Consider the following 57,671-nt stretch of genomic DNA (forward strand, 5'->3'; position numbering starts at 1 on the left):
GGGGAACTCTGGCAATGATACGCTCTCTACGGGATCTGGTGGCAAAGATACGATAGATGGGGGTAAGGGTAACGATTTGTTGTCCGTCGATTACACCAATGCTACAGGGGGGATTACTTCAACTTTTAATGCCATTACTAACACTGGCTCAATTACAGAAGGCACGAGTCGGGTTAGTTACAAGAATATCGAAAGATTAAATATCTCAGGTACAGCCTTCGATGACAGTATTGTGGGGAACTCTGGCAATGATACGCTCTCTACGGGATCTGGTGGCAAAGATACGATAGATGGGGGTAAGGGTAACGATTTGTTGTCCGTCGATTACAGGTATGCTACAGGGAAAATCACTTCAACTTTTAATGCCACTACTAAGACTGGCTCAATTACAGCAGGTACGAGTCGGGTTAGTTACAGCAATATCGAACAATTAAATATCTTAGGTACAACCTACAATGACAATATTGTGGGGACTTCTGGCAATGATACGCTCTCAGGGAGTTATGGCAATGATACCCTCTATGGGGGGGATGGTATTGATACCTTTGTTTTCAATGACTATCAAAACGTTGATAGCCTTTATGACTTCAACGCCACCAATGAAGTGATTCAGGTATTACGTAGTGATTATTATTCTAGTCTTGGTGGGTTATCACCAGGCACGCTCTTGGCTACTCAGTTTACCATCGGAACATCTGCAACTACTAGCGAACAGCGATTTATCTACAGCAGCGCTACAGGTGGACTGTTCTTTGACCAAGATGGTAGTGCATCTGGGTTTACTCAGGTGCAATTTGCACAATTATCTGCTGGATTGTCACTAACTAACAACAATTTTGTAGTTGTTTAATCGGTATTAGTACTTTACCATCACTAGGAGGTAGGGGTTGCGAGGTGCTATTTTTAGCATCTCGCAATTATTCTATGAGAGAGTGTAAAATCGTGGCGAATTGATGGTTAAATTTTAAACGCATAGGCGCTTCGCCTTCCCGCAGGGTAGGGACACACAGGTAAGCGCAGAGTAACGCAGAGAAGTCGCTTGTTTAGTATTGCAACTAAATAGTACTACTAATTTGCTGTCTTATCCACACACGAAATGCTTTCATTGTCGCATTTCTACCATTGGTTTTACTCAGCATCAAATATTGGGGAATCACTTGATGAATTGGGAGATTTCGGCTCTCACAATTATTTGATTGAGTTCAAGTAACATAGCAAATAAGTTTATTTTATGTGAGCAACGGTAACACCACTACCGCCATCTGCTTGTTCTGCTGGTTCGTAGTTGTTCACTCTGGGATGGTGTTGCAAAAAGGCGTGAACTCCTTGCCGCAGTTTACCAGTGCCGTACCCGTGAATAATCCAGAGTGGGCTTGTAGCTTCCGAGATGGCTTTATCTAAAATGTATTCGGCATCAGCCACACGTTTACCACGCAAATCGATGGTATTTTGAGAAGTCCGAATTTCTGGGACACTTTGCGGTGGTGGCGTTACTGCTGCTGGGGCTGGTTTGGCTTTGACGATTGGTTCGGGTTTTTGACCATCTAGAGATTCTACGTCTTCCAACTTCACAGTCATCTTCATTAGCCCAAACCGAACGCTTAACTCCCCATCTTCATCGGGGGCGGTGATCACATCTGCTGTCTGTCCCAGTTTGGGAACGCGGACACGATCGCCTATTTTGGGCATAAACCCAATTTTTGGTTTTGCTGGCGTTACTGGCTGATATTGCTGGCCAATTTGATTCAAAGCATTGGTGGCTTGCTGGGCCTCTTGGGCTGTAGGCGTACCTTTCTGCAAACGGCGGATTACTTGGGCAATTTCACCTTTTGCCTGAGCGATCGCTTGTTGGACTGCTATTTCCTGTGAAGCCCGCAAACTGCTTTCCCTCTCCTCCAAACTTGCGGCTTTTGCCGATACTTCTTTGTATAAACGTTCCGCTTGCTGCAACAAACTTTGGGCTTCGGCTGCTTTGGTTTCCTGGCGGCGGCGTTGCGCTTCTAAGCCAGCAATCACCTGGTTAACTTCATCTGTGGCCTCTCCCACTTGGGTTTTTGCCTCTTCTACCACTTCTGCTTTTAATCCCAAGCGGAGGGCAATGGTTAAAGCATTAGAACGTCCGGGGATGCCCCACAGTAGACGGTAAGTAGGCGACAGAGTACTTTCGTCAAATTCTACAGAGGCATTTTCAAACCGGTCGTCTTCGTATTTTAGGGCTTTTAGTTCGCCGAAGTGAGTGGTGGCAATAGTTAGCTGAGAGTGGTTGGCGAGATATTTCAACAAGGCGATCGCTAAGGCGCTACCTTCCACTGGATCGGTGCCTGCGCCAACTTCATCAAGTAATACGAGTGATTGGGGCATGAGACATGGGGCATTGGACTCTCCCTCATCTCCCTCTACTTCCCCACTGCCTAATGCTTCCAAAATCCGACTAATCCGGCGGATGTGTCCAGAGAATGTGGATAAACTCTGCTGCAAAGATTGTTCATCGCCAATATCTGCCAGTACTTTATCAAACCAAGGTATTTCTACTGGTTCGCGGGCGGGGACAAATAAACCCACTTTGGCCATTAATGCTGCTAACCCCAAGGTTTTTAAGGTTACAGTTTTACCGCCAGTATTTGGCCCGGTAATTGTTACTACCCGAATTTGCGGACTGATCAGCAAATTTACAGGAACTACTGGTTGTCCTTGTTCGTGCTGTTCTTGCCACACTAACAGGGGATGTCGTAAGTTCCGCAAGGTAATGATTTCCCTGTCTTCCCGCTGGATAAATCGCGGGGGATTCGCTCCTAGCCAGTAACTATATCGCGATCTAGCGGTTGCCAGATCCAAAGTAGTAGCGATCGCTAACAACCTCTCCAAATCTGGTTTGACTGCGGCTACAAGTTCGGTCAAAACGCGGCGAACCGTTTCTTCTTCGGCTTGCTCTCTTCTGATTATCTGCCGCAGCTGGTTGCCCAAGGGCACTACTGAATTCGGTTCCACATAGAGCGTGGCACCGCTGGTAGAGGTATCGTGGACTATACCGGGGATGGCATCTTTTTGGGGTGCTTTTACAGGGATAACAAAGCGATCGCTCCGTTGCGTAATTAGCTGTTCTTGAACTGCGCCAGATTTTGCTTGTAAGATATTTTGCAGCTTTTGAGTAATCTGAGTGCGTAATCGCCGCAAGTCTGTGCGAATTTCTCCCAGTTTTTGACTCGCGCGGTCAGTTACCTGGGCCCGTTCATCAATACAGCGGTGAATTTCCTGCTCTAGTTCTGGATAAGTCCGCAAATCGGCAACCAACTCAGTCAGTATCGGCAAATCTTCCTGATTGTCAATGACACGGCGCAAATTTCTGACACCAGCGAGGGTAGTGGCGATCGCTAACAGTTCATCCCCTGTCAAAATTCCACTGCGTTCTGCCCGTTCTAGGGAATCGCCAATATCTTGAATCCCTTCAAATGACAGTCCCGTAGTCAGGCGAGTTTCCAGTTGGTAAACTTCTTTGGTTTGCTCTAACAACTGTTCGCTTTGGATCTGAGAATCGGGTATTTTCAGATGACGCGCGGCTGTCGCCCCCAGCTTAGTTGCCGCAAAGGTGGCGAGGTGGTGGCAAAGGCGATGCCATTCTAATAATTCTAAGGTTTCAGATTGGATCAAGGTTTCAACATCTAATCTGAAATTATCGTAACAATTCTAGCTCCTAGATGGGTAAACATTAAAGGAGAAAATTTTGCTTCGGTCAATAGTCAATCCATTTTGGATTTTAGTCTGAATACCTGCGCCGACACCTTAAGCCGACGCACCCTCCGCATCTTGGAACAGACTTTCAGATATAAAAGTTCATGTTGAAGATGAGTTAGTCGAAAGTGTTCGGTGCGACTTGTTTAGTGTAGGGCTAGATCACAAAATGAAAATGTACTCTCAACGACTCTGTTTAGAACCACTAGAAACGTATCATGCCGAACTGCTTTTTGATGGATTACAGAGTGCCAGTATATACGACTTTATCGAAGATGTGCCGCCACAAAGTGTTGAATCGCTATCGAAAACAACACATAAACTAATTAAGTGGCGGCTATTTCTTGTGCCAAAACGTAAGGTTGGACAATGAGAGTATTAAATCGCTTACTGCGATCACCGTTCCATTCTCCCACCTGTACTATCGTGGGTTTGGCAATCAATTGTTTATCAATCCACTGTTCCACTGATGGTATATTATCACTGGCGATCGCTACTCCAACATCCACCAAGTCTAGCTCAAGCGTCACCAAAATTACTGCATCTCTTTGTACATGAGGAATTAACCATTCCCACTCTGCCTCATCCAAAATTTCTGTTAATTCCGCTCTTAAATCCGACATTACTTCCCAATGTTTATTTTTGACATCCTCCCCACCCTACTCCGTAGAGGGTGGGGATTCCAAAGATCGCTCTCTGGGTTTTCTCTTTCCACGAGTTGATTTGCTTGTTCGCGCTTCGCGTCTCCCCTTGGGAGAAGGAGTTTCCCCATTCAAGTATTGATCAGTCTCTCCAGAGACGTTGGTTCCGACGTGACCCGCCGTACTTAATCCTTTTTCTAATATGTTACGCGCCGCGTTCCAGTCACGGTCTTGGGTATGTCCACAATCAGGACAGGAATGGGTTCTAGTACTAAGAGATTTCTTCACAATTTGCCCACAATTAGAGCAATTTTGCGAAGTGTAGTGAGGTGGCACAGCAACTGTCACCACACCAAAAACCTTGCCAAAATACTCAATCCATTCACGGAACAAAGACCACGACGCATCACTAATTGACTTGGCGAGGTGTCTATTCCTCACCATGTTTCGTACCATCAAATCTTCATACGCCACGAGGTCGTTAGACCTCACCACGCACCTTGCTGTCTTAACAGCAAAGTCTTGACGTTGGCGACTTACTTTGAGGTGTTTACGCGCAAGTTTATTTCTAAACTTAATTCTGTTTTGAGAACCCTTTTTAGTCTTAGACATCCGGCGTTGCAAACGTCTCAAAGACTTTTCACTTTTGCGAAGATGTCTTGGATTGGCGACGGTTTCACCGTTACTATCGGTGTAGAAGTGGTTCAAGCCAACATCAATACCAATAGTTTTACCAGTTGGTTCTCGCTTCTCAATTCGTTCATGGTCAATGCAAAACTGGCAATAATAGCCATCTGCACGACGCACAACACGAATACGCTTAAACTGCTTCAATTGATAAAAATGTAGGTCACGAGTTCCCCACAGCTTAAAAGTTCCTGCCTTAAATCCATCCGAAAAAGTGATATACCTGCGGTCATCATCAAGTCGCCACCCACAGGTTTTGTATTCTACAGAACCGTGAGTCTGGTACTTTTTAAACTTTGGGAATCCCTTTTTCCCTGGTTTACCTTTTTTGCAGTTATCAAAAAATCGAGCAATGGCAGACCATGCCCTTTCAGCACTAGCTTGCCTTGCCATTGAATTAAGCTTGGCAGCATAGGGTAAATCAGGATTAGCAGCAAGTACAGCGCAATATGCGCTCAACTCGTATTTACCAATACCCTTATTGTCCATCCAGTATCGAACGCAACTGTTCCGAACAAAACGAGCAGTACGGATAGCTTCATCCAGCCTTCCGTACTGCTCGTTCGTTCCTTCCAGTTTTGCTTCAAATACTAGCATCTTTACGCTTAACTAAATAGACTAATCATAACACAGAAATTGTTAAAATCTCCACTGTTCCTTCACTTGTTTTGCTCCGCAAAACCATGCTTCTCTGCCAGAGGCTTGTCTGCGACACGCTCCGCGAACGCCAACAAAAACGTGGAGATTTTAACCCACCTTTCATCCCCTCCCTCAACGAAGTAGGGAGGGGATGAAAGGTGGCTCATGGTAAATGGCTATTTTTACATTATTCACTAGTTCCGAGTTCCTGACAAATGACAAATCACAAATGACTAAACTTCAGATTTCATTTCATCAATTTCAAATAAAGACACAATTACTCCAGCGATGGGAATAGATATAAAAACACCTAACAACCCTGCTACTCTAGCCCCTACTAGCAAAGCAAAAAATATTACTACAGGATTAAGATTCAACGCACCTTGCATAATTCGGGGCGCAATCAAGTTATCTTGTATCTGCTGAAGGATAATACAAGCTATCAATACTTTTAATGCTAACCAAACACCTTGAGATAAGACAAATAGAGTAACTGTGCTTACTCCTAATGTCGCTCCTATACCAGGAATTATATCAACAATTCCGACTATTATTGACAATATCAAAGCAAAAGGTACTTTGATTATTTAATCGCTCCCAAAAATTCTTGGCTTCAAAGCCGCTCATAATAATTCGTAATTCGTAATTCGTAATTCCTAGTTCGTAATTAAGACGTAAATAAAAGCTAGTTGTGTAGGGTGAGAAAGTTTCCCACCCTACAAGATGGATAATTTATTTGTTGGAAGTCCGTTAGTTGATTGCTAGAGTGAATTGACTTTAAGATTAGAGAAATCTAATAGCGATCGCTACCTCCCTAAAGCATATATCTGAGCTTACCTAAATCATCGTCCTAAATCATGCATTTCGTTAATTACCGTGGCACACTTTTGTGTCAACGCCTCCAATTCCTCTTTATTGGTGGAACTGGGAGCATCAAGCAAGTTACCAATTCTGACTGTGATGGGAACTGTGCGAGGTAAGGACGAGCCTTTTTGTAAAATCTTCTCAGTACCCCACACACTTACCGGCAATATTGGGGCTTTTGCTTTTGCCGCCAGTAGCAATGCGCCTCTTTTGGGGTCTGTAATTCGACCATCTGGGGTGCGAGTACCTTGCAAGAAAACACCGACAGCCCAACCGTTATTGAGATATTCTAGAGCGGAACGGATGGCATTGCGATCGGCATTTCCCCGACTCACCGGGTAAGCACCATACAATTTAATCGCTTGCGCCAAAATGGGGATATTAAATAACTCTTCCTTAGCCATGTACGCCACTGGACGACGTACACAATTAGAGACAATCGGCGGGTCAAAGTAACTAGCGTGATTACTCACAACCAGTAGCGGCCCTGATTGGGGGACATTTTCCGTACCATAAATCTGGCCCCGAAAGTAAGCGTGAAGCATGGGGCTGACGACTGACCATTTAAAGGCGTGGTAAAGTGCCAGACTGATCAACGGTTCGCGGTTTGTGTCCACAGAAGATAATGCAAATCAAACTGAACTTAGCATAAGCGATCGCAACACCCAGATCAAACGCAAAAAAGCTATAGATATGAATTACTTCACCCATCTGGGAACACTAAATCTAGAAATCTTTAGAATTTAGCAGTATGTTTCTCACTACAGTCAGTATTCCTGGATACAAGGTTAGCGAAAAACTCTACAACGGTTCTCGAACTCTGGTTTATCGCGGTTATCGAGAAACTGACTCATTACCTGTAGTGATTAAATTGCTGAAAAATCCTTATCCGAGTTTCAGCGAACTCTTATCGTTTCGTAATCAGTACACCATTACCAAAAATCTCAACTCACCTCTAATCATCCAAACTTACAGTCTAATAACATACCAAAATGGCTATGCGTTAGTGATGGAAGACTTTGGGGGGATTTCTCTTAAAGAATGGTTAGAGACGCGATTAATCGCGTCTGTAGCGAGTGGGGCGTGGGGAGTGCGGAAAAGCCTAGAATCTTTGATGGAGTTTTTAGAAATAGCGATCGCACTGTGTAATACCTTAGATATACTCTACCGCGATCGGATTATTCATAAAGACATCAAACCCGCGAATATTCTGATTAATCCCGAAACCAAACAAGTTAAATTAATTGACTTTAGTATTGCATCTCTACTACCACGGGAAACCCAAACACTAATCAATCCCAATGTCTTAGAAGGGACACTAGCTTATATTTCCCCAGAACAAACAGGCAGAATGAATCGGGGAATTGATTACCGTACTGACTTTTATTCTTTAGGTGTGACATTCTACGAATTACTGACTGGGGAATTACCGTTTAAGTCAAACGACCCGATGGAGTTAGTACATTCTCATATTGCGAAACTTCCACCCTTAGTACATAAAATTAACCCACAAATCCCGTCTGTACTCTCGGAGATTGTCAACAAATTGATGGCGAAAAATGCTGAAGACCGCTATCAGAGTGTCTTGGGATTGAAGCTTGATTTAGAAAATTGTTTACATCAGCTACAAGAAACTGGTATAGTTAAGGGTTTTGAGATTGCGAAACGGGATGTGTGCGATCGCTTCATTATACCCGACAAACTCTATGGACGAGAAACCGAAGTTCAAACCTTACTTGAAGCATTTGAAAGAGTGAGCCTTGGTGCAACAGAAATGATGCTGGTAGCAGGTTTTTCGGGTATTGGTAAAACGGCGGTTGTCAACGAAGTTCATAAACCGATTGTGCAGCAACGTGGCTATTTTATCAAAGGGAAATACGACCAATTTCAGCGCAATATTCCCTTTTCGGCATTTGTGCAAGCTTTCCGGGATTTAATGGGACAACTTTTAACAGAAAGTGATGCTCAAATCCAGCAATGGAAAAGCAATATATTAGAGGCTGTGGGGGAAAATGGACAAGTAATTATTGAAGTCATCCCCGAATTATCTAGAATTATTGGTATGCAACCAGCATTACCAGAATTATCAGGAACTGCCGCACAAAATCGATTTAATTCAATATTTCAGAAATTTATTAGCGTTTTTACAACTAAAAAACATCCCTTAGTGATGTTTTTGGATGATTTACAGTGGGCTGATTCGGCTTCTTTGAAACTCGTTAAATTATTGATGGGTGAGGATAGCAGATATTTATTATTAATTGGTGCTTACCGGGATAATGAAGTGTCTCCAATACATCCTTTGATGATGACTTTGGAGGATATGCATAAAGTGGGTGCAGTTATTAATAGTATTACATTGCAAGTTCTTAGTGAAAATACTTTAAATCGACTGGTTGCAGATACTTTAAATTGCATACACGAGCTAGCGACACCTTTGACCCAGTTAATTTATCAAAAAACTCAAGGAAACCCATTTTTTAGTACACAATTCCTCAAGGCTTTGTATGAAGATAATTTGATTGTATTCAACTCTTATCTAGGATGCTGGCAGTGCGATATTACCCTAGTTAAACAAGCTGCATTGACTGATGATGTGGTAGAATTTATGGCGCAACAGTTACAAAAGCTGCCTTTTTCAACCCAAGGGATTTTAAAGTTAGCGGCATGTATTGGCAATCAATTTAATTTGATGACCTTAGCAGCTGTTTCTCAACAGTCAGAGAATGAAACTGCTGCCGCACTTTGGAAAGCTTTGCAGGAAGCTTTGGTTTTACCACAAAGTGAAATTTATAAGTTTTACATTCCCGATAAAGAAGTAATTTACCAACAAGAAATGTCCCATGTTGTTAATTACAAATTCTCCCATGACCGCATTCAGCAAGCTGCTTATTCATTAATTCTTGATGAAGATAAACAAGCAACTCATTTACAGATTGGACGTTTATTATTATCCAATACTTCCGATGGCGAACAAACAGATAAAATATTTGATATCGCCAATCAATTGAATATGGGAATTTCCCTGATCGCCGATGATGTCGAGAAAATTAAAGTTGCCCAAATCAATCTCAATGCTGCTCAGAAAGCGAGAAGGGCAACGGCATATTCTGCGGCTTTTAGTTATGCAGAAAAAGGGATGACTTTGTTAGATGATAATAGTTGGCAACGGCAATATAATATTACTCTTGGTTTGCATGATATTGCCGCAGATACAGCATTTCTGACGGGTAGGTTTGCAGAAATTACTCCATTGATGCAGGTAGTAAAACTTAATTCCCAAACAGTAGTAGATAACCTTGCTGTTTATGAGGCTCAAATTCAAGCTTATAGTGCCCAGAAGAATTATCAAAAGTCGATTGATACGGGTTTAGAATTTCTCCAATTGTTAGGGATTAAATTACCATCCCAGCCAAGTAAATTACAAGTGTTGGCAGAATTAATCAAAACTAAGGTTTTATTGCGTGGTAATTCCTTAGAAAAGCTGTTGCAATTACCTGTGATGACAAATCCAGAAACTATTGTCGTACTGCGAATTAGCAATTTAATTTCCTATCCAGCATATTTCTGTTCGCAGCCATTAATGGCACTATTGGCATTTCTGGGTGTCCAAAAATCCCTTCAACAGGGTAATTCTATCTGGTCATCTAGTTTTTATACAATCTATAGCATTATTTTATCAAATTTGCAGGAATTAGAAGCAAGTTATCAAATGGGGCAATTTTCCCTGAAGTTACTAAATAAATTACCAAACCTCTACATTGAAGGAAAAATAAAAGTAAGCATAGCAATCTTCAGCCAAATTTGGCAACAACCACTCAGCAATAGCTTACACTTGATTCAAGAAGGCAAACAGGCAGCCTTGAATTGTGGAGATTTTGCTTTCGTAGGTACGGGATACTTCAGTGAAATTAATGTAGGTTTCTTCTTAGGAAAGCCACTCACTGAGTTGTTAGCAATCTCTGAACTCTACCATCAAGCATTGACAACGGAAATACCCGATGAAGTGAGTCTACAAGAAATTATTATACTGCGGCAGGTAATGCTAAATCTGACGGAGGCATCTCCCCAACCCCATATATTAGTTGGCACAGAGTGCGATGAAACACAGCTAATTCCCCACTTTCAAGCCAGTAATGATGCTGTCTTTCTTTCTATTATTTATTGCTTCAAAGTACTTATTGCATACTTATTTAGTAATATCCCAGTAGCACTTGATGCAGCAGATGCTTCCCTTCCCTACGAACATGAATTAATTAGCGCCAATGGTATTATATCTGTTTGGTTTTATGATACCTTAACGCGATTGGCTGCTTATCCTAACTCCTCACCTCAACGAAAAAAGCAGCTACTCAAACGAGTTACCAAAATTCAGCACAACCTAGAACGACGGGCAAAATTAGTTCCTACCGACATTAAACACAAATGCGATTTAATTAGAGCAGAACGCGATCGCATTCTCGGCAATAAATTTCAAGCACAAGAATATTATGATCTGGCAATAGCCGGGGCAAAACAAAACCGCTATATTCAAGAAGAAGCTTTAGCAAACGAACTCGCGGCTAAATTTTACCTCGAATGCGGTAAAGAAAAAATCGCTCAGGTGTATATGCAAGAAGCATACTACTGTTATGCCCGTTGGGGAGCAAAAGCCAAAGTTACCGACTTAGAAAAACGCTATCCCCAACTACTCGAATTTCTCCTGAAACAACAAAAACTTAATCTCAATCTCAACCCCTTAGAAACTATTGCCTTTGGTGGGACTTTCCCATCTACTTACACGAATACCATTGGCAGCACCAATATTTCCGACGTTTTAGATTTTACCTCTGCTCTGAAAGCCGCTCAAGCTATTTCCAGTTCTCTGGAATTAGATACACTCATCGCCAGTCTCACCCGGATTATCTTAGAAAACTCTGGCGCGATCAAAGCTGTACTGCTGCTTCCCCAAGAAAATATTTGGCAAGTACGAGTAATTACTTTTATTGATCATGAGGAAATACAAACGAGCCTCAGTCCACAATCATTAGACAATTGTCAAGATATTCCTGTAAAAATTATCCATTACGTCAAAAATACCCAACAAACAGTGGTTATAGACAATTGCAAAACAGATATTCCTGGTTTAATTGGGGAATATATGTTGTCACATCAACCCCAAAGTGTATTTTGTACTCCGATTATTAATCAAGGGCATTTGGTGGGGATTCTCTACCTAGAGAATCAAATGATTCAAGGGGTATTTAACAGCGATCGCCTCAGTATAATTAACTTACTTTCTTCCCAAGCAGCAGTATCCCTAGAAAATGCTGGACTTTATCAACAAGCCGGACAAGCACTACAAGACTTACAACAAGCACAGCTGCAAATTGTCCAAAGTGAGAAAATGTCTGCATTGGGTAACTTAGTTGCTGGGGTAGCCCATGAAATGAATAATCCTTTGGGCTTTATTTCTGCCAGCCTCCAACAAGCTAAACCCAGCTTTGCGGATATTGTTGAACACTTGAAACTCTATCAAGAAAGTCTACCAAATCCAGGCGATGAAATCAAAGACCATGCCGAAAAAATTGACTTAGATTATAGCTTAGAAGATTTACCCAAGATTATTGATTCAATGGTGATGGCGTGCGATCGCCTGGAAAATATCAGCACTAGTTTAAGAACTTTTTCCCGCGCTGATAAAGATTATAAAGTATCGTTTAATATCCATGAAGGTATCGATAGCACGATTTTAATTCTCAAACATCGCCTGAAAGCAAATGAACAACGTCCCGCAATTGAAGTTGTCACAAATTACGGTAATTTCCCTCAAGTAGAATGTTTCCCTGGTCAATTAAATCAGGTATTTATGAATCTGATAGCTAATGCTATTGATGCATTAGATGAATCTAATCATGGACGCAGTTTCCAGGAAATTAAAGCCAATCCTAACTGTATTACAATTACAACCTCAGCAGCAGATAATTTAGTTAAAATTGCGATCGCTGATAACGGTAAGGGGATGAATGAAGAAGTGAAAGAAAAGATTTTTGACCACTTATTTACTACAAAAGGCGTGGGTAAAGGGACGGGATTAGGATTAGCGATCGCTCGTCAAATCGTCGAAGAAACCCACAGTGGCAAATTGAGTTTAAACTCTGTTTTAGATAAGGGTACAGAATTTGTAATTGAAATGAAGTTATAGCGGTTCCCATTCAGATGCGGTACAACATTATATTGCCTGGTGTAGGGGCACGGCAGTGCCAACTTAAGCCCAAACCCCTTTAAAACCTCGTTTCCAGCCAGAGGCTGGAAATGCGCCTCCTGGCGGCTCTGCCGCCAGCAAGGGAGGCGGAGCCTCTAGAACGGCATTCCCAGTCTCCGACTGGGAACGAGATAAGGAGATAATCTCTAAAAGCTAGTTATAGACTGGCTTTTAGCTTAAGTTGACACCTATGGGCAGTGCCGTGCCCTTACGGGTGTACCTCACGCTTGTCGGGAAACGCTATATAAAAAAATTAAACAGGTAAATCAGCAGCACTCTGGATGTTCTGTAATATTAAATCAGGGCTACTACGTTTAATCAAGCCAGTTAACACTTTACCAGGGCCAATTTCCATTACTCGCTCGATACCATTAGCTGGTAATTGCAGAGAAATTTCTCGCCATCTTACAGAACCAGTCATTTGTTTGTTCAGGCGTTGCTTTAAAATCTCGGCATCAATAGACGGAATTGGTTCGACATTAGACAGCACTGGCACAATCGCGGGTTGAAATTCCACAGATTCTAAAATGTCTTGGAATTGGGCAGCCGCTGGTGCTATTAAATGTGAATGAAATGCTCCAGAAACTTTTAGGGGAATCGCACGCTTTGCTTTAACTTGAGTCATCACCGCTTGTACAGCTTCAGTCGTGCCTGAAATTACCACCTGAGCCGAACTATTATCATTTGCTATTACCACATCAGGCGTTTGGGAAATGACTTTTTCTAACTGTTCGCGGTCAAAGTTCATCAAAGCTGCCATCATACCACCGACGGCACTATCCATGAGTTCTGCACGACGCTTCACCAGATATAAACCAGCCGACCACTCAAAGACACCCGCTATATAAAGGGCAGTATATTCTCCCAAACTGTGGCCAGCAACTAAATCTGGCTGGTGTCCTCGTTCCCGAAGCAGATCAGCAAGAATGCTTTCAACCACATAAAGACTTGGCTGGGTATACAGCGTCTGTGATAACTTCTCTTCTTGAGTTTGACAAATTTCAGTTACAGACCAGCCCAAAATATCCTCAGCTTTGGCAAGCTTGTCTTTAGCAGATGGTATATCTAATAAGTCCATTCCCATTCCCAGCGCTTGAGAACCTTGTCCGGGAAACACCCATGCAGTTTTTGTCATTGGTCATTAGTCAGTGGTCATTGGTCATTTGTCATTGGTCATTGGTCATTTGTCATTAGTGAATAACAAAGGACAAAGGACTAATGACAAAGGACAAAATATTTATCTTCCCCATTTAAAAATTGCCGCGCCCCAGGTAAGACCGGCACCAAAGCCGGATGTAGCAACTATGTCATTGGGTTTAATTTTACCTTGCCGTACTGCTTCATCTAAAGCTAAGGGGATGGAAGCAGCAGAGGTGTTGCCATACTGGGCGAGATTACTGATAACTTTATGTTCTGGGATATTTAGGCGTTGGGCAACGGCATGAATAATCCGTTGATTGGCTTGATGCAACAGTAGCCAATCTATTTGATCAACGCTGAGATTGGCTTGAAACAAGGCTTTATCTATGATTTCTGGCACTTTTTGGACAGCAAAGCGGTAGACCTCTTTGCCGTTCATCGTAATGGGTTGGTAAGTGCCTTTGGTGATATTTACACCTGGGAGTATTTCTTGAGAAGCGCCTGCATAAGCAAGCTTAAGGTAATGGTTTTGAGTGCCATCACTTTTAAGTGCAAATCCCAATAAGCGATCGCTTTTGGCAGCCTGCAATACTACTGCTCCTGCACCATCACCGAACAATACACAAGTCCGCCGATCTTCCCAATCTACCCAGCGAGAGAGGATATCTGCCCCGATCAACAGTACATTTTTATAGACACCAGTTCTAATGTATTGGGCTGCTGTAACCAGACCAAACACAAAGCCGGAGCAGGCAGCGGTCAAATCAAAAGCTACTGCGTTGGTGGCTCCCAATAGAGCCTGTACTTGACAAGCACTACCAAACAAATCATCAGGGGTGGAAGTCGCTAGTAGAATCAGGTCTAGGTCTTCTGGTTTAATTCCCGAAGCTGCGATCGCCTGGCTGCTGGCGGCAGTAGCGAGTACACTCAAGGACTCAGATGGGAGTGCTAATCGCCGTTGACGAATTCCCGTTCTTGTGGTAATCCATTCGTCTGATGTTTCAACTAGTTCACTCAATGTCTGGTTATGTAGGGAAGTTGCTGGTACTGCCGAGCCGCTTCCGGTAATTGCTACGCCTAAGTTTTGCACTCCTAATCTCCCAAGCTATCAGCTTTTTGTCCTTTGTCTTTTGTCAGTTGTCCTACCCTGCGGGTACTCCTTCGGAGAACTCGGAGAGTCGCCAAAGGCGGGTCTATGTCAGTTGTCCTACCCTGCGGGTACTCCTTCGGAGAACTCGGAGAGTCGCCAAAGGCGCGTCTATGTTCAGTTGTCCAAAGTCCAATTACAAATGACCAATGATCAATGACTAATGACTAATGACTAATGACTAATGACTAACCGCTCTCGCGCTCTAGGATATATTGGGACTGAATTCGTTGTATCACCTGGTTGTCAACAGCTTCTTTTGCCATGCGAATTGCGTTAAAAATTGAAGGAGCCTGAGAGCTACCGTGGCCGATAAAACAGACTCCTGCCACGCCTAGCAGCAAGGCACCACCATGTTCTGCGTGATCCATCCGCTGCTTAATCCGCTTCAGGTTTGGTTTTAAGAGTGCTGAACCGATTTGACCATGCAATCCTTGGGGTAATTCTTCCCGCAGAATTTGCAAAATCACTTCTCCGACGGCTTCGGCAAATTTTAATAATACATTGCCCACAAAGCCATCGCAGACAATCACATCAAAGCGACCGGAAAGCACATCACGCCCTTCAGCATTGCCAATAAAATTAATTTGAGAATTTTCGCGTAGCAGTTGGTGGGCGCGGACGGCTGCATCATTGCCTTTAGAGTCTTCTTCACCGATATTCAGCAAACCCACCTTCGGTTCAGTTGTACCCAAGACATACTGACTATAAGCCGATCCCATAACGCCAAACTGTTCTAAAAACTTGGGACGGCAATCTACATTTGCGCCAACATCAAGTACTAGCACTGGCTTACCAGCAATAATCGTGGGGAAAACTGTCCCGATGGCTGGGCGGTCAATTCCGGGTAATCGTCCTAAGCGGAGCAAAGCTGATGCCATTGCTGCCCCAGAGTGGCCGGCAGAAAATACGGCATCTGCTTTTTGCTGCTTGACCAAATCCATAGCCACATTGATAGAAGCCTTGCGTTTGCGTCTAACTGCATTTAAAGGCTCCTCATCCATAGCGATCGCTTCCTCAGCAGTAACGATCTCTACCTGCCCTAAACTTGTTTTTGATGGCAAGGCAGCTTCTATTTGTTGGGGATCACCAACCAACAATACATCTACACCCAATTCTTCCCGTGCTCGCAATGCGCCAGCAACGATTTCACCGGGTGCGTGATCCCCTCCCATTGCGTCAATTGCGATCCGTACGCGAGTCGATCCCATTACTCACAGCTTCTAGAAACCTTACAAATTTTACCAGATGGCTTTGCCGAAAAAGCTTAACTTTCTCACCGCCAAATTATTTCTGTTACTATTGCAACAATTTTTGCTGGCAAGCTCAAGATAGCACGAATTGTTGGTCATTGGGCATTGGGCATGGGGCATTGAGATTAGGGGGGAGGTGACAGGTGAGAGGTGATAGGGAATAATCTGTACCCTATAACCTGTAACCTATTCCCTTCTTCACTCCCTACTCCCCACTTCCTAGCACCCAATCAACTAGCGTCCGAACGCCGTAGCCAGTTGCCCCGGCGCCGTTGTAGCCATTTTCTTTATCTGTCCACACTGGGCCAGCAATATCTATGTGCGCCCAAGGGGTTTCTTTGACGAATTGTTTGAGGAAAAGGGCAGCGGTAATTGCACCACCTGGACGCGGGCCGGTATTTTTCATGTCCGCTATACCAGACTTTAAGCCTTCAAAATATTTTTCTTCCATTGGCATCCGCCAAATCTTTTCTCCTGAAGTTTCCGCAGCTTTTTCGATCTGGGAGGCTACAGCATCATCGGGAGTGTACAAACCAGCAATATCGTCACCCAAGGCGATGACGTTGGCACCAGTTAGGGTAGCTAAATCGACGATCGCATCTAAGCCCAGTTTGTCGGCATACACCAAAGCATCTGCGAGGGTCAAACGTCCTTCAGCGTCGGTGTTGTTCACTTCGATTGTTTTGCCGTTTGATGCTGTGAGAATGTCTCCAGGGTGCATGGCGTGACCGCTAATCATGTTTTCAGCTGCCGCCGAAATAAAGTGAACTTCAACATCTGGCTTGAGTTGAGCAATTGCTTTTGCAGCGCCCAAGGTGGCCGCTGCACCGCCCATGTCCATCTTCATGGTTTCGATGCCGCTACCAGCACCTTTAATGTTGAGTCCGCCGGAATCGAAGGTTACACCTTTACCAATAATTGCTAATTTCTTTTTGGGTGTACCTTCTGGCTTGTAAGTTAGATGAATGAATTTCGGTGGCAAATCGGAAGCTTGTGCTACTCCCAAAAAAGCACCCATACCCAGCTTTTCACAGTCTTCTCGTTCCAGAATTTCTACTTGTAAACCGTACTCCTTGGCGATCGCAACAGCAGTTTCCGCTAAAGTAATTGGTGTTACTGCGTTAGCTGGCGCTGCTACTAACTGCCGTGCCAAATTTACCCCGGAAACGATTTGATTGGCGCGGGTGATGGCGGCTTCTTGTCCACCAAAACCTAGTAAATCTACGGTTTCTATTTGTGAACCTTTCTCTTCTGGTGGTTCTGATTTAAAGCGAATATCTTGGTAAAGCGCCAATTCCACACCTTCTGCGATCGCTTGGGCACTTGCCGCTGGATCGTTGTTCCATAATGGAAAACTAAAACCCAGAATTTTGCTTTTTTGCTTTTTTCCTACCCTAGCTACAGCAGCAGCAGCGCGGCGCAGAGTATCTGGTTTTAGTGTTTCTGGTTTTCCTAAACCTACCAAAATCAATTTCCGCACTGGGCTACCAGCATTCACACGGGTAAAAATAGTGCTATTGGCTTTACCTTTAAATTCTTCTTCAGCAATCAGTTCTTTTAAGACTCCAGAAAACTTTTGATCTAAAGTTGCCACTTCTCCAGTTAACTCTATTGCATCTTCAAATAATCCAATTGCCAAACTATCGCCCGCCCACTCTAGCAAAGGCTGATCACTAGGTTGAATTTTCATTTTGGGATTTTGTGTAAATATTCCTTCTTGTACCAGTATTGCTCAAAATTCTTGTTTCAGTATAAGAGGATGAATGAACAAGTCCTGTTGTTGGTAGCAAAAAGTTTTAGATCCCCCTAAATCCCCCGATAAATTGGGGGACTTTAAGAAGTTTTCCCCCCTTTTGAAGGAGGGCTAGGGGGGATCAAGATGTGCTGAAAATCACAGCTAACCACTTTTAAAACAACCTCTAAGGGGAGTGGGGAGTGAGGGAGATAGGGGAGATGAGGAAGCAGGGGCCAGTAGCTATAATTTAGTGCTGAGAGTGTCAATCGATATACTTTTGAAAATGGATGAAATTTTAACCATAATAAATTAGTGGAATGGCAAGTTGAGTTTCATGATGATTTCGAGTCTGAGTTCGATGCTCTACCTCAAGAAGTAAAAAATGAGTTGCTTGCTACGGCTCAGGTTTTAGAAAAGTTTGGCCCACAAGCAAAACGTCCTCATGTTGATACACTCAAAGGTCAGAGTACGTAAACATGAAAGAGCTAAGATTCTCAGCTTTTGGTGGTGTTTGGCGTGTGGCGTTTGCTTTTGATCCATTGAGACAAGCCATTTTATTGGTTGCAGGTGACAAATCCGGTGTTAGAGGTTGTTTGAAAAGTCTTTGGCTGTGATTTTAGGCACTTCTTGATCCCCCCTAACCCCCCTTAAAAAGGGGGGAACCGGAATCAAAGTCCCCCAATTTATCGGGGGATTTAGGGGGATCTAAAACTTTTGATACCGATAAGAGGACTTTTCAAACATCCTCTTAGCCAAAAACTTTTTTATAAACACTTAATTCCAAAGGCTGATACACGGTACAAGAGTTATCTTCAAAAACTAAAAGAGCAAGAGTAAGAAGAATGGGTAAAAACCTAAGAGAAAAAATTAACGAGCAGTTAATAGAAAGCCAAATTAAAATTCAAAGCCGCGCTCAAGAATTAATAGCTCAGGAATTAAATAGACAAAAACTTAGAGTAGAGAAACAACAACTTAAATTTAGAGTTAGAAAGCGAAAAGGTTTGAAACAAAGAGAGGTACTTATATTTGGAAAAATTAATAACAGAACATTAGTTTAGTAAAACACTACAAAAGCCTGCCAAACTCCAACGACTTGGCAAGCTTTAAACTTATTAACAATGTTTAGCCTCATTCAATCTTTTGAATCAGCTTAGAAGGGTTAGTTCTGTCTTTGATACTCATAAACTCCGCTCAGAACTCCACTTGTTACCTCCTCTGACTAATGCCCCATGCCCAATTGCATTTGTGTCAATGTCAAATTTGCTGGCGATCGCTTCTATTATTTCTTGCTCAACTGGTGTAGTCTGATTGTCAAGCTGGGCAATTTTGTCACACTGAGCCAACAAGGGTATGGCAAAATCACGATTCAATTGATTGAGCAATACATCTAAAGGCTGGGGCGATTTGATATTTTGGGCGATGGCATCCAATGAGTTCGGACTGAGGTTTAGAGCTTGTAATTCTGGCAAAATTTCTTTCCAAGTCTTTTCTGGATGACTAGCAAGGATCATGTGGACTAAGATTTGATCCATGAGAGCTTCTTGAGCGATCGCACTTTCTAGATACTTTTCACTTTCGGCTTTTAATGTTGCTAATGTCTGTGGCGATGCGAGGGAAGTAGATTCATCCAGCTTGGCTTCGTAAAATCGACAAGCAGCATATCCCAATGAATAGATCATCGTCGCATTTGAACTAGCTCCAATCACCGCACCCGCCAAGGGCACATTTCGCAGCAAGCCTAACCCCGCAGCTTTCAACAAACGCCCTCCACCCAAAGCCAAGCCAAAAATTGCCAAAATTTCACCTTTACGGGCAGGATCTTTTAAATCTAGCCCGTAGACAGATGCAATTTGATAAAGCATTTCTGACTGCAATTTTGTCGTGGCTGTTAAATCAATTGCCAACAATGCCACTGCTATTCCTGGCAAAATACTAGTGGCTAGTCCAACTGTGGCTGCTTGAGTTGCTTTTTCCACCATGATTCGGTGAGCAATCTGGTTGGGTGATTCATTTGGATACTGTTTCTTAAGCTTGTTTACCGCCGCTTCTGCTTTTTCCAAATCAACCAGGTTGGTATCACTAATGAGCCAATTGAGATTTAAGACTCCAGATAGTTTTCTAATCAGCCAATTTTCGCTGAGACGATTCACAACCTGACCGCTGGTTTGAGTTGTTTGCTCAATTAACTTGTGTGTTTCTTTCGCTGTCGCTTCTCCCACCCCTAATGCTGTGTCTAAAACTGCTTGGCCAGTCTGAGCAACAGTTTTAACCAAAGACTCTAATATAGACGGTTCATTTTCTACTGATGATTGAGCCTGTATTTTTACTTCTGAACTTTCTCTGGGTGAATTAACTAATTTATTCACCTGTATTTCTTGGGGTTTGTCTGCCATTGCTTGACACCATCTTGTAAAGCCTATCTCTTTAAACTTGTAGCGAAAGCGTGAGTGGCTTGACATCTCCCTACAAGTACAAGTTGTCAGAGCAAATAAAAATTATTCTGGGTCTTAACTGTAGACGTGCCAAGGGTGACTGAGGTTCTGATTTTACAACTGATAACCTAATGTCAACAACACTTTACCTTCTAAAATAGTGAGTATTTCTGGAGTCAGAACGCCCAGTTTTCTTTGCAATCTGGTTTTGTCAATTACCCGCAATTGGTGGCAAAGAGCAACTGAATCTCGTTCTAATCTACCTTCACCACTTGGAATTAATAAACAGGTTGGCAAAGACACACGACGTAAATTTGTTGTTAAGGGAATGGTGATCACAGTGGTGAAAAATTCGGCGACGATATCATCTTGAAAGATCATAACTGGTCTTGTGCCTGCTTGTTCAGAATCCTTGGTAGGGTCTAAATTGGCTAACTATACTTCACCTCGTTGAACCCTCATTTCAAATCTTCTTGTGTAAGAAGTTCTGCATATTCATCTAATCCTGCTTCAGCCAGTTGACGATCTTCCTGGGCAAATTCACTGTAAAGAGCAGCTATTTGATTTTTATCTATTTGCCAGCTAACATTTCTGCTGCGGAATTTGAGGAAGGCAATAAAATCACTAACTTGTTTGAGTTGTTCTTCATTCAATTTGTCTAATTCATGGCTGAGGAACTCTTTGAGAGCAACCATTTGAGAGTCTCCAAAAATAATGTGGTTAAGGTTTTTGAGGACGTAAGCATTATTTGAAGGTGAGGAGATATTAGATGTCCTTTACCCTATCTTCTCACCTAACAAGGCAAAAGTTAAAATATTGCGATCCCTGTACCCGTATCAGCTTGACTTTCTAAAAATTCGTTATCCTTAAGAATTTCATAGAGATTAGTATCTTGTTCTAGCAAGCAAGCGTGTCCACAATTGGGCAACACTACAATCTTGTTATTTGGTAAGAGGTTCGCTATCCGGTTAACTTCAGTTACAGAAGGCAAAAGGCGATCGCTAGCACCAGCAATCAACAAAACTGGTTGAGTTAAGCGACTTAACTGTTCCTCATCAACATGAAACTCTCGCAGTAAAGACAACCGCCAAAGAACCGTTTCTACCGGGACAGAACGCATAGTTTTCAGCAGATCGTGGCGATCGCTCTGAGAAATACGTGACAAAGATGCTAAAAACGGCAATAACCCCAGTGCGCCAACATCATACAATTCTGATGGCACTAAGTAAGTTAGTTGGGATGCCCAACTTAACCAAGGGCGAAGATGAAAGGATGAAGCTGGGTTAATTAGAATGATTCGCTTAAATAAATCGGGTGCTTGGATTGCCACTTTCATTGCCAAGCAACCACCAAAGGATTCGCCACACAGGTAAACTGGCCTCTGAGAGCTTTTTTCTAATTCGGCGTCGATCAAGTCCAATACACTCTTAGTTAGCACATCCCAAGTGTTAAGGTCTTTCCGGGGGAGTGCTAAACACCGGACATCAAAGCCAGCTTCTAATCCAGCGGTTTGCGATCGCAATAGTTGACCAGTTCCATCCATTCCTGGCAAATATACTAATAGCGGATACTTTGGCTGTACTCGTTTAGGAGTCAGGAAACAAGGGTTTAACTCAACTTCTGTGATAGTCATTGGTCATTGGTCAATGGTATAAAACTTTTGGACTGCTGATTGTTGCTTATAAAAGCTTCGGTGCTTTTGATTCTAATAGCAACCTTGACGCAGTAAATTGCTAATTTCGCCGTGACAGTGTTCCGTCAGTTCAGCCACAACAGTTCTGGCCTGTTTGCCATGATATTTTTTATGATGTTGGGGCGTAATCCAATAAGGACGACCGATTAACACCGCAACCCGACGATAAATCACCAAAGGATGCCACCCACTTTGATTAAATAAAGGTTCTGAAGGGTCAAATACACTCAAAAGCCTTAAAGGAAAGCCATTCGTGTTTACTTCTTCCAAGGAGGCGATCGCGATCGGCAAAATAGCTAAATCCTGCACATTCGCTCGCAATGCTAAATGGGCAAATCCCCGCTGGAACTCACCCACCTGGTTTGGTTGAGTAAATTTCACCATTGGTTCAGTCCCTTCTGGAAATACTCCCACCATCTGCTTGGACTGCAATAGCACCTGCGACTGGGAAAAAAAGCTTTGCTGGCGGTTTTGAGTTTCCTCTAACGGGAAACACCCCAATTGACCGGTGACAATCTCCCGCATTATTGGAACTTGTCCCATATAGTGATGGCAAGCAAAGCGAATCGGACTCGATAACGCCGCCATTAAAATCAGTGCATCCATAAAGCTGCGGTGATTGCTGACTACCAACACGCTGGCATTCTGAGGAATCCGATCCTCATAATAGCGAAGCATTTGTGTTGAGAGTGCCGCCACCAAAGCGCGAGAAATCTCTAGGGGGCTATTTCGACTCATACCTAATCAATATATTTTCCGGTAAATATGGCGGTTTATCTGAATTTCATTTTTACATTTCTTTACTATTGCCATGACCGTCTTAAGATAGAAATATCTAATCTCCAAAAGTAACTAGATTTTCCGCGTTCTCAATTATGTATTCTTGATCACAAGAATATCTAATAGAAACTATTCAAAAAAATTATGATTAGTTAATTTCCATTTTTTTAGGTAAAAATGAGTTTAATTGATGCATATTACCAAACAATTCTTGACCTGATAAATTTGCTAGGATGAAGATGTTATTGGAAAAAATCGGAATAATATTGTATAATTGCGTGGTTTTGCCAACAAAAGCTAAGATGTAAAACGTTTTAATAAGTTAATTTTTATTTTGCATGAATGTGAAGAAAACAGAAAAGACATTTGCCCTGACCACACCCCTATATTATGTAAACGATATCCCTCATATAGGCAGTGCTTATACTACGATCGCCGCAGATGTAGTCGCGCGATTTCAGAGGCTACTGGGGGATAACGTATTACTAATTACAGGTACAGATGAACATGGGCAAAAAATTCAGCGATCGGCAGAAAGTTTAGGCAAAGCACCACAAGAGTTTTGTGATGAGATTGTCCCTAGTTTCGTGAGTTTATGGCAATTATTAGACATTCAATACGACCGCTTTAGTCGGACTACTGCACCTCGTCATGAAGCGATCGTCAAAGAATTCTTTGAGCGAGTCTGGGAATCTGGTGATATTTATCAGGGACAACAACAAGGCTGGTATTGCGTATCCTGCGAGGAATTCAAAGAAGAACGGGATCTGCTAGAAGGACACCGTTGTCCAATTCATACTAACAAAGAAGTGGAGTGGCGAGACGAGCAAAACTATTTTTTCCGCTTATCCAAATATCAAACTAAGCTGACAGAATTTTATCAATCTAAACCGGATTTTATTCAACCAGAAAGTCGGCGTAATGAAGTTCTCAGCTTTGTAAATCAAGGGCTGCAAGACTTTTCAATTTCGCGGGTGAATCTAGATTGGGGATTTCCGGTACCAGTTGATCCCAAGCACACTCTTTACGTCTGGTTTGATGCGCTGCTAGGTTATGTCACAGCATTACTAGAACCAGATGCAGAACCGACTTTAGCAAATGCTTTAGAAACATGGTGGCCGATCAACCTCCACCTAATTGGTAAGGATATTCTGCGCTTCCATGCAGTTTATTGGCCAGCAATGCTGTTGTCAGCTAGCTTACCCTTGCCAGAGAGAGTATTTGGGCATGGCTTTTTGACCAAAGATGGGCAGAAGATGGGCAAAAGTCTGGGTAACACCCTTGATCCTGTGGCGTTAGTTCAGCGCTATGGTAGTGATGCCGTTCGTTATTACTTCCTTAAGGAAATCGAATTTGGCAAGGATGGAGATTTTAATGAAGTTAGGTTCATTAATGTTCTGAATGCAGATTTGGCAAATGATTTAGGTAATTTGCTCAATCGCACCTTGAGCATGGTGAAAAAGTACTGCGCCCAGAATAATGTCCCATCAATCGGCAATGAAGCGATTCCTGACGAAAATCCTTTGAAAGCAATTGGTTTACGTCTAGGGCAACAGGTAAAACAATCATACCAAGAGCTAGCCTTCAGTCAAGCCTGCGTGGCCATACTTTCACTGGCGCAAGCCAGTAATAAGTTTATTGATGAACAAGCTCCTTGGTTGTTATATAAACAGGGACAGCAAGAGTCGGTGGAAAAGGTTCTCTACGCAGTTCTAGAATCAGTTAGACTAGCAGCTTATCTGCTTTCCCCAATTATTCCGAACATCAGTAGCGATATTTATCAGCAGCTGGGCTTCGGAATAAACTTTAACGAGCAAATACAAAGTTCACTTACCGCTCCTTTTACCATCCATGCTACATGGGGAATACTATCTAGTAAACAACCTTTGGGTAGACACCAACCGGTTTTTCAGCGAATAGAATCCCCGAAAAACGATTAGTCCTTATCAAACTCTGATTTTGTTCAATTTTTTATTTTCTCACAAAATTTATCGTGGCTCAATTTAAATTAGCCCCGGAACATTATCATAAGCCGCTGTGACTAGCATCTAAAAGTTGGTAATTTGTATCAAAAATAACAGGGATAAAAATTGAGGTATCACAACAATGTTGAATAATTTGGAAACCGATTCAATCTTTACGCCAGAACAGGTTTTGGAGAATCGAGGTAGGGTCGCCATATTTATTGATGGCTCAAATTTATTTTATGCTGCACTGCAACTAGGGATTGAAATCGACTACACCAAGCTATTATGTCGATTAACAGGAGGTTCTAGATTACTGCGTTCTTTTTTCTACACTGGTGTAGACCGCACAAACGAGAAGCAACAGGGGTTTCTGCTGTGGATGCGTCGCAATGGCTATCGAGTCATTGCTAAGGATTTAGTCCAGCTGCCAGATGGCTCTAAAAAAGCTAACCTGGATGTAGAGATAGCGGTAGACATGATGGCGCTAGTAGATTCTTATGATACCGCAGTTTTAGTCAGCGGTGATGGGGATTTGGCTTATGCGGTAAATTCAGTCAGCTATCGTGGCGTGCGGGTAGAAGTAGTGAGCTTGCGTTCAATGACCAGCGACAGCTTAATTAATGTAAGCGATCGCTATATTGATTTAGAAGCTATCAAAGAAGATATTCAAAAAACCCCTCGCCAAAGCTATCCATACCGGCCGTTATCTGGTATAGGTTTTTTGGAAGACCCAAGAACTAGTGATGGACACCTAGAAATCCAAGAATAATGGCGCATCAATTTCATAAAAGAGGGAGATGGGGAAAGAGAAAAATTCAAAATTTCTCCTCCACTTCCTCCTTTCTTGTTTTACCTTTAACCTTTTTATTGGTATTTGGTTTAGTTGCCTGTGGGGGCAAATCCCCCCCAGCTTCCCAACAAAATACTCCGGCTTCATCTTCTGCTCAAGATAGCAACTTGACTTTCTTTGATGTCACCCTAGAACAAGCAGATGAAGTGGGAAGACCAATTTGGAAAGTCAGGGCTAAAACCGCAAAATACACCAAAGAAAAACAAATTGGTCAGGCTGAAAGTCCTTATGGTGAACTATACCAAGATGGCAAAGTTGTTTACCAAATCAAGGCAGATGTAGCAGATATCGAACAAGATGGGAAGCAGTTGTTTCTTAAAGGTAAGATATTTGCCACAGACCCTAGTAATGGAATTGTGTTGCAAGGTAATGAATTAGAATGGCGTCCCAAAGAAGATTTGTTGATTGTCCGCAACCAGATTAATGGTACTCATAAACAACTACAAGCAGTGGCGCAGGAAGCGCGAGTTAAAACCCGCGAACAGCGCATGGAATTTTCTGGAGGGGTAGTAGCCAATTCGACTGATCCCCAGATGCAAGTGAGAACTGAACATTTAATCTGGAATATTAAAGAAGAAAAACTAATTGGCGATCGCCCCATACAAATTGACCGTTACAAAGATAATAAAATTAGCGATCGCGGCAAGGGAAATTCTGCTGAAGTCAACTTAAAAACAAAAATTGCCACTGTCCAGCAAAATGCCCAACTAGAATTACTAGACCCACCATTGCAAATAGCTAGTAATTCCATGACCTGGAACATGAACACAGAAACTGTCACCACAAACTCGCCCACACGAATCTTCCAGCGTGCCGAAAATGTCACAGTGACAGCCAATCAAGGTGAAATGAAAATACCGCAAAAAACCGTTTATTTAAAAGGTAACGTCAACGCCGTTGGTCAGCGTCGCCAGTCTCTGAGATCCAATACATTAACTTGGTATTTAGACAATAAGTTAGTTGAAGCTCAGGGAAATGTGGTTTATCGGCAAGTTGACCCACCATTGAATTTTGCGGGTGAAACAGCCGTTGGTAATCTGCAAACAGAAAATATTGTTGTCAAGGGTGGCAGTTCTAGCGGTAGGGTAGTAACGGAGATTATTCCCCAAGAAAGAGCCAATCGTTAGTAGTAAAGTGAAGGTGAATGGAACCCACCTTCACCCATAAATTTCGGGTTGGTCGAGTACTAGACTAGGATCTTAGTAATACAAGTCTTTTGATAGCCCATGAATGGATCAAACCGATTAGGTAAGGAATCCTTGCCAACATCCCAGCAAGCAGAACATTCCCACTATCACGATACAGACCACGAGCATACAGATCGTACTCATGGAACTGGAGAGTTGGCTCATCCTCACATCCATAGCGAAGAGTCTTTACGGCGAATTGTCAATCGATTATCGCGTATAGAAGGACATGTTCGTGGTATTAAGGCAATGGTGCAGCAAAGTACCCCTTGTCCTGATGTTCTACTGCAAATTGCCGCAGTGCGGGGCGCATTGGATCGGGTAGCGCGAATTGTTTTGGATGAACATTTAACTGAGTGTATTGGTAGAGCCGCACAAGAGGGTAATATTGACGTTGAAATTAAGCAGTTAAAAGCTGCTTTAGATCGATTTTTACCTTAAATTAAAAAAAATAATCTAGAGTGCATTCGCAAAATTAGTGATGCACTAGCAGTGATACATCAAAATTCAATAGTGCATCGTCACATTCACTCCAGCAACATCATATTGCAAACTGGTAGACAACCTATTTTTATAGACTTTCCCTCGTTACCTCCTAGAAAAAGTGAATGAGGGAAAAGCTTATTCTATTAGATAATATGCTATGCAACGACGATGGTTTTTAGCTAGGCTATGATTCTAAAAAATTATCAATTTCATTATTCTTTAATTGGCACTCTAGATAAACCACTAATTCTTTTTTTGCATGGCTTCATGGGTAACATTGATGAATTTGATGAAGCCATTAAATTACTATTTAACAAATTTTCCTATTTAACACTTGACCTCCCCGGACATGGCAAAACTCAAGTTTTGGGTGAGGACGAATACTATACAATGGCAAACACTGCTCAAGCAATAATCAACTTACTAGATGAGTTAAAAATTGCCAAATGCTTTTTAGTTGGTTATTCAATGGGTGGAAGATTGGCTTTATACCTAGCTGTGCATTTTCCAGAACGTTTTCATAAAGTTGTGCTAGAGTCAGCTTCCCCAGGTTTGCCAACAGCAGCAGAACGATTAGAACGGATTAAACTTGATACACAAATAGGTAGAAAATTCACAAGAATTATTGAAAAAAGTGATTTTGCCGCTTTTCTATCAAATTGGTACAATCAAAAAATTTTTGGTGATATAAAAAATCATTCAGAATACGATCGCATGGTAGAAAGTCGCTTGCAGAACAATCCACAGGAATTAGATAAATCACTGCGCTTTATGGGTACTGGATGCCAACCTTCTTTATGGGAAAAGCTACAATGTAATGCAATTCCCATGCTTTTACTAGTTGGTGAATCTGATAAAAAGTTTATATCTATTAATACAGAAATGGCTAAAATATGTGAATTTGTCCAGATAAAAGTAATTAGTAATGCTGGACATAATATCCACTTTGAAAATCCCTTGACATTTGTGGAAAATATCAAAAGTTTTTTGTCCGCAGCAAGTTAAAAATTAGGATAATCTCACTATTTCTTTACTGCCTTGCTAGAAGGAGTTGGCGATGGTGTCAAATTCGGGGCTGTTGGTTGTTTAGCTGCGGTTAATTCTTCTTGCAACATTTTTTGATAAACCTTGGGCAAAGAGTTACTAACAGAATTAGTTTCTATGCCATATCCTAGACTTGTCCAGGTGGGAGAGAGTCGCAGCAAAACATCATTTAACTTTCCCTGACGCAACTGTTGAGAAATATCAGTTCCCCAAACTTTAGAATCATTTAACCAACGGTAAACTACTACATCTTGATATTCTGCTTCAAAACTATAAGCAGTCCAAAACATCATCTGCATCGGCTTTGGGTGATAACGAGGGGCTAAACGATACCAAGTAATGTTGATAATTTGATATCTGCCAGCAGCAGTAGAACAATTACCTGTGTTAGGGCCCGTGATAATTGTGACGCATATCTCAGGATGTCGGCTGAGGTCGTTGACTTGCTGTCCACCGTATAACAGCGAATAGGGACGGTTTCCACTAGCCTCACTCGCCGAGATGGTTCGCATTAAAGCGCGGATATAGGGGTCGCCCTCTTTCATCACCAAAGGCGGCTGTTTATTTTCAAAGATGGGATCGGAAGGCGATCGCAAGTCTCCAATATACCATTGCAACAAATATACAAAGCCGAGAAGCGCGGCTATTGGGCCAATAAGTTTTTCAACACCTTTGAATTCAAAGCCTTTCAGAGTCTGACTCCTTCAAATTCACTCTTTTTGCTAACAAAAATCATCGACGAACTTATTCCAGTAAGGTTCACACCTGATTGTTAGTTATTATTCCCAATTTGCTCATTTTTTGAGGAATTAGCAAAAAAGAGTATAAATACAGGAGTTTGCAAGTAACTGAGGTACAAAATGCCGGACTGACGCATCAGATATAAAGAGTTTCTACCTCCTGCCTCAAAACCCGTAGCTTTCTACTTCATGCAAAAGAAAACTACTGTAAGTATAGCAAGCGAGATACTCGCAAAAATACCGCCTAAGTATAAACTCAATAGCTTGTAGCAGCATCTGCTCTCAGTAATAATTGCTTCCTTACTCAAGTCGGGCGATAAGTCGATACAGCCTCTTTGCAAAGGTTTCGATTTAAGTTGACACCGATACACATCTGTGATGTCCGACAAAAGGTCTGTATTACGACCGATTGAGAACTGCAATCAGGGAGATCGGGTAATTAATGAGTCTTTTCCTCTAGCCCTGCATTAGCTTCGTATCTTAAAATACCAGGAATTTCCTGAAGACACTGTAGATAACAAATGTTACTCTGGCCTAGTTGAAAACCAAGAGGCAGATAGCCTTTACCAGTATTGAATCTGCTTTGTGTTTTTACACAATAGTCATAGTCATGGGCACAATATTCAAGTAGCTTGAAATATGAAAATCACTCGTATTCACCACCAGTTTGAAAAACTATGGTTAACCGTTTTGCTTCCATGAGTACTGCCCTCACACTTAAGGTAGTTGGAATAATCTGCATTTTGTCCTTTTTCGTTGACTTTTTGATTCTATTGTTACCCTTTCAACCTACTGATCGGGTATGGCAAATCAACTTAGCAACAGCACTCGTTGATCGAGGAATTGTTCCCTTAGTAGGTTTAGGGCTTCTGTTTGCTGCCTATTGGATTGATAATGCTGATGCCGCAAGCGATCGTCCCCAAGGTGTCGATTTAAGATTTCCCGCCCTGATCATCTCAAGTATTTTAGGGTTGATGTTCTTGCTGATTTTTCCCCTGCACCTGAATAACGTCAATCAAGCCAAGGCTCAAGCACTCAACCGCATCACCCAAGAAGCAGATCAGGCAGAAAATCAACTGAACACTCGGTTATCGCAATTGCAAGCACAAATAGCTACTGAGCAAGGAAAAGCGCAACTAGAGCAGCTGCGAAACCAAACCAAAGCTCAGTTTAGTGAAATCCTCAAAGATGACCAAAAATATAAGCAAGCACTTGAAAGCCCTCAAATTCCCCCAAATATCAAAGAGTTACTGAAGAAGGCTAAAACAGATCCCCAAGCACTTGACAAAGCTATCGAACAACAAACAGATATTCAGACGCTGAAAAATCAACAACTGAGCCAACTTCGCCAGCGCCGAGACGAAGCAGAGCAACAAGCTAAAGATACTGCTTGGAAGTCGGGACTGCGGATTGGTATTAGCAGTTTGCTATTGTCCATTGGTTACATTATCATCGGCTGGACAGGCTTAAGAGGTAGAGGTGCTGTACAAGGTGGTAAACCTAGAGCTGCCGCACGCTAATCCACTATTGGCATGGCAGTAGGAAGTATCCAAAAATTCTTGACGGCTGATACTGCCATGCGCCTAATAGCTAATAACAATAACAAAGCAATTATCACTGCGTAAAATCGCTATAAAACTTGAGTAATGTTCTCAATTTACATACTGACATATAACGAAGAACTAGATATTGCTGCTTGTATCGAATCGGCGATGCTATCAGATGACATCATTGTTGTGGATTCATGCAGTAGCGATCGCACTGTGGAAATCGCCAGTCGCTATCCCATCCGCGTCGTCCAACACGCTTTTGAAAGCCACGGACGCCAACGCACCTGGATGTTAGAGTCTATACCCCCGAAGCACGAATGGGTTTACATTCTCGAAGCTGACGAGCGTATGACACCAGAACTGTTTGCCGAATGTGAAAAGGCAAATCAGAATCCAGACTACATCGGCTACTACGTGGCTGAACGCGTCATGTTCATGAATCGTTGGATTCGCTACAGCACACAGTATCCCCGTTACCAAATGCGACTCTTCCGCCACGGTAAAGTGTGGTTTACAGACTACGGTCATACTGAGCGGGAAGTTTGTGAGGGTGCAACTAGCTTTTTAAAAGAAACATACCCACACTACACTTGTAGCAAAGGTTTGAGCCGCTGGATTGACAAGCACAACCGTTATTCTACGGATGAAGCTCAAGAAACATTGTATCAGCTAGAACAGGGAAAGGTTAACTGGCAAGATTTATTCTTTGGTAAATCGGAAGTCGAAAGACGGCGTGCCCTGAAAGATTTCTCTTTGCGTTTGCCCGCCAGACCGTTGCTACGGTTTGTATATATGTATTTTATCTTAGGCGGATGTTTAGATGGACGCGCCGGAGTCGCTTGGTGTACATTGCAGTCATTCTACGAATATCTGATTTTGCTCAAAGTCTGGGAAATGAAGTATCTACCAAAACCTAATTTAGATGCAACAGCAATTTTGGTACAAAATAGTACACAACAGGTGCAGTGCGAGGGTTCTGAAACTACACATGTTGATGCGGCGTGAAGGGGGCTGGAGATTAGAAGAATTCCCAGTAAAATCAGCGATCGCAAAATCATAATGTAGCACAGCTGGGCTACACAGATCCCTGACTTCGTAAAAGTTGTCAGGGATCTTGTTTTTGCTGATTCAAGACTAGATCAAAGGGACTTCCAAATAAAATATATCCCAAATTTTCTAGTGGGATGGGTGTCCCCATCTGTTCTATATTCATGGCGGGCAGGATACCCACCCCACAAGATGGATAATTTATTTCTTGTAAATCCCTAATAAATTAATATTTTTAACAGAACATTTTCATAAAAGCCGCCCCTGCTCAAAAGTGAGTGACTGACCAGATAAAATAATTTATTAGTTTACCCAGTAGTACTTTCACAATCATCAGCAGCTTTTGATTGAGCGCGGTAGATTAGTAATACCTAAGAACTTGCAACAATCATTTACAAGTCTTACAAAGAAAAGTAACATCCTCTGAGAATAACCAGTCGCCATCGGATTGGTTAATCTCTATGTGTATGCTTATAGGAAAATAGCTGATTTCCAGCAGCAAGTACGTGTTTTTGCGCTAGCAGGCAACTTGCTAGCGTTTTAGGCAGTTGCTGGCGGCAGAAACTGCCAAAGTTAAAGGCTTCGGAATTTGACGAATCTGCTGGTATGGATACGAATAACAAAAGTTCCTCTAGCTTAAAACAGGAGAATCGGGGCTTGGTAATCGATCGCCTAAAACAGGACTTAAAAAACGACCTGATTGCTGGTTTGTTGGTAATAATTCCCCTAGCAACCACTATCTGGCTGACAATTACCATTGCTACTTGGGTAATCAACTTCCTCACCCAAATTCCCAAACAACTGAATCCCTTTGATGGGTTAAACCCAGCTTTAGTAAATATACTTAATTTATTAGTAGGATTAGCAGTACCCCTACTAAGTATTTTGCTAATGGGCTTGATGGCTCGAAATATTGCTGGGCGGTGGTTATTAGATTTTGGTGAGCGATTATTACAGGCAATTCCTTTAGCAGGACAGGTATACAAAACTCTCAAACAGCTTTTAGAAACAATACTAAAAGATTCTAATGGCAAGTTTCGCCGTGTAATTTTGGTAGAGTATCCCCGCCGAGGAATTTGGGCGATCGCTTTTGTTACTGGTGCAATCAGCAGTGACATCCAAGCCCAGATGTCTCGCCCCGTGCTAAGTGTTTTTATCCCCACCACCCCAAATCCGACTACCGGATGGTACGCAGTCGTTCCTGAAGACGAGGTGGTGAACCTCTCCATGTCGATTGAAGACGCCTTTAAAATAGTTGTATCAGGTGGCATTGTCGCCCCCAATACGCCTTTGGGTTTCCCCCAAGAGTCCACACTGGAAGTGAAATACGACGAAATCAAGCAGCAGGTTATTCCCGTTGAAGAAACTTAAAATCAATCTGGCATAGTCACAAGTAAATGCGTAATGTTGTTGTTTAACTGTGCCAAAATTGATCTGCTTGTAAGTTTGTCTTGCTTAGTTAATCAGTTCTCGCAGAATCACCCCTCAGTTTTATGCAACCTCGTAAACCCCAGCAAATTGCTCGTGAATTGGCGCTTTTGAGCCTTAGCCAATTGCCAGTCAACCCAAAGAAATTAGATAAATTGGAAGACGATCAACTAGTATCCAAGTTGGTGCTAGGAGCAGTACGCACTCTGACCTCAGAAGTACAAGATACCCTCGATAATGCCGCAGGTGAACTGCAACGCAGTAACGATCGCCTCTTAAGTAGCCAAACTCGGGCCGCCGACCTGAATACTGCCAGAACAATGCTTCAAGAAGCGATCGTCTGCACCCAGACAGCAATCAATCAGTTGGGTACAGCAGTTGATTTCCCAGTATTGATTCAGTTAGCTAATCAGGACAAGGGAGTTCGGAATTACGCTAAAGAGCTTGTGATTACCGTCAACGAAAATCGACACATTATAGATGAACTCATTTCTAGTGCCTTAGTAGATTGGCAAGTAACTCGCCTCGCCCAAATTGACCGCGATATCTTGCAAATCGCTGTGGCAGAAATGAAGTTCTTAGGAGTTCCAGACAGTATCGCCATCAACGAAGCTGTGGAGCTAGCCAAACGCTACAGTGGAGAGGATGGTCATCGGTTTATTAACGGTGTTTTGCGGCGAGTCACTGAGCAGAGAAAAACAGCATAGTACCGTTGCGTAATTCATCTACTGCCGTGGAGAAAAATCTGTAGCCGCTTCTGCGGCTTCCTTTGAGCGGAGCGTCTCATAGAGAAGGAAAGGTGCTAGGCTCTCTCCCTTTGGGAGAAGGGGAGACGCTGCGTGAACGGAGGAAACCTTATGTTGTACCGATTCTCCTGAAACTAGCGTTGAAAGGTGAGGATAACCCGGAAGTTTTCACCCCAAGAAAAAGTGCAAAGTTAAATTAAACTCATAACTTATAACTTATAAACTCATATAACCAATACTGCTGCAATGGTTTTTAATTGGTTCCGTCGTCAATATAACGATTCCTCTAACACTCCCTCTGATCAGAAACAGGAAGAAACTTCTCCTGCACAAGAACCCCAACCAGAGCCAGGCGAAACCTCAACACCAACTGCTGAAACTGCACCAGACACAACGGCAGACTTATTGGCATTTGCTAAAGCTGCCTACAAAAATATTCAGCAAAAACAACAAATCGAGGTAGTAGAAACCTTACCTGATTCAGCAGATGCCCCAGCACTATCAGCACAACCTGAAACCGCAGAAACGGCAATTGCGGAAATCACTGAACCAGAAGCAACTGAGGAACCTGTTAGTACAACCGTAGAAACTACACAGCCAGAAGTTATCCAAGCTGCTAGTGAGGAAGAAATTACAGAAGATTCTTCAGTGGGAGGAATTGCTGAACAGCCAGATGTCAAAAGCCCAGAACTCACGGCAAGTGAAGTTGAACCAACACCCACCGAACCACTAGCGACGCCAGAGGCAACACAGCCAACAGCACCAGCCACCTTATCGTTCTTAGAACGGGCAAAGGCAGAACGGCAAGCAAAGCTAGAACAACTAATAGCCACCGCTATTGAAGTTTCAGAACCGGAGGTAGCACAGCCAGTAGCTACAACCTCAGAAATAGGAGAAGAAATTCCCGGATTGGTATTTGATGATGGGTTTGTCTGGTCGGCAAAAGTTCTAGCAGCTCAAGGTAGAAGTGCAGAAGACGTTTCTATTGAAGAAATTACCTGGCTGAAAAAACTCCGGCAAGGGTTAGACAAAACTCGCCGTGGTATTCTCAATCAACTAAAGGCGATCGTTGGTCAAGGGCCGCTTAATCTTGCTGCTGTGACGGAAATTGAGTCATTGCTTTTGCAAGCTGATGTGGGTGTAGAGGCGACAGACTTTATTATTAATGCTCTACAGAAAAAACTTCGAGAAGAAGTCACCGCACCTGAAGAAGCGATCGCTTATCTGAAAAAAATCCTCCGGGATATGCTGGATGCACCGAGCAAAACATCCCACAAAACTACCTTTACCCCAGAAAAAGAAACCTTAAATATTTGGTTAATCACTGGGGTAAATGGTGCCGGTAAAACCACCACCATCGGCAAAATTGCTCACCTGGGACAAAAATCTGGCTATAAATGCTTGATTGGGGCAGCAGACACCTTCCGCGCCGCCGCTGTGGAACAAGTCAAGGTTTGGGGTAGTAGAAGTGGTGTAGAAGTAATTGCCAATCCGGGAAAGAATACAGATCCGGCAGCAGTTGTATTTGATGCGATCGCCGCCGCCCAAGCGCGTCAAACAGAATTACTTCTAGTAGATACAGCTGGGCGACTGCAAAACAAGAAAAATTTAATGGACGAACTCGGTAAAATCCGGCGAATTATCGACAAAAAAGCCCCAAATGCCAAAGTAGAATCTCTTTTGGTTCTAGATGCCACTTTAGGACAAAATGGACTGCGGCAAGCCGAAGTTTTCTCCCAAGCTGCCCAACTGAGTGGCGTTGTCTTAACCAAGCTAGATGGCACGGCTAAAGGGGGTGTTGCCCTTGCCGTTGTGCAGCAGCTAGGTTTACCCATTCGCTTTATTGGTGCTGGCGAAGGAATTGAAGACCTGCGCCCCTTTTCGAGCTATGAGTTTGTCGAAGCTCTCTTGAGTGGCTAGTTGAAAAATTTGGAGTTAAAAATTTTTCTTAACAAATTTACGACTTACTCATACTCTATGATTATTCTCTGCAAGAAGTTGCGCGTTGTCGTCAGCCTCTCATAGAGAAGGCGGTTCGATAAATTAAGCTTTTTAGCCATTTTCGCGTAAGTCCTAAAACTGATAAATTTAGGGATGACTGATCTGGTATTATCACTTGGACTAACTAGAAACAGCTCAAGTCCTAAAATCATGAGTTTGTCACAATAAATGGCTGACTTTTGCTAAAATTTCAAGCTAATGCCTTTTTTAACGCCCTGAATGGGCTTTTTAAATGTAGCAGCACGGGCATTTAGTTGCGACATTTAAAAGGCTCTAGACTCGCATCTTGCAGCAATTTCAAGGGGAATCGAGACGCTCACCCCACAAATACAACTATTGTGGGATGGACAGCTTTCTGAGCGGTGAGCAGTGCGTTGGGGAACCTGCACGGGTGAGTCCAGCACTGCGGGAGGGTTTGCCTCCACAGGTGGTTGGTATTGGCTATAGCGACTTGTACTCCTACAAAGAAGCAACTGCCTTAGCGAGTCGAGAGAGCGACATGGTGCGCGTCGCTCACTTGAAATTAGGGGTAACGAGCGTCAGGTGTTTGCCCAGCGCCTACCTCAAGAGAAGGACAGCTTCCGACCATCAGAACTTCGGAGAATCGTCCACTGTGGACTCAAAAAGCGAATTAGTGTAAGTAAGCTGGTTCAACATTCCCAGGTGTGTTTTCAGCTTCTACTTGCGAAAGGATCTACAAATATTTTCTGTAATAAATTCAGAGGTTTAAATTCTGATGGTTAAATGACAACACTCTTTCTGGCTTTTGACTTAAAGTTATTGGAAGATATTTCTTCTAGATTTAGTGTCATCTCTTCTATTCATATCTTACACTTACCAAATGACTCACCCCTAAAATAAATTACAAGCTAATGGTTAAAGTCTCTTAATGCTGACTAAAAAGATCGGGTTACTTCACTTTTATCTCGTTTTGCTGGGTTTAAGTTTTCCGTATTCCGCAACTCAAAATTTGCAAAATGAGAAATTAAAAATGGAAAAGCTCAATCTTGGCCATTATCCCGGCAATTATGGTATACAAATTAAGTATTTGAAGACTTATTTACATATTCTCAGGTTTGGGAATGAGTGTAAGTCTGTTTTTTACCAAACCAAGCTCGATTTGAGCGCTTATAGAGGTTTTCACTCAAAAGACTTCTAGTCTCCTAGTTGCCTCTGCCCAAACAGTCCCTCTGAAAGCGTGATGAATTATTCTTTGAATAAAGTATTTTTATTACTTTAGAGATATGCTTTGGGAATTAAGTTATGAAAAAATGAAAAGCTTTCTGAACTATCAGCAAAACTAGTAATTTTTACGGGTTGAGTTTGGACTAAAAATACATGATTTGAAATTACTAATATTCCATCATAAATACAATAAGCAAATAAAATACTTATAAAATTTGCCTGTTACGTCTTTATACTCTTGCTAAAATGACAAGTCTTGTCTAAATATGGTTTAGCAATGCCAAAGCCAAAAGATTTATAAGTAATCTAAAATCTGCCAATATAAAGTGCAATAATACCTGTGCCTGTGTCTCAACTGCCCTCTCAACCCACTGATAATAATAGTAGTGCCGCGACGGATGTCACACCAGTCGTGGCACTCAAAGAACTCGTGGCAAGGTTGCACCGGGAACAGAACAAAATTCAAGATTTGCTAAGTTCTTTAGGATTTGCCCTGAGAAGTTTTAATAATTTGAATCAGTTTTTGGAACTGATTCCGCTGATGGCAACAAGAGTGACTGATGCAGACGGTAGCGCCCTGTTTCTCTACAAACCTAATGGTCAAGTCAGGTTAGAACAGTTACATTGGCAAGATAGTCGCCAGCGAAAGAATATCCGCAAAGCGCTAGAAATAGCCAGCAGTCAAATCACGCTTGTGCCCAATACTGCCCCTCTAGCGAATGCTACGGGGATTTTGGATGACCAGATGCATCGCTATTTGGGGCCAGATGTGCAAATCTTTGGTACGGCGATTCTGGTGAAGCATACAGAACGGGGATGGCTCTATGTCTTGAGCCGCGATCCAGAATATAGTTGGACAGAAACCAGGCAAAAATTAGTTAGGTTAGTGGCAGACCAAACAGCGGTAGCGATCGAAAACGATGAACTAGCTGTAGAACTAAGAAAAAAAGAACGCCTAGACCAAGAACTAGAAATTGGCGCAGAAATTCAACGGCGACTTCTACCACGTCAATGCCCCACAATCCCCGGTGCAGTCTTGGCGGCACGCTGTAAACCTGCCAATCGTGTTGGTGGAGACTACTACGACTTTATTGCTACCAATCACAATAAGATTCAGCCCAAGACCAAAGGTGGCACGGGAACTAGTCGCTGGGGTTTGGTTATTGGAGATGTGATGGGCAAAGGTGTCCCCGCTGGGCTGATTATGACGATGATGCGGGGAATGCTACGGGGAGAAGTACTACATGGTAATTCCCCAGCCGGAATTCTACAAAACTTAAATAGAGTTATGTATGCGGATTTGGAAAATTCCCACCGCTTTGTAACGCTATTTTACTCAGAATATAACCCCCACAGCCGAATTTTGTCTTATAGCAATGCGGCACACAATCCTCCCTTATGGTGGCACGCAGCCACGAAAACTGTCAGCCGTTTAGATACTCTAGGAATGCTAATCGGTTTGGATGCTAACAGCCAATATGAAGATGCCCAGGTACAGTTAGAGCCTGGAGATACAATTATTTACTATACAGATGGCTTGACCGATGCCGCTGCTGCCGGTGGCGATCGCTTCGATGAAGACAATTTTGTTGCTGGCTTCAATACGGCTTGTAAGTACTGCAATGGGCCAGAGGAGATTGTGGATTACTTATTTGACCAAGTTCAGCAATTCATCGGTGCTGATAAGCAAAACACTGATGATATGACACTAGTTGTTCTGCAAATTTTATAGTCGTTAGTCATTTTTGCTTCGTCAAGTCATGAGTCAATGCTTGGGTTATGGTGACAGAGGATTCACCACAGTGATTCTACTAAATTTAATTTTTTATTTATTTTTCTTTGAATTTCCATAGCAATCGCCCAAATGCTTGCACATCAACCTTTTTTAGTAACTTGTTTGTATTCAACCTTTAGGATAATACATAAAAAATGATCGTTAGAATACTTTTCTGTCCAATTAAAAACTATATATTTTGCACATCTAGCACAGTAGGAAACGCCAAGGGTGAGAGCAGGTAAAAGGTAAAAGGTACAAGGTAAAAAGTAAAAGGTAAATTTACTTCTTCATTTTTGCTTTCTTTCTATCCTTGTAACGCAAGCATTTGGTCTGCTCCCTTTTGGCGTTTTAATTTTTTCTTTCTCCGCCGTAGCAAGTTCACAACAGCTACGACGGAGTTTTGCTTTATTTGTTTCTTAGGTCTAGACTTGGTTGTTTTAAACTTCCTTGGTATTTAAGTTGTTAACCTTGATTTAATGATTTGTCAAGATATTTCTGAAAATATTTTAGATAAAGAATTTAGATTGCTATTCTTGCGCCCCAGCTTGTTGTAAACTCCGCACAACATTCTTATAACCATTAAATTCTGCAATCATCAAAGCAGTATAACCGCCCCGGTTTTTCAAATTCACATCTGCCCCAGCTTGGAGTAATAACTGCACAATTTCGCCATAACCTGCTGAGGCAGCCCACATCAATGATGTGGCCCTCGCTGAATCTTGAAAATTCACATCTGCCCCCTTTGCCAACAGCAAATGTATGATCTCTGTGTGCTTGCGTTCGGTTGCCTTGATTAAAGCAGTTTTGCCATCATCCCCTGGAGTATTGACATCAGCACCATAGTCTAACAATACTTGCACCGTTTGCGTGTGTCCTTGTGATGCAGCCAACGTCAAAGGTACTTCACCAAGATTTTTCCCATTAATATCTCCGCCAGAACGTAGCAATGCCTCGACAATTTGGCTATGTCCCTGCAATGCTGCTACAAGCAGTGGTGTATCACCCAGATGGTTCCTAATTTGGACATTTGCACCCCTGTTAAGTAACATTTGCACGAGATCAATGTAGCCTTCCACAACGGCAAGGTGTAAGGCAGCTTCACCATCTCGATCTTGAAGATTAATCTCGGCCCCTCGATCTAGTAAAGCTGCTGCGATCGCACTGTGTCCAGCCGCTGCTGCTGCTGATAGGCCAGTTCCACCATCAGCATTTTTCACATTCACATCAGCCCCTGCTGCTAGCAGTGCTTCCACAATCTCCAGATGTCCCAAATCTGCCGCTAGCATTAACAGTGTTTCACCCTCATCTTCGTGGATATTGACATCGACACCAGTTTGGAGAATTGCTTCTATAACTTCTATTTTTCCCTGCTTAACGGCCAGTTTCAACGCCGTATCATCATCTTTATCTGCGATATTAACTTGGGCACCAGCAGCCAATAAAACTCGCACGACATCGATATGACTTTTGAGTACTGCTGCCATTAAAGCTGTACTGCCATCTTCATTAGTGGCATTTACGTCAGCACCTCTGGATAGTAAAAGTTGCACAATGTCAAGCTGTTTGGCACTAGCCGCCAACATCAAAGCCGTCAAACCATAGAGTTTTCTGGGCAAGTTGATATTCGCCCCAGCATCCAGCAGCGATCGCACAATTTCGGTGTAGCCTAAATTGGCAGCAAACATTAACGCTGTGGTGCCAAGGCGATCGCACGCGTCCACCTTCGCACCAGCAGCTAGTAGCGCACACAGCCCCTTGATATCACCGCTTTTAGCAGCTTTGAGCAGCAAAGTATCGTTGTTTTCAGTCATGAATTGAGATCCCATACAGGGGATTTTGTTCGTCTACCCTCAAAATTTAGTCTGAGATTGTTTATCCACTTTGGCAAGAGGGCGAAGGAAAATAGTAGAGGGAGATGGGAGATTATCTTTTAATTTGTGCAACATTAAGCACACAAAATAGAGTTATGCTAATTTTTATGAAGATTTAATAATTAGGCGAGAACACGATGAGTCTGGAACTTTCTACGTCGGTGAAATATTGGCTGAACTTCTTTCATCCGGTGCTCATGTGGGCGCTATTAGCATTCTCAATTTATGCTGCCTACTTGGGGTTGCAAGTACAGCGTACCAGAAATGCTCAGGGGGAAGAAAAGAAAGAACTGATTAAAGGTAGATATAACGTCAGACACTACCAAATCGGGTCTATACTCCTAGCTTTGATGGTGGCAGGTGCGATCGGTGGTATGGCTGTCACTTACATTAATAACCAAAAGTTATTTGTCGGGCCTCACCTACTCGCAGGACTGGGTATGACAAGTCTAATAGCATTTTCTGCTGCTTTATCCCCTTATATGCAGAAAGGGGCAAATTGGGCGCGGGCAACTCACATTTTGATAAATTTCACCCTTTTAGGACTTTTTACTTGGCAGGCTGTTACCGGCGTGCAAATTGTCCAAAAAATTCTCACTAAAGCATAGTTAAGTAGTCAGGAGTGAGGAGTCCAGAGTTTTTTTGACTAATGACCGGAGACGGAGTGTCTCCGGCTTTGCTCTTAAATTACCGCTTTTTCTTAGAATTAGTAGGAAAGGGTATTTCTAAAGATTTATGAAAATCTTCCTGAACTTTGCGAGTTAAGCGGCGGGAGACTTGGCGGACAATTTGGTTAAGTAAGCGATCGCCTGTAGATTGAATTATAGACTTGGGTAATCGCTGAATAAACCTGGGAAAGTGAAGATAAACTATCAAATCCAATTCCCATTCAACTCTTGTAATCTCGCCAATGCTAGTGGAAACATCGGTTTCTATTAACTGTAGAGATGCCCGATAGTCTACGTCATAACCAGGTGGGTGGTAGTCAGGAATGGGGATTGTACGGATGCGGTAAATCCCCTCCTCTGGGGGCAACAATTCCAAACCAATTTTCGGTTCTACTTCATAACCAAAAGAACCAAAACGACCAATTACTAAAGCATAGCCATTTTCCCCAAGTGATTGTACCTTCATCGGTTCAGCGCAGCGCGAAAACCATGAGGCGTGAGCATTGAGATACTCAGCAACCTTCTCTACTGGGGCAGCCATTTCCATAAAATCTTGATAACGACCGTAAAATTTTGTGAGCGTCGCTATATTTGTTTTTGTGAATGTATCCTCGGCTTCTTCTGGGCTGGAGGTTACAGGTAAAACTGCTTCTGTTATTTCCCAGGATTTATATTCGCCTTTTCTTGAAAGCATAAATGCATTACTGTATACTTTGCCGTTCGTCTATATTAATAATTCCCCAACTGCCTGGGTGATTTAGTACTAATATCCCATTTTTACCGAAACCTCATTAATCTGCCATCAACTCCATAGAATTACTAAAATAAAGAACTGAACAAGCACACAATAGTTTCCCAAGATAGCATTTATTATGAAAGCATTTGTAGCAGGGGCAACAGGTGAAACAGGTCGCCGGATTGTGCAAGAATTGATAGCGCGGAATATTCCCGTCCGAGCCTTGGTGCGGGATATAGAGAAAGCTAGGGGTATTCTGTCTCCTGAAGCCGAATTAGTGGTAGGCGACGTGTTACAACCAGAAAGTTTAACTGCTGCATTGGGAGATAGCACAGTTATCTTGGTTGCGACTGGGGCAAAACCTAGCTTTGACCCCACTGGGCCCTATAAAGTGGATTTTGAAGGGACTAAAAATTTAGTAGATGCTGCTAAGGCAAAGGGAATTGAGCATGTTATCTTAGTTTCTTCTTTGTGTACTTCCCGGCTTTTCCATCCGCTGAACTTGTTTTGGCTAATTTTGTTGTGGAAAAAACAAGCTGAAGAGTATATTCAGAAAAGTGGTCTTACTTATACGATTGTGCGGCCTGGTGGGTTGAAGAATGAAGATAACTCCGACCACATCGTGATGCAGAGTGCAGATACACTGTTTGATGGTAGCATCCCCAGGCAGAAAGTCGCCCAAGTTGCTGTCGAGGCTCTGTTTGAAGCAGATGCACGCAATAAAATTGTCGAAATTGTTGCCAAACCTGAAGCAGCCTCAAAAAGCTTTAAGGAGCTATTTCAACAGTGCTGATATTCCACAAGATTCTATTGCTTCTGCCTCTTATTCTCATCCCCAAGATGATCGGCTCATATTTTCATGGAAAAGCGATGCTTACAGCTGGCTACGCCTACGCACTTTCTCAATTAGCTTACCTCATCTAAATTGACCGCCCCTTGATTCCACTCCCTAAAGCGATCGCGCCATCCTACACCCAAAACGTAGGGGTTTAGCAATCCTCATTTGTGTCAACTTAAGCAACAAGAAACCATAAGATGTAATTTAAGAACACCAATCAAGTTGTTCTTAGATTACATCATGGTGAGAAACCGTCCAGCTAGAACAGGAAACCCATAACTGCGGCAGTAAAAATACGTACCAGTAGCGCCAATAGAATAAATTGAGAAATAACTTAGGCAGATGATGTTGTTACAGCATTTTTCTATCTCCCCTGCAAGGGCTTGTTCCCAAATCGGCAGATCCTCCGGTCGGTCAACATCAGCTAAAGGTAACAATTTCAGGTATGATAAATTAAGTTTCTGGGCAATATCCACGGTTTTTTGGAATACTTGAGCAGTTCCCCACTCGATGTTAACGAATAACTCCGAGATTGGTTGGCGCAAACCAATTAAGTAATATCCACCATCGATCGCAGGGCCAAGTACGAGGTCAAAGGCGTGTAAATTCTCAAAGGCTGTTGCTAAAATCTGGGCATTCACTCCAGGACAATCTGTACCGATAATAATTACTTTTTCTGCACCAGATTGAAAGGCATCAAAAAGCGATCGCGCCATCCGCAAACCTAGATCCCCTTCACCTTGAGACTGATAAACCAAATCTAACCCCAGCCAGTCTTGCATGAGTTGCGAATTGCCACCCGCAAACCGCACTTCTACAGATATACCAGCTGCTTTTTGCAATTCTTGAACCTGAAATATTGTATGCTCAGTCATTTGCCGTTGAAGATTGGCAGCACCAACAGTTCCCAAAACAGGTATCAATCGGGTTTTTGTCTTACCTGCTTCTGGATAGCGGCTGAAAATAATCAAGTGCTGTTTTGCACTTGCTGGAAAATTTAGCACGCAATACCTTGCTGGAATCAACTAAAAATATCTTAATAGCAATACTTGTCATTTTCGTTGGCTCTAGTATGATCTTTTCCCGTTCGCATAGCCCCCAAAATTGTAGAAACATAGACACAACGTCTAGCTTTACCACCATTTAAGCTGTAGAAGGTTATCTGTCCTAATCCGCCTACTGTACACTGATTTCCAATTTCAGAGATAGGACAACCGTGGTAGTTAAATAAAACTCGCCACATTTGCTCTGAAGTGTGTTTTAGTAAAGTTGTCTCCTTTTTTCCTTTATTGTTTTCCTCTTCATAAATGCGAATATTTGGCTCCAGGTTATGCCATAGGTTGCCATTGTTTTTAACAGCATCAGGAATGAATTGTCCTACTTCTGCTTGATGAACTGCCCATTGCACGACACCATTTTGTATGCGAAAACTGGCTTGCTTAGTCAATTTATCTTTGGTAGCTTGCCTTTGGGCTTGGCGCATAGCAAGGTGAACTTCGTTTTGGGCAGTGTTGAGGTGGCGAATCTCTACAAAAGCTAGCCAGTTAGGTATTCCCAGCGTAGCTAATATACCAATTAATAGAACAACGACTAACGTCTCTGGTAAGGTAAAACCACTACTGGAGTGCTTATTCAAAGGATTTTTTGTATCAACTAGAGACTGTAAATGCACCTGGGTATCCATTTTTGTTTTCTGGCCGATTTTCAGCTACCCAGATGTTGAGCAATGTTTGAGCTTCTTGGCTTCTTACTTCACGCCGATTAATAATACTGTAGAGCAAGGTGGGCGAGGTAAAAATTATGATGGTTTTCAATAACAATTTTAAGGTGAAATTTAGATTCTGAAGCCTTAAGGGGTCGTTAAGAAAATACTTCCACAGAAATCTAGCAGATGCTAGAGCTTTTTGCCGATTAAATGGCTTTTGTAGGGCTTTGCACGTCAGGTATTTGTATAAATTTGCTAGGCTTATATTCCAACCATGCTTCAGTGTGGAAGGTCTTTCTTTGTACGCTCTCTCAAGCACTTGCAAGCAAGCTTTTTCCTGCCTGACAAGATTGGAAGAAACTGAATTAGCACTTATGCGATATAAGATTTGTACAGATGGTACACATATAAAATTAAACTTAGAGGCTAATCGCAGCCACATATCCCAATCCTGAGCTGCATTTAGAGATTCGTCAAAGCCACCTAATGTAATTAAAGCTTTTCTACAAATTAAGGGATTGGAACCATTCTCTAGAAAGTTATTTAGTAACAACTTTTCGTAAACATTTTCATTTACATTAATGCGCTTACCTGAAAGTATAAATTGACCATTTGCGTTAATATAGTCAGTCCAACTGTAAGCAACTTTTGCAGTAACGTTTTCTTGCAAAGCTTTTAACTGAGACTGAAGTTTATCAGGTGTCCAAAGATCATCTGCATCTAAGAAACTAACAAATTCTCCAACTGCACGGTGTAGTCCTCGGTTGCGGCTGACGTTTCCGCCAGCATTGGAATAGGAAAATACTTTTATTCGTGAGTCTTGGATTTGGGTAACAACTTCTAAAGTTGAGTCTTGTGAACCATCATTAATTACAATTAATTCTAGATCACTAAAAGTTTGATTGAGAACAGATTGAATTGTGTGCTTAATAGTATTTTCACTATTATAAGCAGGGATGATTACAGAAATCTTTGGTAATTTTTTGCTGGTTTTCATCATTTTATAGGGCTAATTTATTTTTTAATGCTCTACCTATATGACATTTTAAGTAGTAAAAAGGACTCATCATACTAGCAAAGTAAAACTCCATCTCAAAAAGAGCAATTAAATTACTTTTCAACTGCCCTCTATACTGAATGAGGTGCTGTAATACTCGGCGTAAATTCCCTAAAATAGTTTTCACAAACACTATTGGTTTTTGCCAATTTTTAGTATTTATCAAACGTAACTGAAAAATACACAAGCCACAGCCCCGTGCCAGAGTTAGGAGGTAATCTCTCTCAAGCCGCCAATGTGGTATTTGATGATAAGTATGCATAGTAGGGTTATACCAAATTTGCCAGCCTGCATAATGTATGTAAAGCAATGGTTCATAGTCATCACCCTGCACCAAAATACCAGGCAACTTCCCACTTAAATTAGGCCGTTGTGGTACATTCTCACACCATACTTGTTTCCGAACAACAAGCGCTGCGCCAGGAGGAAGTCTTAAATTATCCGCATCAAACAAATGTGGATTTGAACCATGTTCTCTGATAGCTAAAAAAGCTTGAATTCTTTCAAAGTTTTCTGGCGGATTTACTTCAAAATCACCATGAATTTGTCCACTCCAAGCGCCTGCTTGAGGATGCTCTAATCCAAAGGTATATGCTTCTGATAACCAATCAGGAGCAGGTAAGTTATCATCATCTAAAAATGCGATTAGCTGCCCTCTGGCTTCACGTACTGCCCGCAATCTTGCAAAAGCGGCTCCCTGTTCGGTTTCTAAAAAATATCTTAAATGACAGCTTCCATCATATATTTTTTGGTAATTATGAATTATTTCAGATGTATTATCAGAACTATTGTTATCCACAATAATAATTTCCCAGTTAAGTTTTTCTACTCCTGTCTGGGTTAATAGCTTATCCAAAATTTTAGGTAAACGGATTTCTCCATTATATGCAGGAATGGCTACGCTAATATCTAAAGTTTCAACTACTAATTCAGTCATAATAACTAAAATATTGATAATTTATTTTTTAAAGTATCCATTTTTCCAAAGATAAAAAGGACTAATAAAACTACTTAAAAAAAGTTCCATTTCGCAAGCAACTACTAAATCTTGTTTTAGCTTCGTTCGATATTTTAGTAAGTGTAAAGCAATCTTACGCAAGTCATTTATCATATAAGATAAAAGAGCGAATGGTCTATATATCTGTTTGATATTTACCATTCTAGTTACATAACGGCTAAGTCCAATACCTCGAAAAAACGGAATTAAATAATCTTTTTCTAAACGAAACTTTGGTATTTTGTGTGAAATTTCCATTTCTGGGTTATACCAAATTTCCCATCCTGATTTTTGGATGTGAGACAACATTTCTAAGTCTTCACTGGTAAGCATATTACCTTTAACTCTCCCAGTTAAAATAGACTTATCTGGTACACTTTCTAACCAGGCTTGTCTACGGACAACAAGTCCGGCAGAGGGGGGTAGTAATTTTTTGGCTGCTTCATATAATAGCGGTAAATTACCTCGCTCTGTTATTGCCAAGAATGGAGCAATTCTCTGAAAGTTTTCTGGTGGTTCTACTTCCCAGTCAGGATGAATTTGGCTGCCATAAGCTCCCGCATTAGGATACTTTTCACCGAAAGCATAAGCTGCGGCTACCCAATTTGATATCGGGTAATTATCATCATCTAGAAAACCTATAAATCTACCTTTAGCTTCTGCAACGGCCCTTTTTCGGGCATAAGCTGCTCCCTGTCGCGCTTCAAAGCAATACTTTAAAGGGTAAGGACACTGCCAATTTTTTTGATAGGTTTGAACAACTTTAGCTGTGTTATCAGTGCTGTTATTGTCTACAACTATAATTTCCCAAGACAAATTTTCGGTGTGAAGTTGGTTTTGTAGTCGTTCTAGTAGTTCAGGCAAACGACTTTCACCGTTATAAGTTGGGATAGCTACAGTAAAGTCAAGGTTCTCAGTCATTTAACAAAAGTTACATTTTGATATGTTGATTAAGACGCTTTTTATATGTTCAGTCAATGGCTAATTTATCAGTGGCTGTTAAATAAATCTATCAAACATTAAAACTGCACATGATATTTCAATTTTGCTATCAATGTGCAGTTTTATGTACAGTAGTATTGCGTGTTTTTGAATAAATATTGCTACTTAAAGTACTTAACTGCATTTATCGTCTTTTGCTGTGAGCATTGAGCCTAAGAGAGTTTTCACAATAACGCATCGCTTTACGCTACTAGCCAATGTAGAATTTGCAGAGCTTGGTACAGCTACCACTATTTTTAACCCTGGTGGCTCTGTACCTGCTGTCACTGTTCCAAAGTTATTTGGCAGAGTCAGCGCTCCCATATAGTCAAAGGTAATTTTTGCTGATGCATTTAAAGGGTAGGATACAGGAGAATTAGTGGTAGTATTGGCAATATTTTCACCACCAAGATTTGCACCCAGCAAAAATTTATCAGAATTGGCTCCCACATCTGGCCCTAAAGGTTTCCATGTGCTGATTTCAGCAAAAGGCAAATTGGTACTATCACTCTTTTTGGTAGGATAAATAGCAACCTCTTGTGTTGTGCTATTTTTCTGAAAACTGACACTGTAGCTAAGTTTATTTCTTTTAGCTTCGCGTTGTGCTTGTTGCAGTGCGGCGAAAACAGCGTCGTTAACCTTATTTACCCGTTGCCGATTTACAAAGGCAGCCCAACCAGGAGCTGCGATCGCTGCTAAAATTCCAATCATGAGTATTACTACTAATAATTCTATCAGACTAAATCCAGGATCTTGTTGATTGTAGCCATCGGTAGAGGGTCTATTTGCTAAATATTGCTGCTTTAGCTTTGTTTTTAGCCTGTGTAACTGCAAAGAATCTAATAGTCTTAAACTACGAATATTCGGCATACTATCCTGATTTTATTAATATTTGTCAAAGATAGAAGCTATTTGGTAAAAATGAAGCTGCTTCCTTGAACCTTAATGTTTGCACTCGGAAAATAACTAGATTTGCTCTGGGCGTAACGTACTTTAGTCTCATCATTTTGTATTAGGCGAGCTTGTGCATTACCTCTTAAATAAACTTCCGCAGCACTTCTATTATCTCCATCAACTGGAGCTACACAAGCATAGAAGCCTGTTCTGACAATGTTTGCTGCTGCTGGAACTTGACTGCCAGTAGAGCAAGTTACTGCTGGCGCTCCCTGTACTATTGTTGTTTGGTCTATAAAATCAACCAGAACCACGGCATCTTGGGCGTAAGCCCCCCCAGATGCCAAACTATTTGTCCAACTATTCATTTTTGCTTGTAATGTTATGCCCTTTTGTGACAAGTCAAATGGTTTAAAACCTTTATCTGGACATGGGAGATATTTATCGGTTGCAAGAAATCCATCGCAAGTATCTATAGCAGCAGTATTTGGAACGCCATCTTTAATTTCCCATCTGGCGATGCGGGCAGCGTTAGACCAAGTAGTACTAGTATCTTTAATTAAATAGTAGGCAACTAATGAGTAAACAAAAGTATCATCTTTTTGAGTGCCTGTAATTGTAATTGCTTGATTAAGTAACTCTCGTTTCCAAAAGACAAGCACAGGAACTCTATCTGTTGCAGTTGATAGTTTATTCCCAGTTGTACTTGCATTTGGGCAAGTGTTAGCGGTACTAGTATCAGTAGTACCGCTTAGACAACCAATTCCAGTAGCATCATAAATATATATTGCTTGTTGGAGATCGCGAGTAATATAGTCAAGCGCTGCTTTAATTTCTTGCTCAGAGTTGGCTTTGGCTTGTTCCTGTCCATCAGTGGTTAAAACGCTGATCATAAAACCTAGTAACGGCGTAATTACTAGGAATGCGAGGATCATAGCCACGAGCAGTTCAATGAGGGTGAAGCCACTATTTTTGTTTTGCTTCTGAGAGGGTTTTAGCTGAGTAGTTAACAGCCACCTCAACAATATATTCATTTTGCTACAGGTTCTCCTTAGTGACGGATACTGAGTTATAAAATTATTTATGTTTGCTGGGTTAATTATGGTTGACAACCACCAAGGCGATCGCACAAAGCGTTATAAGAGGGTTGACCCCTGACAATTTCTGTTGTTATTTCTACTAGTGGTGCCTTGCGATCGCCTAGTCCCCCAGTGAATGTTGCTGCTTTTTTTCCACCGCTACTAGATGTTAGGGGAGCAGTACCGATGAAAGCATCTGAACGATATACCCGAACTCCCAAACGATAGCTTTGACCGCTATCAATTTGAGTGGTACTTGTGCTGATAGTTCCAACTGCATTGCCAAAAGCCTGAATGTAAAACTGAACTGGGCTGGTTGTTTTGTAGGTTGTACAGATGCTTGGTATAGTGATTTTGCCATCGTTGTGAAAGCAATACAAACTAGTTGCGTCTGTGGGAACAGCCGCACTACTAATTAAATAGTCACCGCTGGTAGTTGAACTTGATACTGTTCTAGGTGCAGCAGCGGTTGCAGCACTGAGTGAGGTAGTATTTGATACTTGAGATTCTGCAATTGTTTTAGATTTAATAGCATCAACGAAAGCTTTAGCCGCTCCTGTTGCCAATTCCACCCGTTTAGCTTGCACACGAGTTGCTGTTGACATGACTAAGACAGGTGCGATCGCTACTAGCAAAATGGCAACCACGAGGATCGCCACCAGCGACTCAATGATCGTAAAACCAGACTCGTTAGACTGGGCAGATGATTGTTGTAGTTGGTGTGGGATCATAGTTTATTACTCAATAGGGTTATGTCTTACATCAATTTGTGATCGGGTGTAATACACTCGTAACCTCACTTCCAAACCTCTCGCCCTACAAGGGGAGAGGCTTTGAATTTTCCCCCTTCCCTAGCAGGGAAGGGGGCTAGGGGGTTAGGTTTCTTAACGTGGTCTATTCACCCGAAAAGTGCTGTAAAAACTCTCATTCAGATACTTTAGGATGGTTGGAGTTGGCAGTTACTAGGACGTTCAGTTGCAGGTAGTGCAAATTTGAAACCGCTGCCAAAGTAAGTGGTGTTCGCATCATCAAACCCATCCGCTGTTGGAGTTTGGACAGCACACAACAGAGTTTGCACCCAAAGGTCATCCCGACCTACTTCTCTGAAGTATTCATTCGGAGGATCTGTCGCTGGAATTACAAAGCGCTGGGCAAACAAGTCGGGGTTTTGCGCCAGTAGGGCCACATCATAACCCCAGTTACGGTTGGGAGGCATATAATAAGGTGCTTCACCAGAACCACTACTAATGAAAGTACTATCTGATGTGTAACCAGGTCTATCAGAATTCAGAATTCTGAAAAAGATACTGTTATTCTTAGCAAGGTTAGCAGGGGTAGTATCATTAGGGTCAGGAGTGGTTGCAGGAGCAGTTGTTGGGCCTGGTCTGACAAGAGCTTGGAATGGTGCACTGGCATAGATACTACGTTTAAATTGGATGAATGAACCGTTGATATTGGCATTAACCCCATCCCAGTTTTCTAAGAAGCGCACAAAGTTATGCAAACCCCCATTGATTTCGTAGGTAGTTGAACTCACACGAGCAGGACTATCACCAGCTGCAATTACTAGATTAAAAGTTGTTTCACTTGCCTTAGACAACCATCTAGTACTTTTAACGACACTAGATGAGCCTACTATACTGGCGTAACCTTGAGTTTGAGGTGGTGCTAGGGTTGTTACCTGTAATTGCAATACAGGTTCTAATAGCGGCTGGTATGACGCATTTCTGATGGGTGTAGTGTTGAATGGTGATATGGCTCCAGGAAAATCCCTAAGCGAACCAGAAGCTGGTAGTTTGGGGTATCTGTAGAATAAACGATCAGTGTTGTTGTATTTTATCTCGTTATCCGTGGACGGTGGTGGGCTAGTAGAAGTACTTGTTGTGGTTGCAAACCATAGGGCATTAGTCGCTATATCAGGTATGCTAGCCGGGTCTACCGCACCACTTATGAAAAGTAGCGGCAATTCTTTTACTACACCTGATTTAATACCTAGTGGAATAGGAGTAGCGCTAGTATAAGTTATGGGATTATTACTAGTATCAACAAGCTTGGCAAAATTAGCATCAGTCGTTAGTACATTGTATTTCCGTTTGAACGCAACCCTACGAGCAAATCGTTCAAAACCAGCCCTTGGCGATCGCGCAGTTGTACCAGCTAAGAGTTTGTCAGGATCTGCACCTACTACATCACTAGACCTTTTTTGGATTTCTGTGGTTAGGTCTAAAGCATTGGCTGTATTAGCGTCACTATCTAAACCCACAAACCAGTCATCCTGATCCATTTTGCACTCTGAAACTGGTATTTTAAAGCACATTTCCATTACATACTCTGGAAAAGATCCCCGGCGTTGAATGGGTGTGACGAAGTTGTTCAAGTAAGAACTGTTATAGCTTACTGAGTCGGTAGTAGTGGGAGTAGCTTTGTAGTAGGAATCATTATTAGATGTAGTGAAGAAATTAGATGAAGTGACGAAGTTGTTATTCCAGAAACCCACCTTCAGTCGGTCGAGTATGAGGTTAGGATCACTCCCTTGGTTATTTCGCAAGTCGTAATCACCCTCATTGCGGAAACCTTCGCGGAAGTTAGCAGACAGCAAGGTGACAGCATCGGCAATTACTGATGCTGGTCGCCAGGTTTCGCCTGTTGTGCAATTGGGTAGTCTAGGGTCACTAGGCCGACAAGCAAAGTCAGGATCGCGATTTGTTGCAGCACGAGTGTAAAATTTAGTATCGTAAGTAGGATCACTGGGAGCAGGTAAAACATCCGCACCTTTGAATTCTTGTTTAGTGTGCAGATTAAAATCGCCTTTAACATACACTGGTAGCTCAGTTGCTAAAATTAAGCCTTTTTCTTCTGCTCTGTAATTATTCAGGCGACTCACATTACTGCCATTAATCAACATAATGGCGTTGGGTCGCCGTTCTGGGTCGAGATTGTAGTCACTGGCGCTGACATTTTCACTAGTTGAGCTACTGCGATCTTTTTGAGCATCATCACGAGAGGCATAGATAATGCCGCTATTGGGCAATAGATATTCCTTATCGGATGCAACGCCGATTACTTGTGTGCGAAGTAGACCTAAATCTATGGTAGTAGCACGAATTTCTAGAGGCTGACGCTGTTCTACTTCTAGATTGTAGTTTCCAGTTAATGCACCACCTTTATCTATAGCTTTAATTTGTCGGGCATCAAGAAATGCAGTTTCTTTGATTGCACCATCAGGAATGTAGGTAGTACTCTGAGTCAGAGTGCCATCGGCAATTGTGATTGCACAGATGGTAGAGTCAATTGCTGATTGCTCAGAGAGAGTGAGTTTGCTGGTTGTTGCTTTTGCTAGTGCTTGCCGCAGTAGCGGATTAACAAGGCGGCCATTGGGAAATACCAAGTTGGCTTGATGTTTTAAGCGATTTAGCAAACTTACGGTAGTGTTAGTAACATCATCATCGTTAGTCACAGCTGCAAAAAAACCATTGCCATCTACTGTCTGTCCTCTAGTTACACCAGCGGCTGTAGTAGTAGGAGCAGCGTAAACAACCCCATTATTTGATCTGGCTTCAGTAGTTCTGGCACCAACTAATTCACCGCTCACATCCGGCAGTGTAGTTATATTTCTTGCCGTATTCTTGTTTGTGGGATCATAGTAGCTACTTACACAGGCCATAGGTGTCTGATAATCGTCTGCTGTAGCCGCCAGAGGATCGTAGGAATCAAAATTGTAGTGATACACTGCCGTGGCACGCATTACCAAATGGCCGCGTGTTGGCGTACCGTTGAGAGGATCGGCGGATTTAGGCACAAGCATGGGCATTGTGTCAGGCCAGACTACATTTGTGGCGCTGGCATTATTTTCTAATACGCTTGTTGTACTGGGGTCGTCATTGACTGCCGAGGGAGGTGTCGGTAGATCAGAACCTGTACGTCTATATACTCCCGCACCTGTAATCACCCTCAGTCCACCGATTACATCAAGGGGATTGGATCGGGGTGAAGCGGCTGAAATTTCCCAAAAACCATCACGTCCTGTTACCCCTAAATCTGATAACTGTCTGACGCGAGTGCTACGAGTCCGATCTTTGGTAGTGCTACTTGTCCACTTCACAGCAGGACTAATGAGTTGGGGATCATCTTCTCCTACAAACTCTCCTTTTGTGTTGTCCCATATTAGTTCAGGCAGATTGTTCCCTACTACGATGCGATCGCCTAACTCTGTTTCTGTTACGGGAGTATTATCTACAATGTCTGGATCTCTAGTAGGTAGTTGCGCTGTATTTAGTGTTAGTGCTGTATTAGCATCTATTGGATAAATCCAGGCATCCATTGGACGTAGTGTATTAACAGAACCTTTCATAAAAGTTGCTGCATCTGCTATGGTGTAGTCCACACTACCAGATTTTTTAATACCAGAAGTACCATAAGGAACTTCTTTAAATGGTACACGCCTAGTACGTTTACGGAACCAATTTTCTAATTCTTGCTTACGTACTGTATTCGCATCTAAGCTTGGATCGTTTGTAGTCCGACTGCTTATATTAGTTTGGGTTTCTTGAGGATCAGTAGTAGTAGCATTGTTAAATTGTGCGTTCACTAATAAGTCTATGCGTTGAGCATAAGCCTGAGTGTTATAGGCAATGTCATTTGAGTTATTTGAGGTGGTTTTATTAGTATCTGCCAAAGATTTAGTTGTATCAGGTGCATTATTTTCTACAAATAAATCTACGCGTGTTCCACCTTTATCAGTTGCACTGATTGGCCCACTAGTTGCAATATTACCGCCAACAACTATCTTGCCATTTTCCCGTTCGTAGTAACATGAATATCTACTACTGACCTGAAATAGGGTTATATTACCTGTACTAGTTTTAGCAGTAAATAAGTTACTGTTGGTAAAAATGCGTCCATTGAGACGGAATGTAGGCCCAGGTGTAATATCTAAGTCATCTTCATAGACAACGGCATTATTAGTAATAGAAATTTGACTACGATCTTGTTGCATTTCTAAAGCCGAGAAGCCTTTATTACCTCGATACTTCTCATATTTGGTTGTATCAAGAAGAGTAGCTTGGGCAATATCACTAATAGGAACCGTTACTGCATATACGAAAAAGCTTTTTTTCAATTCGCCAGTTGGTAGCTTATACCAACCCGAATTACCTACTAAGCTGGCGCTAGTGTCACCCGCTACATCACAAGCTCCACCTGCCTTAGCTGGCAGCATAGGAGGGGTTCTAGCATCGAGTGGGCTTCTTTTTCTGGTTTGGGTTGTACCAGTTTGGGGGGGAGTGCGGAAGTAGATACCGTAGAGAATAAAGCTATCAAATTTACCGTTATTATCAGTATCGGCAGGAAATTTCCAGGCTGTTTGTAGGTTTTCTTTATTTTCTAAAGGGATAGTATTATCCGCTTCAATAATCGGACTTAAAGTACTTTTATTAAGGTTATAAGCCAGAGTTATGGGAGTTTCATCACCAAATGTATAGACAGGAAGTTTATTGGTTAAGGTATTGTATAATGTCACGTTTGATGGGACAGAACGTGGTAGAGTCGGGTCGGCAAACAGTGCAGTTATTTTGGCTTTAGCCCGCTCTAAGGCAGGGGTAGCGGCTTGCATTGTCGCTTCATTCACCCGAACATTACTAGCATTTTTGGAGCGTTCAAAAGACCGAAACAAAATTGCAGTTGTTAACAGCACGACGACTAAAGTTACCATTGCCACTGTTGGCAACAAAAACCCAGCATTCTCTGAGCGGCGTCTTCTTCGAGTGCCAGAGATAGTTCGTAGGAGCCAAATAATTTGCTTGTTAATTGCAGATAAAAACTGCTTGCTGATTTGTCTGAAGGTTTTTTGAACTGCCTTGACTAGCTGACGTTTTCGAGACATAGGTGCTTCCTTGTCAAGTGGATTGTAGCGGGGTTTCTATTTTTTCAACATCTTCATTCATGCCTGTCAAGTATTTTTACAGCCATGAGATAAGACTATATTTATCTAACTACTAAATTTGGCTTTACTAATATCCAAATAAAGTAAGTAGCAACAACGAAAGATAATTTATTAAAGTTATATCATTTATTAATTGTTCATTTGATCCGGTAAACACTGATTTTTTCAGAATTATTTAATTCCAGTCTGATAAAGAATAAGAGCATAATTTCACAGTAGATTTGCGGAAATGTATTTTATTTGAAGGCAGATTTATGAAGATGTTATTAGCAGAGTAGGCTTATAATACCCACTTGTAAAAGGAAAGATATCAGTTAGGTGCAAAATCATCAGATGTTCGGCTCAGATTCCCGACTTCTTAAAGAAGTCGGGAATCTTGTTGTTTAAATTGCTTTGATTAATTACTAATTAGTCACTAGTACAGCTTGGCGTAAATCCAGCTACCATCTCAATTAACTAGACAAGGAGCTTAAGCAATACTGCTCGGTTAAGAATATCGTAGGTTGGGTTAAGCGATAGCGAAAGCCAACAAACCCTGCAAAACGTTGGGTTGAGGAACGAAACCCAACCTAAACATTTCTATTTTTTAGTCAAAACCTACGCAGTATTGGGGGCTTAAGCCGCTTGTTATAAGTAGTCGGACAAAAATATTTACAGTCATTGCGAGCGAAGCGAAGCAATCGCAAGGGCTGGGATTGCTTCGCTTCGCTCGCAATGACATTGTGTAATTAATTCTGTCTGACTACTTATCATGTCCACTTGATTACTTATTAAACCCGAATCACCCTACCCTGCCAAAGCTACGCTTTGTCTCCCCTCCCCAAAGCATCGGGGAGGGGATTAAGGTAAGGGGAGCGAGTGCGGTCTTCTCTCTTCTCTACGAGACGCTCGCGAACGCAACGCTACGCGAACGCGCAGCGTCTCGTAGAGAAGGAAAGGCCCTAGTGTCTCCCTTTGGGTGAAGGGGAGACGCTAGGTGCTATGTAGCAATCTGTGGTACTGTCACCTTCACCAACACTTTTTTACTAAAAGACAGACCATTTTCATTTTTGTCAATGATAATCGTGTCTCCAGAGATAAAAGTATTCTCCAATAATTTGGTGGCGAGGGGGTTTTCTACTTCTCGCTGAATTGCGCGTTTGAGTGGACGCGCACCATAAACTGGGTCATAGCCTGATTCGACAAGGTAATCGCAGGCTGATTGGGATATCTCAAAGAAGATTTTTTGCTCGCGGAGGAGATTTTCTACCCGTTTGAGTTGAATACGGATGATATGCCGCATTTCTGTGCGACTTAAAGTATGGAAGAGAATAATATCATCAACGCGGTTAAGAAATTCCGGGCGGAAATGCGATCGCAAGTTTTCCATTACTCGCTTCCGCATCGTTTCATACTTGGAATCATCACCAGATACATCCAAGATATGTTCGCTACCAATGTTACTGGTCATCACAATAACGGTGTTACGAAAATCTACCGTCCTTCCTTGAGAGTCAGTAACTCTTCCATCATCTAACACCTGCAACAAAATATTGAACACATCGGGGTGCGCTTTTTCCACTTCATCTAGCAGCACCACTGAGTAGGGACGGCGGCGAATCGCCTCGGAAAGTTGACCGCCTTCTTCATAACCTATGTATCCTGGAGGCGCACCCACTAACCGAGAAACTGAGTGTTTTTCCATATACTCAGACATATCCAAGCGCACCAAGGCATCATCAGAATCAAAGAGAAACTGAGCTAAAGCACGGGCGAGTTCGGTTTTACCCACACCTGTGGGGCCCATGAACAAAAATGAACCAATGGGACGAGAGGGATCTTTCATCCCCGCACGGGCGCGACGAATCGCGGCTGCTACCGCTTCTACAGCCTCTTCTTGCCCAATGACTCGTTCATGTAAATGACTTTCTAG

At 42.2% G+C, this 57,671-nt stretch carries 41 protein-coding genes and 4 pseudogenes (1 of these 45 running past the window's edge); 18 read left to right on the forward strand and 27 right to left on the reverse strand.

Annotation, left to right across the window (positions count from 1 at the left end):
* The coding region (locus tag V7K62_RS07615; protein WP_334863277.1) for a calcium-binding protein at positions 1-850 on the forward strand (850 nt) is incomplete at its 5' end.
* Between the two features lie 374 nt (positions 851-1,224).
* Here the strand turns inward: V7K62_RS07615 and V7K62_RS07620 are convergent.
* The 5 genes and pseudogenes from V7K62_RS07620 to V7K62_RS07640 form a co-directional block, all read right to left on the reverse strand.
* The gene (locus tag V7K62_RS07620) at positions 1,225-3,648 is read right to left on the reverse strand and encodes an endonuclease MutS2 (protein WP_334863279.1); all 2,424 of its coding nucleotides are present in this window, start codon (positions 3,646-3,648) and stop codon (positions 1,225-1,227) included.
* A gap of 407 nt (positions 3,649-4,055) precedes the next feature.
* Positions 4,056-4,352 (reverse strand): DUF2288 domain-containing protein, encoded by a 297-nt coding sequence (locus V7K62_RS07625; protein ID WP_334863281.1) that lies wholly within the window; start codon positions 4,350-4,352, stop codon positions 4,056-4,058.
* 36 nt (positions 4,353-4,388) lie between these two features.
* The gene (locus tag V7K62_RS07630; protein WP_334863282.1) at positions 4,389-5,654 is read right to left on the reverse strand and encodes an RNA-guided endonuclease InsQ/TnpB family protein; all 1,266 of its coding nucleotides are present in this window, start codon (positions 5,652-5,654) and stop codon (positions 4,389-4,391) included.
* A gap of 275 nt (positions 5,655-5,929) precedes the next feature.
* A pseudogene (locus tag V7K62_RS07635) lies at positions 5,930-6,283 on the reverse strand (AI-2E family transporter); the annotation flags it as partial.
* A gap of 255 nt (positions 6,284-6,538) precedes the next feature.
* Positions 6,539-7,177: a lysophospholipid acyltransferase family protein gene (locus V7K62_RS07640; RefSeq protein WP_334863284.1), complete on the reverse strand. Its 639-nt coding sequence runs from the start codon at positions 7,175-7,177 to the stop codon at positions 6,539-6,541.
* Between the two features lie 134 nt (positions 7,178-7,311).
* Here V7K62_RS07640 and V7K62_RS07645 point away from each other — a divergent pair, with 134 nt between their 5' ends.
* A complete protein-coding gene (locus V7K62_RS07645) occupies positions 7,312-12,744 on the forward strand; it encodes an AAA family ATPase (RefSeq protein WP_334863286.1) in 5,433 nt (1,810 codons plus the stop codon).
* A 313-nt stretch (positions 12,745-13,057) separates the two neighbouring features.
* Here V7K62_RS07645 and fabD read toward each other — a convergent pair whose 3' ends face one another.
* From fabD to V7K62_RS07665, 4 genes are all read right to left on the reverse strand, one after another.
* Positions 13,058-13,939, reverse strand: a complete 882-nt coding sequence (gene fabD, locus V7K62_RS07650; RefSeq protein ID WP_334863288.1) for an ACP S-malonyltransferase — start codon at positions 13,937-13,939, stop codon at positions 13,058-13,060.
* A gap of 102 nt (positions 13,940-14,041) precedes the next feature.
* Positions 14,042-15,034 carry a beta-ketoacyl-ACP synthase 3 gene (locus tag V7K62_RS07655; RefSeq protein WP_334863290.1) on the reverse strand — a complete coding sequence of 331 codons (993 nt, stop codon included), beginning with the start codon at positions 15,032-15,034 and terminating at the stop codon, positions 14,042-14,044.
* Between the two features lie 245 nt (positions 15,035-15,279).
* Positions 15,280-16,302, reverse strand: a complete 1,023-nt coding sequence (gene plsX, locus V7K62_RS07660) for a phosphate acyltransferase PlsX (protein ID WP_190938809.1) — start codon at positions 16,300-16,302, stop codon at positions 15,280-15,282.
* A 247-nt stretch (positions 16,303-16,549) separates the two neighbouring features.
* Complete coding sequence (locus V7K62_RS07665) at positions 16,550-18,034, reverse strand: leucyl aminopeptidase (RefSeq protein ID WP_334863295.1); 1,485 nt, start codon at positions 18,032-18,034, stop codon at positions 16,550-16,552.
* A gap of 357 nt (positions 18,035-18,391) precedes the next feature.
* Here V7K62_RS07665 and V7K62_RS07670 point away from each other — a divergent pair.
* Together V7K62_RS07670 and V7K62_RS07675 are read left to right on the forward strand one after the other, a co-directional pair.
* A pseudogene (locus tag V7K62_RS07670) lies at positions 18,392-18,663 on the forward strand (type II toxin-antitoxin system RelE/ParE family toxin); the annotation flags it as partial.
* Between the two features lie 258 nt (positions 18,664-18,921).
* Positions 18,922-19,137, forward strand: coding sequence for a hypothetical protein (locus V7K62_RS07675; protein ID WP_334863297.1), 216 nt, complete (start codon positions 18,922-18,924; stop codon positions 19,135-19,137).
* Between the two features lie 120 nt (positions 19,138-19,257).
* Here V7K62_RS07675 and V7K62_RS07680 read toward each other — a convergent pair whose 3' ends face one another.
* The 5 genes and pseudogenes from V7K62_RS07680 to V7K62_RS07700 form a co-directional block, all read right to left on the reverse strand.
* Complete coding sequence (locus V7K62_RS07680; RefSeq protein ID WP_334863482.1) at positions 19,258-20,472, reverse strand: EcsC family protein; 1,215 nt, start codon at positions 20,470-20,472, stop codon at positions 19,258-19,260.
* Positions 20,473-20,625: 153 nt separating this feature from the next.
* Positions 20,626-20,934, reverse strand: a pseudogene (locus V7K62_RS07685) (type II toxin-antitoxin system PemK/MazF family toxin); the annotation flags it as partial.
* A gap of 35 nt (positions 20,935-20,969) precedes the next feature.
* On the reverse strand, positions 20,970-21,206 hold the full coding sequence (locus tag V7K62_RS07690; RefSeq protein WP_334863299.1) for a hypothetical protein: 237 nt from the start codon (positions 21,204-21,206) through the stop codon (positions 20,970-20,972).
* A gap of 113 nt (positions 21,207-21,319) precedes the next feature.
* On the reverse strand, positions 21,320-22,144 hold the full coding sequence (locus V7K62_RS07695) for an alpha/beta fold hydrolase (protein ID WP_334863301.1): 825 nt from the start codon (positions 22,142-22,144) through the stop codon (positions 21,320-21,322).
* A gap of 72 nt (positions 22,145-22,216) precedes the next feature.
* Positions 22,217-22,942, reverse strand: a complete 726-nt coding sequence (locus tag V7K62_RS07700; protein WP_334863303.1) for a lysophospholipid acyltransferase family protein — start codon at positions 22,940-22,942, stop codon at positions 22,217-22,219.
* Between the two features lie 380 nt (positions 22,943-23,322).
* On the opposite strand from V7K62_RS07700, the gene metG reads away from it, so the two are divergent.
* The 5 genes from metG (at position 23,323) to menH (ending at position 28,479) form a co-directional block, all read left to right on the forward strand.
* Positions 23,323-24,924, forward strand: coding sequence for a methionine--tRNA ligase (metG, locus tag V7K62_RS07705; RefSeq protein ID WP_334863305.1), 1,602 nt, complete (start codon positions 23,323-23,325; stop codon positions 24,922-24,924).
* Positions 24,925-25,090: 166 nt separating this feature from the next.
* Complete coding sequence (locus V7K62_RS07710; RefSeq protein ID WP_334863308.1) at positions 25,091-25,720, forward strand: LabA-like NYN domain-containing protein; 630 nt, start codon at positions 25,091-25,093, stop codon at positions 25,718-25,720.
* A complete protein-coding gene (gene lptC / locus V7K62_RS07715; protein WP_334863310.1) occupies positions 25,720-26,928 on the forward strand; it encodes an LPS export ABC transporter periplasmic protein LptC in 1,209 nt (402 codons plus the stop codon). Before V7K62_RS07710 ends, lptC begins: the two co-directional genes overlap by 1 nt.
* A 99-nt stretch (positions 26,929-27,027) precedes the next feature.
* Positions 27,028-27,429, forward strand: coding sequence for a metal-sensitive transcriptional regulator (locus V7K62_RS07720; protein WP_334863312.1), 402 nt, complete (start codon positions 27,028-27,030; stop codon positions 27,427-27,429).
* A 231-nt stretch (positions 27,430-27,660) separates the two neighbouring features.
* The gene (gene menH, locus V7K62_RS07725; protein WP_334863314.1) at positions 27,661-28,479 is read left to right on the forward strand and encodes a 2-succinyl-6-hydroxy-2,4-cyclohexadiene-1-carboxylate synthase; all 819 of its coding nucleotides are present in this window, start codon (positions 27,661-27,663) and stop codon (positions 28,477-28,479) included.
* 17 nt (positions 28,480-28,496) lie between these two features.
* Here the strand turns inward: menH and V7K62_RS07730 are convergent, their stop codons facing one another.
* Entirely contained in the window at positions 28,497-29,138 is a 642-nt protein-coding gene (locus V7K62_RS07730; RefSeq protein WP_334863316.1) for a glycoside hydrolase family 24 protein, read from the reverse strand.
* A gap of 797 nt (positions 29,139-29,935) precedes the next feature.
* Between V7K62_RS07730 and hpsJ-B the strand changes: the two genes are divergently transcribed.
* The 7 genes from hpsJ-B to V7K62_RS07765 all read left to right on the forward strand — a co-directional run bounded on the left by hpsJ-B (position 29,936) and on the right by V7K62_RS07765 (position 38,947).
* Positions 29,936-30,778, forward strand: a complete 843-nt coding sequence (gene hpsJ-B / locus V7K62_RS07735) for a hormogonium polysaccharide biosynthesis protein HpsJ (protein WP_334863318.1) — start codon at positions 29,936-29,938, stop codon at positions 30,776-30,778.
* Between the two features lie 126 nt (positions 30,779-30,904).
* On the forward strand, positions 30,905-31,813 hold the full coding sequence (locus tag V7K62_RS07740; RefSeq protein ID WP_334863320.1) for a glycosyltransferase family 2 protein: 909 nt from the start codon (positions 30,905-30,907) through the stop codon (positions 31,811-31,813).
* 648 nt (positions 31,814-32,461) lie between these two features.
* The gene (locus V7K62_RS07745) at positions 32,462-33,226 is read left to right on the forward strand and encodes a DUF502 domain-containing protein (protein ID WP_334863322.1); all 765 of its coding nucleotides are present in this window, start codon (positions 32,462-32,464) and stop codon (positions 33,224-33,226) included.
* A gap of 122 nt (positions 33,227-33,348) precedes the next feature.
* Entirely contained in the window at positions 33,349-33,990 is a 642-nt protein-coding gene (gene nusB / locus V7K62_RS07750) for a transcription antitermination factor NusB (protein ID WP_334863324.1), read from the forward strand.
* Between the two features lie 285 nt (positions 33,991-34,275).
* Complete coding sequence (gene ftsY, locus V7K62_RS07755; RefSeq protein ID WP_334863326.1) at positions 34,276-35,949, forward strand: signal recognition particle-docking protein FtsY; 1,674 nt, start codon at positions 34,276-34,278, stop codon at positions 35,947-35,949.
* Positions 35,950-36,373: 424 nt separating this feature from the next.
* The gene (locus V7K62_RS07760; RefSeq protein WP_334863328.1) at positions 36,374-36,670 is read left to right on the forward strand and encodes a hypothetical protein; all 297 of its coding nucleotides are present in this window, start codon (positions 36,374-36,376) and stop codon (positions 36,668-36,670) included.
* An 885-nt stretch (positions 36,671-37,555) separates the two neighbouring features.
* Entirely contained in the window at positions 37,556-38,947 is a 1,392-nt protein-coding gene (locus tag V7K62_RS07765; RefSeq protein WP_334863330.1) for a PP2C family protein-serine/threonine phosphatase, read from the forward strand.
* 572 nt (positions 38,948-39,519) lie between these two features.
* Here the strand turns inward: V7K62_RS07765 and V7K62_RS07770 are convergent.
* Positions 39,520-40,803 (reverse strand): ankyrin repeat domain-containing protein, encoded by a 1,284-nt coding sequence (locus V7K62_RS07770; protein ID WP_334863331.1) that lies wholly within the window; start codon positions 40,801-40,803, stop codon positions 39,520-39,522.
* Positions 40,804-41,000: 197 nt separating this feature from the next.
* Here V7K62_RS07770 and V7K62_RS07775 point away from each other — a divergent pair, with 197 nt between their 5' ends.
* Complete coding sequence (locus V7K62_RS07775) at positions 41,001-41,471, forward strand: DUF4079 domain-containing protein (protein WP_334863333.1); 471 nt, start codon at positions 41,001-41,003, stop codon at positions 41,469-41,471.
* 79 nt (positions 41,472-41,550) lie between these two features.
* Here V7K62_RS07775 and V7K62_RS07780 read toward each other — a convergent pair whose 3' ends face one another.
* Positions 41,551-42,225: a DUF1997 domain-containing protein gene (locus V7K62_RS07780; RefSeq protein ID WP_334863335.1), complete on the reverse strand. Its 675-nt coding sequence runs from the start codon at positions 42,223-42,225 to the stop codon at positions 41,551-41,553.
* Between the two features lie 178 nt (positions 42,226-42,403).
* Between V7K62_RS07780 and V7K62_RS07785 the strand changes: the two genes are divergently transcribed.
* Positions 42,404-43,060: an NAD(P)H-binding protein gene (locus tag V7K62_RS07785; protein ID WP_334863337.1), complete on the forward strand. Its 657-nt coding sequence runs from the start codon at positions 42,404-42,406 to the stop codon at positions 43,058-43,060.
* Between the two features lie 422 nt (positions 43,061-43,482).
* Here the strand turns inward: V7K62_RS07785 and V7K62_RS07790 are convergent.
* From V7K62_RS07790 to clpB, 10 genes and pseudogenes are all read right to left on the reverse strand, one after another.
* Positions 43,483-44,109, reverse strand: a pseudogene (locus V7K62_RS07790) (TIGR04282 family arsenosugar biosynthesis glycosyltransferase); the annotation flags it as partial.
* Positions 44,110-44,141: 32 nt separating this feature from the next.
* Positions 44,142-44,789 (reverse strand): pilus assembly FimT family protein, encoded by a 648-nt coding sequence (locus V7K62_RS07795; protein WP_334863339.1) that lies wholly within the window; start codon positions 44,787-44,789, stop codon positions 44,142-44,144.
* Complete coding sequence (locus V7K62_RS07800; RefSeq protein WP_334863341.1) at positions 44,755-45,810, reverse strand: glycosyltransferase; 1,056 nt, start codon at positions 45,808-45,810, stop codon at positions 44,755-44,757. The genes V7K62_RS07795 and V7K62_RS07800 overlap by 35 nt, the downstream gene beginning before the upstream one ends.
* A 1-nt stretch (position 45,811) precedes the next feature.
* Positions 45,812-46,804 (reverse strand): hormogonium polysaccharide biosynthesis glycosyltransferase HpsE, encoded by a 993-nt coding sequence (hpsE, locus tag V7K62_RS07805; protein WP_334863343.1) that lies wholly within the window; start codon positions 46,802-46,804, stop codon positions 45,812-45,814.
* Between the two features lie 21 nt (positions 46,805-46,825).
* A complete protein-coding gene (gene hpsE / locus V7K62_RS07810; RefSeq protein ID WP_334863344.1) occupies positions 46,826-47,785 on the reverse strand; it encodes a hormogonium polysaccharide biosynthesis glycosyltransferase HpsE in 960 nt (319 codons plus the stop codon).
* Between the two features lie 195 nt (positions 47,786-47,980).
* Positions 47,981-48,715 (reverse strand): pilus assembly FimT family protein, encoded by a 735-nt coding sequence (locus tag V7K62_RS07815; protein ID WP_334863346.1) that lies wholly within the window; start codon positions 48,713-48,715, stop codon positions 47,981-47,983.
* 38 nt (positions 48,716-48,753) lie between these two features.
* A complete protein-coding gene (gene hpsC / locus V7K62_RS07820) occupies positions 48,754-49,773 on the reverse strand; it encodes a hormogonium polysaccharide secretion pseudopilin HpsC (protein ID WP_334863348.1) in 1,020 nt (339 codons plus the stop codon).
* A 65-nt stretch (positions 49,774-49,838) separates the two neighbouring features.
* The gene (gene hpsB / locus V7K62_RS07825; protein WP_334863350.1) at positions 49,839-50,549 is read right to left on the reverse strand and encodes a hormogonium polysaccharide secretion pseudopilin HpsB; all 711 of its coding nucleotides are present in this window, start codon (positions 50,547-50,549) and stop codon (positions 49,839-49,841) included.
* Positions 50,550-50,755: 206 nt separating this feature from the next.
* Positions 50,756-55,699 (reverse strand): hormogonium polysaccharide biosynthesis protein HpsA, encoded by a 4,944-nt coding sequence (gene hpsA, locus V7K62_RS07830; protein ID WP_334863352.1) that lies wholly within the window; start codon positions 55,697-55,699, stop codon positions 50,756-50,758.
* 1,039 nt (positions 55,700-56,738) lie between these two features.
* Positions 56,739-57,671, reverse strand: partial view of an ATP-dependent chaperone ClpB gene (gene clpB, locus V7K62_RS07835; protein ID WP_334863354.1) — the 3' end only. 1,710 nt of this gene lie beyond the right edge of the window; only the last 933 of its 2,643 coding nucleotides appear in the window; its start codon lies off the right edge, out of view; its stop codon occupies positions 56,739-56,741.

Origin of the sequence: Nostoc sp. (genome assembly GCF_036917935.1) — a bacterium.
Lineage (GTDB): Bacteria > Cyanobacteriota > Cyanobacteriia > Cyanobacteriales > Nostocaceae > Nostoc.

Coding starts and splice junctions, on each gene's coding strand:
- V7K62_RS07745 (WP_334863322.1), top strand. CDS start 32,462: ATGGATACGAATAACAAAAGTTCCTCTAGCTTAAAACAGGAGAATCGG.
- V7K62_RS07785 (WP_334863337.1), top strand. CDS start 42,404: ATGAAAGCATTTGTAGCAGGGGCAACAGGTGAAACAGGTCGCCGGATT.
- fabD (WP_334863288.1), bottom strand. CDS start 13,939: ATGACAAAAACTGCATGGGTGTTTCCCGGACAAGGTTCTCAAGCGCTG.
- V7K62_RS07710 (WP_334863308.1), top strand. CDS start 25,091: ATGTTGAATAATTTGGAAACCGATTCAATCTTTACGCCAGAACAGGTT.
- hpsE (WP_334863344.1), bottom strand. CDS start 47,785: ATGACTGAGAACCTTGACTTTACTGTAGCTATCCCAACTTATAACGGT.
- V7K62_RS07695 (WP_334863301.1), bottom strand. CDS start 22,144: ATGACTATCACAGAAGTTGAGTTAAACCCTTGTTTCCTGACTCCTAAA.
- V7K62_RS07760 (WP_334863328.1), top strand. CDS start 36,374: ATGGACAGCTTTCTGAGCGGTGAGCAGTGCGTTGGGGAACCTGCACGG.
- ftsY (WP_334863326.1), top strand. CDS start 34,276: ATGGTTTTTAATTGGTTCCGTCGTCAATATAACGATTCCTCTAACACT.
- hpsJ-B (WP_334863318.1), top strand. CDS start 29,936: ATGGTTAACCGTTTTGCTTCCATGAGTACTGCCCTCACACTTAAGGTA.
- V7K62_RS07625 (WP_334863281.1), bottom strand. CDS start 4,352: ATGTCGGATTTAAGAGCGGAATTAACAGAAATTTTGGATGAGGCAGAG.
- V7K62_RS07645 (WP_334863286.1), top strand. CDS start 7,312: ATGTTTCTCACTACAGTCAGTATTCCTGGATACAAGGTTAGCGAAAAA.
- V7K62_RS07690 (WP_334863299.1), bottom strand. CDS start 21,206: ATGGTTGCTCTCAAAGAGTTCCTCAGCCATGAATTAGACAAATTGAAT.
- V7K62_RS07675 (WP_334863297.1), top strand. CDS start 18,922: ATGGGTAAAAACCTAAGAGAAAAAATTAACGAGCAGTTAATAGAAAGC.
- lptC (WP_334863310.1), top strand. CDS start 25,720: ATGGCGCATCAATTTCATAAAAGAGGGAGATGGGGAAAGAGAAAAATT.
- V7K62_RS07770 (WP_334863331.1), bottom strand. CDS start 40,803: ATGACTGAAAACAACGATACTTTGCTGCTCAAAGCTGCTAAAAGCGGT.
- V7K62_RS07780 (WP_334863335.1), bottom strand. CDS start 42,225: ATGCTTTCAAGAAAAGGCGAATATAAATCCTGGGAAATAACAGAAGCA.
- plsX (WP_190938809.1), bottom strand. CDS start 16,302: ATGGGATCGACTCGCGTACGGATCGCAATTGACGCAATGGGAGGGGAT.
- V7K62_RS07815 (WP_334863346.1), bottom strand. CDS start 48,715: ATGCCGAATATTCGTAGTTTAAGACTATTAGATTCTTTGCAGTTACAC.
- V7K62_RS07665 (WP_334863295.1), bottom strand. CDS start 18,034: ATGAAAATTCAACCTAGTGATCAGCCTTTGCTAGAGTGGGCGGGCGAT.
- V7K62_RS07630 (WP_334863282.1), bottom strand. CDS start 5,654: ATGCTAGTATTTGAAGCAAAACTGGAAGGAACGAACGAGCAGTACGGA.
- V7K62_RS07680 (WP_334863482.1), bottom strand. CDS start 20,472: ATGGCAGACAAACCCCAAGAAATACAGGTGAATAAATTAGTTAATTCA.
- V7K62_RS07775 (WP_334863333.1), top strand. CDS start 41,001: ATGAGTCTGGAACTTTCTACGTCGGTGAAATATTGGCTGAACTTCTTT.
- menH (WP_334863314.1), top strand. CDS start 27,661: ATGATTCTAAAAAATTATCAATTTCATTATTCTTTAATTGGCACTCTA.
- V7K62_RS07740 (WP_334863320.1), top strand. CDS start 30,905: ATGTTCTCAATTTACATACTGACATATAACGAAGAACTAGATATTGCT.
- hpsB (WP_334863350.1), bottom strand. CDS start 50,549: ATGATCCCACACCAACTACAACAATCATCTGCCCAGTCTAACGAGTCT.
- V7K62_RS07700 (WP_334863303.1), bottom strand. CDS start 22,942: ATGAGTCGAAATAGCCCCCTAGAGATTTCTCGCGCTTTGGTGGCGGCA.
- V7K62_RS07800 (WP_334863341.1), bottom strand. CDS start 45,810: ATGATGAAAACCAGCAAAAAATTACCAAAGATTTCTGTAATCATCCCT.
- metG (WP_334863305.1), top strand. CDS start 23,323: ATGAATGTGAAGAAAACAGAAAAGACATTTGCCCTGACCACACCCCTA.
- V7K62_RS07795 (WP_334863339.1), bottom strand. CDS start 44,789: ATGGATACCCAGGTGCATTTACAGTCTCTAGTTGATACAAAAAATCCT.
- hpsA (WP_334863352.1), bottom strand. CDS start 55,699: ATGTCTCGAAAACGTCAGCTAGTCAAGGCAGTTCAAAAAACCTTCAGA.
- V7K62_RS07720 (WP_334863312.1), top strand. CDS start 27,028: ATGAATGGATCAAACCGATTAGGTAAGGAATCCTTGCCAACATCCCAG.
- hpsE (WP_334863343.1), bottom strand. CDS start 46,804: ATGACTGAATTAGTAGTTGAAACTTTAGATATTAGCGTAGCCATTCCT.
- nusB (WP_334863324.1), top strand. CDS start 33,349: ATGCAACCTCGTAAACCCCAGCAAATTGCTCGTGAATTGGCGCTTTTG.
- hpsC (WP_334863348.1), bottom strand. CDS start 49,773: ATGAATATATTGTTGAGGTGGCTGTTAACTACTCAGCTAAAACCCTCT.